52 protein-coding genes, 1 pseudogene and 1 riboswitch (2 of these 54 running past the window's edge) are annotated in these 57,671 nt (G+C 45.3%); of the genes and pseudogenes, 48 read left to right on the top strand and 5 right to left on the bottom strand.

From position 1 onward, the window contains the following. On the bottom strand, positions 1-139 hold the 5' end (the start) of the coding sequence (locus MHH52_RS27180) for an MFS transporter (protein ID WP_340005470.1). It extends 1,085 nt beyond the left edge of the window; the window shows 139 of its 1,224 coding nt (coding positions 1-139); it begins with the start codon at positions 137-139; its stop codon lies beyond the left edge, outside the window. 378 nt (positions 140-517) lie between these two features. Between MHH52_RS27180 and MHH52_RS27175 the strand changes: the two genes are divergently transcribed. From MHH52_RS27175 to MHH52_RS27165, 3 genes are read left to right on the top strand one after another with little or no spacing between them, the layout of a single operon-like run. Beyond that, positions 518-2,374 (top strand): ABC transporter ATP-binding protein, encoded by a 1,857-nt coding sequence (locus MHH52_RS27175; protein WP_340005468.1) that lies wholly within the window; start codon positions 518-520, stop codon positions 2,372-2,374. Beyond that, positions 2,304-2,981, top strand: coding sequence for a response regulator transcription factor (locus MHH52_RS27170; RefSeq protein WP_313638472.1), 678 nt, complete (start codon positions 2,304-2,306; stop codon positions 2,979-2,981). Before MHH52_RS27175 ends, MHH52_RS27170 begins: the two co-directional genes overlap by 71 nt. Further along, positions 2,978-4,030 carry a HAMP domain-containing sensor histidine kinase gene (locus MHH52_RS27165; protein WP_340005465.1) on the top strand — a complete coding sequence of 351 codons (1,053 nt, stop codon included), beginning with the start codon at positions 2,978-2,980 and terminating at the stop codon, positions 4,028-4,030. Before MHH52_RS27170 ends, MHH52_RS27165 begins: the two co-directional genes overlap by 4 nt. A gap of 102 nt (positions 4,031-4,132) precedes the next feature. Here MHH52_RS27165 and moaA read toward each other — a convergent pair whose 3' ends face one another. Then, on the bottom strand, positions 4,133-5,134 hold the full coding sequence (gene moaA / locus MHH52_RS27160; RefSeq protein ID WP_340005464.1) for a GTP 3',8-cyclase MoaA: 1,002 nt from the start codon (positions 5,132-5,134) through the stop codon (positions 4,133-4,135). Positions 5,135-5,542: 408 nt separating this feature from the next. Between moaA and MHH52_RS27155 the strand changes: the two genes are divergently transcribed. Further along, positions 5,543-6,235 carry a molecular chaperone TorD family protein gene (locus MHH52_RS27155; RefSeq protein WP_340005462.1) on the top strand — a complete coding sequence of 231 codons (693 nt, stop codon included), beginning with the start codon at positions 5,543-5,545 and terminating at the stop codon, positions 6,233-6,235. Positions 6,236-6,379: 144 nt separating this feature from the next. Here MHH52_RS27155 and MHH52_RS27150 read toward each other — a convergent pair whose 3' ends face one another. The 3 genes from MHH52_RS27150 to MHH52_RS27140 all read right to left on the bottom strand — a co-directional run bounded on the left by MHH52_RS27150 (position 6,380) and on the right by MHH52_RS27140 (position 10,746). Then, a complete protein-coding gene (locus MHH52_RS27150) occupies positions 6,380-6,553 on the bottom strand; it encodes a hypothetical protein (RefSeq protein WP_340005460.1) in 174 nt (57 codons plus the stop codon). Further along, positions 6,546-9,713, bottom strand: coding sequence for an efflux RND transporter permease subunit (locus tag MHH52_RS27145; protein WP_340005459.1), 3,168 nt, complete (start codon positions 9,711-9,713; stop codon positions 6,546-6,548). The genes MHH52_RS27150 and MHH52_RS27145 overlap by 8 nt, the downstream gene beginning before the upstream one ends. 115 nt (positions 9,714-9,828) lie before the next feature. After that, the gene (locus MHH52_RS27140) at positions 9,829-10,746 is read right to left on the bottom strand and encodes a TetR/AcrR family transcriptional regulator (protein WP_340005457.1); all 918 of its coding nucleotides are present in this window, start codon (positions 10,744-10,746) and stop codon (positions 9,829-9,831) included. Positions 10,747-10,972: 226 nt separating this feature from the next. On the opposite strand from MHH52_RS27140, the gene cls reads away from it, so the two are divergent. The 44 genes and pseudogenes from cls to MHH52_RS26920 all read left to right on the top strand — a co-directional run. After that, complete coding sequence (cls, locus tag MHH52_RS27135) at positions 10,973-12,481, top strand: cardiolipin synthase (RefSeq protein WP_313638478.1); 1,509 nt, start codon at positions 10,973-10,975, stop codon at positions 12,479-12,481. A 474-nt stretch (positions 12,482-12,955) separates the two neighbouring features. Continuing rightward, the gene (gene fni / locus MHH52_RS27130; RefSeq protein WP_340009845.1) at positions 12,956-14,014 is read left to right on the top strand and encodes a type 2 isopentenyl-diphosphate Delta-isomerase; all 1,059 of its coding nucleotides are present in this window, start codon (positions 12,956-12,958) and stop codon (positions 14,012-14,014) included. Positions 14,015-14,055: 41 nt separating this feature from the next. After that, complete coding sequence (locus tag MHH52_RS27125; RefSeq protein ID WP_313638480.1) at positions 14,056-14,526, top strand: GNAT family N-acetyltransferase; 471 nt, start codon at positions 14,056-14,058, stop codon at positions 14,524-14,526. Between the two features lie 281 nt (positions 14,527-14,807). Further along, positions 14,808-15,248 carry a S41 family peptidase gene (locus MHH52_RS27120; RefSeq protein WP_340005454.1) on the top strand — a complete coding sequence of 147 codons (441 nt, stop codon included), beginning with the start codon at positions 14,808-14,810 and terminating at the stop codon, positions 15,246-15,248. A gap of 113 nt (positions 15,249-15,361) precedes the next feature. Beyond that, positions 15,362-16,462, top strand: coding sequence for a redox-regulated ATPase YchF (gene ychF, locus MHH52_RS27115; protein ID WP_340005452.1), 1,101 nt, complete (start codon positions 15,362-15,364; stop codon positions 16,460-16,462). A gap of 233 nt (positions 16,463-16,695) precedes the next feature. Beyond that, a complete protein-coding gene (prfA, locus tag MHH52_RS27110; RefSeq protein ID WP_313638615.1) occupies positions 16,696-17,772 on the top strand; it encodes a peptide chain release factor 1 in 1,077 nt (358 codons plus the stop codon). A 25-nt stretch (positions 17,773-17,797) separates the two neighbouring features. Further along, complete coding sequence (locus MHH52_RS27105; protein ID WP_340009843.1) at positions 17,798-18,784, top strand: HemK/PrmC family methyltransferase; 987 nt, start codon at positions 17,798-17,800, stop codon at positions 18,782-18,784. Between the two features lie 140 nt (positions 18,785-18,924). After that, positions 18,925-20,109, top strand: a complete 1,185-nt coding sequence (locus MHH52_RS27100) for an FtsW/RodA/SpoVE family cell cycle protein (RefSeq protein ID WP_340005450.1) — start codon at positions 18,925-18,927, stop codon at positions 20,107-20,109. A 223-nt stretch (positions 20,110-20,332) separates the two neighbouring features. Beyond that, positions 20,333-21,516, top strand: a pseudogene (locus MHH52_RS27095) (FtsW/RodA/SpoVE family cell cycle protein). A gap of 83 nt (positions 21,517-21,599) precedes the next feature. Further along, the gene (gene spoIIR / locus MHH52_RS27090; RefSeq protein ID WP_340005448.1) at positions 21,600-22,355 is read left to right on the top strand and encodes a stage II sporulation protein R; all 756 of its coding nucleotides are present in this window, start codon (positions 21,600-21,602) and stop codon (positions 22,353-22,355) included. 143 nt (positions 22,356-22,498) lie between these two features. Further along, the gene (locus MHH52_RS27085) at positions 22,499-23,770 is read left to right on the top strand and encodes an L-threonylcarbamoyladenylate synthase (RefSeq protein ID WP_340005447.1); all 1,272 of its coding nucleotides are present in this window, start codon (positions 22,499-22,501) and stop codon (positions 23,768-23,770) included. A gap of 128 nt (positions 23,771-23,898) precedes the next feature. Next, positions 23,899-24,471, top strand: coding sequence for a manganese efflux pump (locus MHH52_RS27080; protein WP_340005445.1), 573 nt, complete (start codon positions 23,899-23,901; stop codon positions 24,469-24,471). 47 nt (positions 24,472-24,518) lie between these two features. Further along, complete coding sequence (locus tag MHH52_RS27075) at positions 24,519-25,106, top strand: low molecular weight protein arginine phosphatase (protein ID WP_340005443.1); 588 nt, start codon at positions 24,519-24,521, stop codon at positions 25,104-25,106. Positions 25,107-25,154: 48 nt separating this feature from the next. Beyond that, positions 25,155-25,237, top strand: a riboswitch (ZMP/ZTP riboswitch). 163 nt (positions 25,238-25,400) lie between these two features. Continuing rightward, positions 25,401-25,985 (top strand): TIGR01440 family protein, encoded by a 585-nt coding sequence (locus MHH52_RS27070; protein ID WP_340005442.1) that lies wholly within the window; start codon positions 25,401-25,403, stop codon positions 25,983-25,985. Between the two features lie 113 nt (positions 25,986-26,098). Beyond that, the gene (glyA, locus tag MHH52_RS27065; RefSeq protein ID WP_340005441.1) at positions 26,099-27,346 is read left to right on the top strand and encodes a serine hydroxymethyltransferase; all 1,248 of its coding nucleotides are present in this window, start codon (positions 26,099-26,101) and stop codon (positions 27,344-27,346) included. A 411-nt stretch (positions 27,347-27,757) separates the two neighbouring features. After that, positions 27,758-28,387: a uracil phosphoribosyltransferase gene (upp, locus tag MHH52_RS27060; RefSeq protein WP_313638604.1), complete on the top strand. Its 630-nt coding sequence runs from the start codon at positions 27,758-27,760 to the stop codon at positions 28,385-28,387. Positions 28,388-28,447: 60 nt separating this feature from the next. Further along, the gene (gene wecB, locus MHH52_RS27055; protein WP_340005440.1) at positions 28,448-29,608 is read left to right on the top strand and encodes a UDP-N-acetylglucosamine 2-epimerase (non-hydrolyzing); all 1,161 of its coding nucleotides are present in this window, start codon (positions 28,448-28,450) and stop codon (positions 29,606-29,608) included. Positions 29,609-29,785: 177 nt separating this feature from the next. Next, on the top strand, positions 29,786-30,019 hold the full coding sequence (locus tag MHH52_RS27050) for an AtpZ/AtpI family protein (protein ID WP_042192476.1): 234 nt from the start codon (positions 29,786-29,788) through the stop codon (positions 30,017-30,019). Next, the gene (locus tag MHH52_RS27045; RefSeq protein WP_340005439.1) at positions 30,012-30,389 is read left to right on the top strand and encodes an ATP synthase subunit I; all 378 of its coding nucleotides are present in this window, start codon (positions 30,012-30,014) and stop codon (positions 30,387-30,389) included. Before MHH52_RS27050 ends, MHH52_RS27045 begins: the two co-directional genes overlap by 8 nt. A 29-nt stretch (positions 30,390-30,418) precedes the next feature. Then, positions 30,419-31,186 (top strand): F0F1 ATP synthase subunit A, encoded by a 768-nt coding sequence (gene atpB / locus MHH52_RS27040; protein ID WP_313638600.1) that lies wholly within the window; start codon positions 30,419-30,421, stop codon positions 31,184-31,186. A 104-nt stretch (positions 31,187-31,290) separates the two neighbouring features. Continuing rightward, on the top strand, positions 31,291-31,506 hold the full coding sequence (gene atpE / locus MHH52_RS27035) for a F0F1 ATP synthase subunit C (protein WP_313638599.1): 216 nt from the start codon (positions 31,291-31,293) through the stop codon (positions 31,504-31,506). 97 nt (positions 31,507-31,603) lie between these two features. Continuing rightward, a complete protein-coding gene (gene atpF / locus MHH52_RS27030; protein WP_340005437.1) occupies positions 31,604-32,092 on the top strand; it encodes a F0F1 ATP synthase subunit B in 489 nt (162 codons plus the stop codon). Continuing rightward, the gene (locus MHH52_RS27025; RefSeq protein ID WP_060625972.1) at positions 32,089-32,640 is read left to right on the top strand and encodes a F0F1 ATP synthase subunit delta; all 552 of its coding nucleotides are present in this window, start codon (positions 32,089-32,091) and stop codon (positions 32,638-32,640) included. Before atpF ends, MHH52_RS27025 begins: the two co-directional genes overlap by 4 nt. 11 nt (positions 32,641-32,651) lie before the next feature. Beyond that, positions 32,652-34,163 (top strand): F0F1 ATP synthase subunit alpha, encoded by a 1,512-nt coding sequence (atpA, locus tag MHH52_RS27020; protein ID WP_042131369.1) that lies wholly within the window; start codon positions 32,652-32,654, stop codon positions 34,161-34,163. 152 nt (positions 34,164-34,315) lie between these two features. Then, positions 34,316-35,185: an ATP synthase F1 subunit gamma gene (atpG, locus tag MHH52_RS27015; protein WP_313638596.1), complete on the top strand. Its 870-nt coding sequence runs from the start codon at positions 34,316-34,318 to the stop codon at positions 35,183-35,185. Positions 35,186-35,446: 261 nt separating this feature from the next. Then, a complete protein-coding gene (gene atpD / locus MHH52_RS27010; RefSeq protein ID WP_340005435.1) occupies positions 35,447-36,847 on the top strand; it encodes a F0F1 ATP synthase subunit beta in 1,401 nt (466 codons plus the stop codon). Positions 36,848-36,985: 138 nt separating this feature from the next. Then, complete coding sequence (locus MHH52_RS27005; protein ID WP_313638594.1) at positions 36,986-37,402, top strand: F0F1 ATP synthase subunit epsilon; 417 nt, start codon at positions 36,986-36,988, stop codon at positions 37,400-37,402. Positions 37,403-37,599: 197 nt separating this feature from the next. Beyond that, entirely contained in the window at positions 37,600-37,857 is a 258-nt protein-coding gene (locus MHH52_RS27000) for a DUF1146 family protein (protein WP_042131364.1), read from the top strand. Positions 37,858-38,057: 200 nt separating this feature from the next. Beyond that, a complete protein-coding gene (gene murA / locus MHH52_RS26995; RefSeq protein WP_340005433.1) occupies positions 38,058-39,434 on the top strand; it encodes a UDP-N-acetylglucosamine 1-carboxyvinyltransferase in 1,377 nt (458 codons plus the stop codon). Positions 39,435-39,669: 235 nt separating this feature from the next. Beyond that, entirely contained in the window at positions 39,670-40,821 is a 1,152-nt protein-coding gene (gene spoIID / locus MHH52_RS26990) for a stage II sporulation protein D (protein WP_340005432.1), read from the top strand. 61 nt (positions 40,822-40,882) lie between these two features. Further along, positions 40,883-41,623 carry a M23 family metallopeptidase gene (locus tag MHH52_RS26985; protein ID WP_313638591.1) on the top strand — a complete coding sequence of 247 codons (741 nt, stop codon included), beginning with the start codon at positions 40,883-40,885 and terminating at the stop codon, positions 41,621-41,623. Between the two features lie 373 nt (positions 41,624-41,996). Further along, positions 41,997-42,284: a sporulation transcriptional regulator SpoIIID gene (gene spoIIID / locus MHH52_RS26980; RefSeq protein WP_019915029.1), complete on the top strand. Its 288-nt coding sequence runs from the start codon at positions 41,997-41,999 to the stop codon at positions 42,282-42,284. Positions 42,285-42,412: 128 nt separating this feature from the next. Then, positions 42,413-43,411, top strand: coding sequence for a rod shape-determining protein (locus tag MHH52_RS26975; RefSeq protein ID WP_340005430.1), 999 nt, complete (start codon positions 42,413-42,415; stop codon positions 43,409-43,411). Positions 43,412-43,458: 47 nt separating this feature from the next. After that, positions 43,459-44,337 (top strand): flagellar hook-basal body protein, encoded by an 879-nt coding sequence (locus MHH52_RS26970; protein ID WP_340005428.1) that lies wholly within the window; start codon positions 43,459-43,461, stop codon positions 44,335-44,337. 52 nt (positions 44,338-44,389) lie between these two features. Continuing rightward, positions 44,390-45,211 carry a flagellar hook-basal body protein gene (locus MHH52_RS26965; RefSeq protein WP_340005426.1) on the top strand — a complete coding sequence of 274 codons (822 nt, stop codon included), beginning with the start codon at positions 44,390-44,392 and terminating at the stop codon, positions 45,209-45,211. A gap of 10 nt (positions 45,212-45,221) precedes the next feature. Next, positions 45,222-45,446: a DNA-directed RNA polymerase subunit beta gene (locus tag MHH52_RS26960; RefSeq protein ID WP_313638587.1), complete on the top strand. Its 225-nt coding sequence runs from the start codon at positions 45,222-45,224 to the stop codon at positions 45,444-45,446. A gap of 258 nt (positions 45,447-45,704) precedes the next feature. Beyond that, positions 45,705-46,127, top strand: coding sequence for a 3-hydroxyacyl-ACP dehydratase FabZ (fabZ, locus tag MHH52_RS26955; protein WP_042192447.1), 423 nt, complete (start codon positions 45,705-45,707; stop codon positions 46,125-46,127). 146 nt (positions 46,128-46,273) lie between these two features. Next, on the top strand, positions 46,274-47,995 hold the full coding sequence (locus tag MHH52_RS26950; RefSeq protein ID WP_340005425.1) for a phospho-sugar mutase: 1,722 nt from the start codon (positions 46,274-46,276) through the stop codon (positions 47,993-47,995). 134 nt (positions 47,996-48,129) lie between these two features. Further along, positions 48,130-50,166, top strand: coding sequence for a DUF5693 family protein (locus MHH52_RS26945; protein WP_340005423.1), 2,037 nt, complete (start codon positions 48,130-48,132; stop codon positions 50,164-50,166). Continuing rightward, positions 50,142-51,278, top strand: a complete 1,137-nt coding sequence (gene csaB / locus MHH52_RS26940; protein ID WP_340005421.1) for a polysaccharide pyruvyl transferase CsaB — start codon at positions 50,142-50,144, stop codon at positions 51,276-51,278. The genes MHH52_RS26945 and csaB overlap by 25 nt, the downstream gene beginning before the upstream one ends. Positions 51,279-51,284: 6 nt before the next feature. After that, positions 51,285-52,040 carry a WecB/TagA/CpsF family glycosyltransferase gene (locus MHH52_RS26935; RefSeq protein ID WP_340005419.1) on the top strand — a complete coding sequence of 252 codons (756 nt, stop codon included), beginning with the start codon at positions 51,285-51,287 and terminating at the stop codon, positions 52,038-52,040. Between the two features lie 116 nt (positions 52,041-52,156). Beyond that, positions 52,157-53,284: an MraY family glycosyltransferase gene (locus tag MHH52_RS26930; protein WP_340005417.1), complete on the top strand. Its 1,128-nt coding sequence runs from the start codon at positions 52,157-52,159 to the stop codon at positions 53,282-53,284. Between the two features lie 159 nt (positions 53,285-53,443). Next, a complete protein-coding gene (locus MHH52_RS26925) occupies positions 53,444-57,379 on the top strand; it encodes an S-layer homology domain-containing protein (RefSeq protein ID WP_340005415.1) in 3,936 nt (1,311 codons plus the stop codon). A 155-nt stretch (positions 57,380-57,534) separates the two neighbouring features. Beyond that, positions 57,535-57,671, top strand: the start of a protein-coding gene (locus tag MHH52_RS26920) for a hypothetical protein (RefSeq protein WP_042131350.1). The gene runs 205 nt beyond the window's last position; 137 of the gene's 342 nt are visible here — the first part of the coding sequence; its start codon is at positions 57,535-57,537; the stop codon falls past the right edge of the window.

The raw sequence follows: 57,671 nt of genomic DNA, 5'->3' as shown, positions 1-57,671 counted from the left end.
CACCAATCTCTAATTTGTTCATCCCTACATCCAGCAGGTATAGTTGAAAGAAGCTGGTGAAGAGGACCATGGTTCCATATACAAAAAAATTGAACCATTTTAAAGACGTGATAGAAGATGGAATAACGCCTTTTCGCAAATGGTTCACTCCTTTCTCACTAAATATCTTGCATGGAGTAGAGTGGCCAATAGTAGGCCCTTCTATCACTGTAACACGTGTTGAAAAGGGATACAAACACCCTTTTTTACTTTTTTACATTATTTTGGGTTTTATTTATGTTTGAGACGATAAGCGACAAAAAATGCTTGAACGCGTGCGTAGGAGGTACAAACGCTAAGTATAACGGGCATTATTTTGGTCGGTGACTATTCCCACAGGATGGGAAGTGACAAGGCACTATTGTCTGATCGGCGCGTTTAACTTCAGTTTACAATCTGCAGATAGGATGGGTGTAAGGCGAGAAAGATATTACTATGCTTTTCTCGAAGAGCTATTAAGAAAAGGGGAATCATTGTCATGAAGAAATCCGAATCCAAGCGAAAGATGGCGCTGAAGCCGTTCTTAACGCTACTAAGAGAAACCAAGCCTTCATACGGCTTATTGGCTATAGCCATTGCGCTAAGCATGATATCGACATTGGTCAGTCTGGTCATCCCGATGTTCACTAAGAACTTGGTGGACGGCTTCTCACTGGCCTCCGTTAGCAAGCTGCAAATTGCGGGTATAGCAGCCGCATTTATCGCGCAGACCATTGCGGGAGGGATCTCCATCTATCTGCTCAATTATGTGGGTCAGAAGATGGTTGCAGGTCTGCGGGACCGACTGTGGCTTAAATTTCTAGTTCTGCCTGTGGCTTATTATAATGACAACCGAACGGGAGAAAGTGTCAGCCGCATGACGAATGATACAGGGATCATCAAAACGCTGATTTCTGAACATCTAGCCAGCTTATTTACCGGAGTGATCTCCATTGTAGGTTCGATCTCAGTTCTACTGTTTTTAAATTGGAAAATGACACTTGTTCTATTCACTGTTCTTCCACTTTCTGCGCTGATTCTAGTACCGCTTGGACGGCAGATGTACAAAATCTCCAAGGGGATGCAAGACGAGACAGCTTCTTTTACCGCTACACTTAGTGGTGTATTATCTGAGATCCGTTTGGTGAAATCCTCGGGTGCTGAGAAGAAAGAGTACGAAGCAGGTAAAACCGGAATTATGAACCTGCTTTCCTTTGGTATTCGTGAAGGCAAGATTAGCGCGATGATCAGTCCACTCGTCTCCTTTGTTTTTATGATGTTGCTTGTGGTCATTATCGGTTATGGTGGAATGCAGGTATCTTCGGGTGCTTTGACGGCTGGAGAGCTGGTTGCCTTTATCCTTTACCTCATTCAGATTATTATGCCACTTACTCAATTGACTACGTTCTTCACACAGATTCAGAAGGCCAAGGGCGCTTCGGAGCGTATTATTGAGACTCTAGCAGCAGAAGAGGAAGTATATGAAGGACAGGAAGAGGCGAATGGCGCAGAAGGCCCAATCTCGGTAGAGGGATTAAGCTTTGGATATAAAAATGGTGAGAAGGTGTTGAACGATGTAAGCTTCCGGATGCTTCCCGGTCAGGTGACGGCTATTGTCGGACCGAGTGGGGGCGGTAAGACCACATTGTTCTCGTTGCTGGAACGTTTTTACGAGCCTCAGTCAGGTCTGATTAAGCTGGGTGACAAGCCAGTGTCTACATTTTCACTGCGTTCGTGGCGGAAGCTTATAGGGTACGTTTCGCAGGAAAGCCCACTGTTGGCAGGTACGATTGCTGAGAATTTAGCCTACGGATTGGATCGGGACGTTAGCGTGGAGGAGATGCGCGCTGCAGCAGCAATGGCTTATGCAGATGGCTTTATTGATGCACTTCCTGAAGGCTATAATACGGATGTCGGCGAAAGAGGCGTGAAGTTGTCTGGTGGACAACGGCAACGGATTGCCATTGCTAGAGCACTGCTGCGAAATCCGAAGATTCTTATGCTTGATGAAGCCACTTCCAGTCTGGATAGCCAATCGGAAGCCGTGGTGCAGAAGGCACTGTCCAATTTGATGAAGGGTCGAACTACGATTGTAATTGCTCACCGTTTGGCTACTGTTGTAAATGCAGAGCAGATTATTTTTATGGAAAAGGGTCAGATTACCGGGATGGGAAGTCATGAGGAACTACTGGAAAACCATGAGCTGTATCGTGAATTTGCCACCCAGCAGCTACAGATGAATAACCCTGAGATTCAGGACAATAAAGAGGAGGGTCCAGTGCTACATGACAAAAATACTAGTAGCGGACGACGATCCGCACATCCGCGAATTGGTAGAAGTATTTCTGAGAGCTGAAGGGATGGAAGAGATCTATGGAGCTTCTGATGGACTGGAGGCTCTTCAGATTCTGGAAAGCTATAATATAGATTTAGCTATTATCGATGTGATGATGCCCAATATGGACGGTTGGGAGCTATGCCGGCGAATGCGTCAAAACTTTGATTTCCCGATTTTAATGCTGACGGCCAAAGGGGAAACTTCGCAAATTGTAAAAGGTTTTGAGCTGGGAAGTGATGATTATCTGGTCAAGCCGTTCGAGCCGGTTGTACTTATTGCGAGAGTAAAGGCGCTACTCAAGCGATACCAGATTTCAGCCGCGCAAAGTGTGACCGTAGGTCGATTGCGAATGAATCGCAAAACCTATGAGGTATCCTCGGAGTATGGGGAAATCACCTTGCCGCTCAAGGAATTTGAGCTGTTGTTTAAGCTGGGCAGCTATCCGGGTCAGACGTTGACTAGAGACAGACTGATCGAAGAGATTTGGGGTTATGATTTTGAGGGGAATGAGCGAACGCTGGATGTGCATATCAACCGTTTACGTGAACGTTTTAATCAGGATAACTATGGGATCGTAATCCGTACGATCCGTGGTCTTGGTTATCGGTTGGAGGGCCATGCATGAAAATGCTTAAGAGTATTGCGCAGCATACTTTAATGTTTATTGCTTTTTTTGGTGCAGCTGCGCTTAGCTGGACTGCGGCTTATTTTTTAATGAACAAATTGAATGCTGCTTGGGGTTGGCTTAAATCGGAGTATGCTTTGCAATTGATCACTGTTTTGGTTGGTTTAGTGATTTTAATGCTGATATTCTTGTTGTTTTCCATCTTCTTTCGCGGCTGGGAACGTGTTGTTTATAAATCAATAATTGATGGGATTCGCCGTATCTCTAAGGGAGATTTTAATGTTGTACTTGAACAAAATAGGGAATACCGTGAATTCGGCGAAATTGTAGAGAGCATTAATGAAATGGCTAGTGATCTGAGCCAGATGGAGACCATGCGTCAGGATTTTATCTCCAATGTGTCGCATGAAATCCAATCCCCACTAACCTCCATTCGAGGGTTTGCACTTGCATTGAAGGACGAAACCTTAAGTAAGGAGAGTAGGAGGCACTATATTGATATTATCGTGGCTGAGAGTACCCGCGTATCTGGGCTCAGTGATAATTTATTGAAGCTTTCAGCGCTCGAATCGGGCAATTTTCCTTTTGAAACTCAATTTTACCGTCTAGATAAACAGCTTAGAGATATGGTTCTGGCTTCTGAGCCGCAATGGCTGGAGAAAAATATAGAGGTAGAGGCCGAGCTGGAAGAAGTGAAGTTCTCAGCGGTTAAAGATTTAATGAGCCAGGTTTGGACTAATCTTCTGCATAACAGCATTAAATTTACTCCCCAGAACGGATGTATTCATATCAAGCTTCGCACAGTAGATGGGCGGGTAGAGGTGGAGATTCAAGATAGCGGGATTGGCATCTCTGAAAAAGACTTACCTCGCATCTTTGATCGCTTCTATAAGGCAGACAAAGCTAGAACCGCGAGAGGGGGTGGTAGTGGACTGGGCCTATCGCTGGTTAAAAAGATCGTTGAGTTGCACGAAGGTAAGGTGACTGTAACTAGCCGACCTGGTGAAGGAACGGCTTTCATAGTGAACTTGCCAGCACAAATAGAATAAATAGTAAGTAGAGCATAGTTGAGTAGAGCAGCTATCTTTTATCTTAAACAAAACCCGCTTTCCCCATAATGCTTGGGGAAGCGGCGTTTTTAATGAGACAGACTAGCCTCCAATTTGAGACATACGCCGTGCCGTCGGCGTGTGGCTTTGTGCTTTTTTCTCCAAGGCTAAGGCCATTTCGTGGTTATGTGGCTTGTTGCCCAGTGCTTTTCGGAATAAGGCTTGCACGGCTGCAGGGTCGCTGATTAAAGGACGCACATGGTATTCATCTGCCCAATACAGACAAGCTTTAATATGACCATCTGCTGTGAGTCGCAGACGATTGCAGTTATCGCAGAAGTGATCGCTCACGGGATGGATCAGACCGAACGTTCCCTGAGCTCCAATAACTCGCCGATTCTGGGAAGGACCATTACCAGATGGGAGCTCCGCCTCTTCGGTTTCCCAACCAGCTTCAGTACAAGCATCTATAACGGTTTCCAACGGCAAATAGGATTGGCGCCAAGAATCAGTAGCGCTCCCGATAGGCATATATTCAATAAAGCGTACATTTAGTGGACTGTTCAGCGTAAGGGAGATGAAATCTTTGATCTCATCATCATTAATTCCTTTCATTAATACAACATTAATCTTGATCGGCTCCAACCCAGCAGCTTGTGCTGCCTCGATCCCTTTTAGTACCTTGGAGACCTCACCGCCGCGTGTAATCATAGAGAATCGATCCTGCCGTAAAGAGTCTAGGCTGATGTTCACCCGTGACAGACCGGCTTCTTTTAGCAGCGCTGCTTTTGCCGGAAGCATTAGACCATTTGTAGTCAGTGAAATATCGTCGATCCCTGGAATGGCGGATATCATAGCCACTAGCTTCTCCAGATCTTTACGAACAAGAGGTTCTCCGCCTGTTAGCCGGACTTTACGTAATCCGAGTGGTGCTAGTGACTCTACAACTGAGGTGATTTCCTCGTAACTCAGAATCTCGTCCTGCGGCTGGAATTCCATCCCTTCAGCTGGCATACAATAAATGCAACGCAGGTTGCAGCGGTCGGTAACCGAAATGCGGATGTAATCGTGTAAACGCCCAAAAGGGTCCGTCAGCGGTTCCATAGCGTTGCTCCCTTCATATGTTGGTGTTTTGAATGCTTCCCTCCTTAAAAGGAAGCGCAGGTGTTTATACTTGTTTAGAATTTTAAAGATCGCTCGCGGGTACGTCAATGAGCAAACTGTTGTACGGGTTGAAACCCTCTATTTTAAAAAGGAGGGTTGTGATTTTATTGCATAATAATGGACAAACTAAATAGAATGATAAAGCCGAAATAGCCTTGCGAAAATGTGACAAAAGTACGACAAATGATGTGATTAGTCATAGAATGCTCACGGAAAGCGTTTTAAATATCCGATATAATCTAGGTGCGGATTACTTTTATATTCACTTTTGCGAAAAAAGGATACCGAAATTACACTCGATCATGTGACGGTGTGTGAACGGGAAACCCATTGAGGAGGATTTGCAAAATGACTATGCAAACTGTTCCATCGCTCGCCGTGCCGGAGGCATTTAGCCATTGGTTGGAAAGTCGGGGATTAATATATCAGCTTTTAGTGGATTTTTTGGGTAGAAAACCATCACTCTCACTTGTGGCTCAGTGGAGCCGTAATCGTAAGATGAGTGTTGCTGCAGAGATGACGGAAGGCGGATGGGAACTGAAGCGCTATCTGAGTCAGGAACCGAATAAGCTACTGCATATATGCGAGAAAGAGAGCCAAGAGTATAAACGGCTTATGCACGAGCAAACAGTAAGCTCTTTTAAATTACGTGAAGCTGCTATTCTGGGTCGTTCTGAAGATTTCTGCAACGTGCTTGCTGATGTGTATACTTCCGCAGGAATTGTATTTAACAAATGTAATGGTGAAGCTGATGATCATATTGCTATTGAGCTGGAGTTTATGGCAGTAATGCATGAGCGTATGTTGTACAACAGCTTCTCAATTAGAAGTGCAATGGATCTGCTTGATATTCAGGTAGCCTTTTTGGAAGATCATTTACTGCAATGGACTCCACAGTTCTGCGAGAAGTTAAATGCAGCAACGAATAGTACGTTGTATTTGGGACTTTCCCATATGCTCGCTGAGTTTCTACCCCTCGATCTGCAAATGCTGCGTTCCTGGAGAGCTTCGCTGGAGAGCAGTGCAGCAGCAATGGTATAAGAACACTATAATAATACAGAGCCCGGCCTATAAATTAGGTCGGGTTTTTCGTGCTGTGGAAGTGTAAATAGCGATTTAAATGGAGGTCCAAGTGGAGCAAATAAATGAAGACCTGAGTGAAGTCGCAAATTCGCCCATCGCAAATCACCCATCGTCCAACCGCCCATCACCCAACCAAAAAAGTTTAATGGTTAAGTAGCCCCCGTTACTTTGCCCATACCATAAAAAAGAAGCTGCCCCATAAGTAGCATTCACTACTTTTGAGACAGCTTCTTGATTAAGCATGCTTACTTGATTCGCATCAAGTATTCTAATCAATTACCTTTTTGCTGCGGAATTTCATTAGGAACTCATACACGACTGGCACTACTACAAGTGTCAGTAGCGTGGAGCTGATCAAACCGCCGATTACGGTTACGCCGAGACCTCTGGAGATAATTCCTGCACTGTTCTCAAGTCCAGTAACCAGTGGCAGCAATGCACCAATCGTTGCAAGTGCAGTCATTAGGATTGGACGTAAGCGTGTGCCGCCTGCTTCAAGCAAGGCTTGACGCGTGGTGAGTCCTTCTTTTTCCTTATGAATAACGCGGTCGATGAGGACAATCGCATTCGTTACTACGATACCAATCAACATCAGCGCACCCATGAGGGAGGAGACGTTTAAGGTTTCCCCAGCGATCAGAAGGGCAACGAGTACCCCGATAATTGTGAAAGGAAGTGAGAACAGGATAGCAAATGGAGCTAATCCACCGCCAAATGTAACCACTAGCACGAAGTATACGATGGCAATAGCGGCCGCCATAGCAATTCCTAATTGACCAAACGTATCATTGATTTGCTCGGTTACACCGCCGAAGCTAACCGTTACGCCATCAGGTAATTCCATAGCATCTACTTTTTCCTTCACGCTGTTTGAAGCACTATTGACGTCACTTGAAATAATCTCGGCAGTGACATCCACCTTCATTTTACCGTCCATCCGAGTAATCGAGTCAGGGGAAGAGCCATTTTCAATTTTAGCGACTTGCCCGATTGGCACTTGGATGCCCAGTGGAGAAGTCAATGTAGCTTCTTCCATTTCTTTAATACTCTTATACGTTTCTTTATCTGTTTCGATATAGACTTTGTAGTTCTTGCCGTCCATTTCTACTTCAGTGAGTACTGGACGTGTGCCTGCAGGACTCAGCTTCATTGCAATTTGTCCCGCTGTAAGTCCGAGGGAGCTAAGCTTCTCTTGATCCGCTACAATCGTATATTGATCGTAAGCTTCTTTAAGACTTGTTTCTCCATCTTTGAAATTAGTGGTGTCAGCCTGTACGATTTTGGCGATCTCATCCGCGACCGGTTTAATTTGATCTAGATCGTCTCCGAATACATTCACGGTTAGAGTGCTTCCACCCATACCTCCGCTCATCATGGCGGACATATCACCCCAAACACCATCTGGGACTTCTGCGGTTAAGCCTTCGATCAACTTTTCTTTTACGTTTTCAAAATCAGGAGTCTTACTATCATAAACGATGAAAAAGAGTCCTGAGTTGCTGGATCCGCCCATACCCATCGGACCGCCTCCGCCGATGGAATATTGCATTTTATCTACATGCTGCTGCGCTAGAATGTATTTCTCAGCTTTCAGGCCTTGCTCTTGAACTTCTTCAGTTCTTTGCCCAGCCTTCGGTGAGTAAGTTAGCATAACCGTTTTATCCTCTTGGGAAGGCATAAAGCTAACGCCAATAGGCTTGATCAAGAACAAGCTGCCCGCAAGGAGGAGAACAGCAACTCCAAACGTAACCAGTTTATGAGAAAGACACCAGTTCAGAATCTTTTGATAACCAGTAGCTAGCTTGTCTGGTTTCTCGCTGTGGGTTTTCTTACCCTTCAATCCATTGCGGAACAGTGAGTGAGCCATTGCAGGAACTAGGGTAATCGCAACTACCAATGAAGCGAGCAGGGCGAAGACCATGGTTAAAGCGAAAGGCAAGAACAGCTCGCCAACCATACCACTAACCAAAGCAAGCGGTAAGAACACCGCGATGGTTACAATTGTAGATGACATGATCGGTACGAACATTTCACGTGTGGCTGCACTGATTAATTCCCGGCCTTTTAGTTTCTCGCCGGATAAGGAGAGCCGTCGGTATATGTTCTCTATGACTACAATCGAGTCATCGACTACCCGCCCGATGGCAACGGTCATCGCTCCAAGGGTCATCATATTAAGCGTGATGTCCATTTGACGCAGACATAGCACTGCGATCAGCAATGATAATGGAATAGAGATGATAGAAATGATTGTCGAACGAATATTCCGCAGGAAGACCAAAATGATGATTACTGCGAAAAGAGCACCGAATACCGCTTTGGACAACATTGTATTTACAGAGTCCTCAATCGGCTTACCTTGGTCAAGCAGAACGGTAAGGTCAATGCCTTTATATTGTGCTTTTAATTCTTCAGTTTTGTCCTTAACACCATTTACGACATCAACAGTGTTGGCATCGTTGGCTTTGACAATCTGGATACCTATCGATTCTTTACCATTAGTACGGGAGATAGATTCAGAATTCCCAACAACCTCAATCGTGGCAAGCTCTCCCAGCTTCACGGTCGGCAGTCCCATATTTGTAGCTCCGCCAGCGGCACCTGCACCAGCAGCACTTCCGGCTCCAGCTCCGGCAGTACCAGCACCAGCTCCAGAAGCACCAGCGCCGGCAGCGCCCGTAGCACCAGTTGGCATAACTGGAATGGTTACATTTTTAAGATCCTCAACGGTAGTGATGTTGCCATCCACAACAACTGCCTTTTGAGCTTTGTCCATCTCGAACAGTCCTAGTGGAACACGGAGGGAAGATCCCTGAATAATACCTTTAACCGTATCTTCGGTCAGTCCGTATTGTTTAAGCTTATCTTGATTGAACTTAAGCGAAACTTCCTTGACGTATTGTCCAGAAATTTGTATAGAAGCAACACCCTCAACATCCTCTAGGGCAGGGCGAATATCGTTCTCGGCAATACGGGTCAGTTCCTCAAGATCCTCTGAATCCCCATTGGATAAACTGAGGGAAACGACTGGCATTGAGCTAAGGCTAAAGCGGGAAATGGATGGCTTCTGCACATTGTCTGGCAGAGAGACTTCATTTAGCGCCTCACGAACTGCTGCTGTTGCATTATCGAGATTCGTACCATAATCGAACTCGATCTGGATACTGGAGGCATTCTCCAGAGAAGTGGAGGTGATCGTTTTTACACCATCCACATTGCGTAGCTTCTGCTCTAAGGGTTTGCTGACATCATTTACGACACCTTCTGGTGCAGCCCCCGGATAAATGGTTGTAACGCTAAGATAAGGTATACTAATATTAGGCAAGGTTTCTTGCTTCATCGTTAGCCCGCTATACAAACCAGCAAATACAATAATTATCGTCAGAAGCCAAATCGCAAATTTGTTCCTGAGCGAGAAATTAATTAAGCTTTTCATAAGTTTTGTTTCTGCTCCTCTCGGGCCTTTTCTTTATGAAATAGGGCGCCATTTTGAAAATTTATAATACTCACTATCCATGTTCTTCTCTCTCCCGAACTCTTTGTAGAGCCAATTAACGAAATACGCATGAATGATGTGACACAGAAGTAACTAGCTTCCTCAATTCTTCCAATTCCATAGTGAGCTCTGAGCAGGCTTGGAGGTTGGACAGCATCCCCTGTATGATCGCTTTTCGTGGGTGAGGTAAGAGAACTTCGCCTTCTAGAATGCTGAGTGATTCCAGCAAATCGGCTGTCTCGTCGGGTTCTATACTATTTAATTTACTGATCACAGTCTTCATTTCCTTAATGAGCATTAGTGGATTTTTTCGTTTGTTCTCTTCATTCTCCTCCATCCAGCTTGCTAAAATAGTGGAGTTGATGAGTGGAGCCTGCTTACTTGTTAGAAGACCAGAAACAATAATATCCAATAAATTCATAAGATGATCAGCCATAACGGCAAGGGACAAATGGGTATCCTGACGAAAAATAACCGCAATATATGATTTGATCAGTCCATGTCCTACAATACATAAATCTCCGGTATAGGGAACGATGTCTTTTCCATAAAGGGTCTCCATCTTCACCTGAAACCAGCGTAAGAAGGAAGCGTTGTTTCTACGCAGCCATTCCGGTACTTCAGTATCAAATCCTTTTCCGGCAACTTCCTGAATTTGACGCTGTAAGAACTCACGCAATTCGTACACATGACTCAGTAGAATTTCTATTTGATTTCTAAGCTTCTCACGCGGTGATCTTTGGGTTTCTTGTTCTTCACGTAATAAGGGATCACGAATCATTCGGTAACAATAGAGGAAAATACTGCGTTCCAGCTCTTCTTTCGATTTGAATACTAGATACAAGCTTCCCTTCGAAATTCCGCATAATTCGGCGATCTCTTGCATGGACGTGGAAGAGGAGCCTTTCACAGCGAATAACTGCATGGCGATCTTAATAATCTGTTCCTGCTTATCCACAGTTTTATCACTCATTGGGGGGATAACCTCCTTTCTGACTATCAAGTTCTATAATTGACTAATTGGTCAAAATAATTATATTCGATACATCCTGTCATTACAAATTTTAGAACAGAAGGATTACAGTTTTGTCGTAAATGAACTTTTACACAGTAATTGTCTAGGAAGAAATAGGTTCTTCATGTAATATATAAATGTGTCATTTTGGTGTTGCTCGTATGAATAAGAAGGTAGGTACAATATGAGAAGAGGACTTCAATCTATAATTATCATTGGGGCTTTCATAGCATTTTATTATTTTGGTTTTGGTATTTTTGGGAGTACTGCCGGAACGATTATTAGTATTTTCTCCACACTGACAGTCATTTCGATTAGCTTGGCTATCTTTATGGAGAACCGTAATCCTTCTACAACGATGTCATGGATTCTTTTGCTTGCGTTGATCCCGGTGCTCGGCCTGGTCTTCTATTTTCTATTTGGACAGAATGTGTTTAAACGTCGCAAATATGATAAAAAAGCACAACGAGATCTCATGGCCTATGAGCGGATTGAGAATGACGCTTTGCGTACGCATCAAGATTGGTCAGTCTTTGACCCCTCACGCCAAAAGCTACTGTTATTATCCAAGACTTTAGCGCGTACTCCTATTTCCTTTGCTTCAGAAACGCGTATACTCACCAATGGTGAAGAGACGTTTGGGACATTACTGCTAGAGCTGCGACAAGCTAAGCACCATATTCATATGGAGTATTACATCTTCCGTGCGGATCACATTGGAACGCGTATTCAACAGATTTTGATCGCGAAGGCGCGTGCGGGTGTGTCTGTTCGATTTATGTATGATGCCGTAGGTAGCTTTCAACTTTCCAGAGCATTTTTGAAGGAAATGATTGAAGCTGGAGTACAGGTGGCTTCGTATGGTAATTCCACCTCCTTTTTCTCTAGCCGGGTCAATTATCGGAATCACCGAAAAATCGTTGTCATCGACGGCGATGTCGGGTTCATGGGTGGACTCAATGTGGGGGATGAATACTTAAGTCGCAGCAAAACTTATGGATTCTGGCGAGACACCCATATGTTGGTTAGAGGCGAAGCGGTAAGGACGATGCAAATTATTTTCTTACAAGATTGGATGCATACTACGGGTGAAAAAATACTGGAGCAGGATTATCTCACACCACAGCTACACTTTATGACAGGGGACGGAGCAGTACAGATCATTGCCAGTGGACCGGACAATGAACGCCGTGCACTCAAAAATATATTCTTCTCCATGATCACCTCAGCTGAGAAATCAGTATGGATTGCCAGCCCGTACTTTATTCCGGACGAGGATATCCTGACTGCTATACGTGTAGCGGCTATATCTGGTCTAGACGTTCGGTTGTTATTCCCTGCTAAGCCGGATAAATGGATTCCGTTTCTGGCTTCGCACTCCTATTTCCCGGCATTGCTGGAGGCTGGAGTGAAAATTTATGAATACGAGAAGGGCTTTATACACTCCAAGCTGTTAATCGTGGATGGTGAAATAGCGACCATTGGTACGGCGAACATGGACATGCGGAGCTTCCATCTTAACTTCGAGGTAAACGCACTGCTACTTCAGACAGAGAGTGTTACGCGAATCGTTGCTGATTTTGAACGGGATTTATTGTCTACCACTCAGATTGTGCATGAGACCTTTATGAATAAACGCATGGTGGTACGTATACTGGAATCTGCCGCCAGATTAATGTCTCCACTCCTATAACCTCATTATAGATTAAACCACCGCAGAGGGTGTTACCTTCTCTTCGGTGGTTTTTTGAAATATAAGAAAGTATAAGTTTAGCACCTATACTTTATGTTTTATCTTTCTCGCTTAAAAAGTAGTAAAGCCCAAGTTGGTCTGCAGCCGGAACAGGATGTACTTGAATCGTTTGGGGCTGAACGGGTTGTCCACGATCTGATTTCATCTGAAGTTCCTCCTGAAAGTATTGCAGAGCACTTCCTTTAAAGTTATTATGCTCCGGCGTGTACCAACCAATTAACACCTAGTGGGGAGAAATGAAGCAGCCCTCGTATTTTCACTCACCTTATATTGTAAATTCATCTGTAGGGATATGTTATAATAAATGGAGTTTAGGAATAGGAGGAACGGAGCATGAATCATACGCCAGAAGAGGCCGTGCCATATGATGCGAATAGGCAGTCTGGCGCGGATCATGGCAATGACCTACCGGCTATGGAGGTTTCTGACAAGAAGTCTTTATTGCCTACATCAAAGACAGGTGAACGCAAAATAGAGCATGTACGCCTTTGTCTAAATGAAGAAGTTGGTGGTGTCGGTGTGACTACAGGGTTTGAACATTACCGATTTCGGCATAATGCTCTTCCAGAGCTGAATTTCGATGATATATCATTGCAGACTACGTTCCTGGAACGTGAGATGCGTACACCGCTGCTGATCAGCTCGATGACAGGTGGAAGTGTAGCTACTGGAGCGATTAATGCTCGGTTGGCTGAGGCTGCACAGCGCCGGGGTTGGGCGCTGGGTGTAGGTTCTGTTCGTGCAGCAGTGGAGCGTTCTGAGCTAACAGCAACCTTTTATGTACGAGACAAAGCGCCTGATATTCCGATTATTGCTAATATTGGCGCAGTACAGCTATCCTATGGTTTCGGAATGGAGGAATGTCGCCGGGCTGTGGATATTGCTGGTGCAGAGTTTCTTGTACTGCATCTCAATGGTCTTCAAGAGGTCTTTCAACCGGAAGGGAACACTGGCTTTGCGTCCTTGCTATCGCAAATAGAGAAAGTATGCCGTGCACTTGAGGTTCCTGTAGGTGTGAAAGAGGTTGGCTGGGGCATTGATGGTGATGCAGCAGAACGTCTTTATAATGCAGGGGTGGCTTTTATTGATGTGGCGGGTGCAGGCGGGACATCCTGGAGTCAGGTGGAAAAGTTTCGTAGTATAGACCCTATACGGCGTGCGGCGGCTGAGGCTTTCGCAGACTGGGGTACCCCAACCGCTGACTGCATTGCAGAGGTACGCGCAGTCTCCCCGAAGGGGGCTTTGATTGGCAGCGGCGGCCTGAAGCATGGCGTGGATGCGGCGAAAGCATTGGCCCTCGGTGCCAATTTAGCAGGATTTGGCCGCAATCTGTTAGGGCCGGCAGTAGATTCTGAAGAGGCGCTGGACGCTGCACTGGCTCAGGTAGAGCTGGAGCTTAAGATAGCGATGTTCGGCATCGGTGCTCCCGATTTAGCAACTTTACGTGGGACTTCCCGTTTAATACGTAAATAAAAGTATGTGGCAAATATAGAAGTGAGGAAGTGAAAAAGATTATGATTAAACTGGTCCATATGGATGAATCGGCATTTCAATTTTTCATAGGTCAAGCTACTAGGGATTATGCGGAAGATAAGATTAAAGCCGGTGCTTGGGATCCTGAAATCGCGATGAAGCTGTCTGAGGAAGCCATAACACAGTCTCTGCCCAAAGGGTTGAACACAGATGGCGCTTATCTATATTCTATAATAGAAATAAGTAGTGACAGCCAGGTGGGATATATCTGGTTTAATGTAAGTGAAGGACGTAGTGGTCGAGAGGCTTTCATTTATGATTTTTACATTTTTGAACCGTATCAGAGTAAAGGTTATGGTAAGCAGGCTATGGTCGCACTCGATGAAGAAGCCCGTGAGATGAACGTCACCAAAATCGGGTTACATGTCTTCGGTCAGAATAATCGTGCATTTGAGCTTTACAAAAAAATGGGATATACCGTAACCGACATTACGATGTCAAAAGATCTATAGTGCTATAAATGGAGACCTCGAGAGAGGTCTTTTTTAGTTGTTCTTTAGAAATATTATGTAAAAAATTGTGATAAATATATTTGAATTAGGATTAATAGAAAAATATGATTATTAAATAAATTCCTGAAAAATGGATTCAATTATAAAGAGTATTAAAAGGGGGAATAAAGTCAGACCAAGGTTTGTATTACCGGTGGTTGTTTCTGCAGCTTGATTACATGTGGAAGATTATTGAGGAGAACTAGCCCCTCCTTGATAGTTGGGAAATCTGCGACTTTTTAATGGAAGTAAAGGATTACAAAACACTAATCCTCGATATCCGAGGAAACGGTGGAGGAAACAGTGATTGCTGGCATGGTCTTATTGTCCCGCAGTTAATTAATAATCCTGTCATTTATAATACATATTTACTTTATAGAGGGGGCGAATACTCCGAGGTCTTTATGCAGGCGCGTCAAATTATCGAAAATCTACAGCCTATTGCGAACATCAAGGATGATCAGTTACCGAATATCCCGCCTGAAGCGACCACCATGTTTAATAGCTACACTAAAATGGATGATATTCTGCAACCTATTCATCCTGTGGGCTTTAAAGGAAAGATCTATTTGCTGGTAGACAGCTCTGTGTATTCAGCATCGGAAGGTCTTGCAGCATTTGCAAAAGGTATTGGAACTTGCGGGTTCCCAATGAATTGGTGCGCTTGGATAAGGCTGGATTGACACATCTACAAGACATCCGGTGTTGCTGGAGAATATGTTCTAATATATAATGGTTTAGATCGTATAACTTATTCGGATGATCAATTTAGCTGAAAATAGGAGTTGTCATATAAATGGCTTTGAAAGCTGGAATCGTCGGTCTTCCTAACGTAGGAAAATCCACATTGTTTAATGCGATAACGCAAGCGGGAGCAGAATCCGCAAACTACCCTTTTTGCACGATTGACCCTAACGTTGGTGTCGTTGAAGTTCCGGACGAACGTCTTGATAAACTGACTGAGCTGGTACAACCTAACAAGACTGTACCTACTGCTTTTGAATTTGTTGATATTGCTGGTCTTGTGCGCGGTGCAAGTAAAGGTGAGGGACTAGGTAACAAATTCCTAGCTCATATTCGTGAAGTGGACGCTATCGTTCATGTGGTTCGCTGCTTTGAAGATGAGAACGTTACACACGTTGATGGAAAAGTAAACCCGATCAGCGACATTCAGACCATCAATTTGGAGCTGATTCTTGCTGACCTTGAGAGCATTGAGAAACGGATTGAGCGTTCCCGTAAGAACATCAAAGGCGGCGAGAAGAAATACGCTCAAGAAGTTGAACTGCTTGAACGCATCAAAGAAGCCCTCTATGAAGACAAACCTGCACGTAGTGTGGAATTGAATGAAGACGAGAAGCTTATTATCCGCGATCTTCATTTGTTAACATTGAAACCAGTGCTGTATGCGGCGAATGTAAGCGAAGATGAAGTAGCAAGTGCAGAGGATAATCCTTATGTGCAGCAAGTGCGTGAATTTGCAGCAACTGAGGGTGCTGAAGTTGTTCCGATTAGCGCTAAGGTAGAAGCTGAAATTGCTGAGCTTGAGGGCGAAGATAAAGCGATGTTCCTAGAAGAACTTGGGCTTGAAGAATCTGGTCTGAACCGTCTGATCAAAGCGGCTTACAAGCTGCTAGGCTTGTATACTTACTTCACAGCAGGCGTTCAGGAAGTTCGCGCGTGGACCATTCGTCGCGGAACCAAAGCACCTGGCGCTGCAGGTGTGATTCATACGGATTTCGAACGTGGATTTATCCGTGCTGAGGTAGTGGCTTACGCAGATCTTTTGGCAGCAGGTTCTATGAATGGTGCGAAAGAACGTGGTCAATTGCGTCTTGAAGGTAAAGAATATTTGGTGCAAGACGGCGACGTTATGCATTTCCGTTTCAACGTTTAAGAGGACTGAAGCGTACGAATGATAAGAGGGTCATCTCAGTCGGTAGAGGGTATCTACTGCTGGGATGGTCCTTTTTAAAATATAAGTCATTTATTAAGTTATTGTGCGTGCGGAAGTGTAGCCATTTCGCAATATCTTTGGTATAATATAAAGTCGTATATCTATTTTTATGACAGTGCTTTTTAATCGTTTTATTTGCGTATTTGAAATTGAACTAGGAGAGGTGAATTCCCTTGTTGGACCGATTGCAATCCCTGGCGGACCGCTATGAGAAGCTCAGTGAACTGCTTTGTGATCCGGATGTTGCAAACGACAGTAAGAAACTGAGGGATTATTCCAAAGAACAATCAGACCTACAGCCTGCATTTGAGGCGTATACTGAATATAAAAATGTAATGCAAGAGCTTGAAGCTGCTAAGCAAATGCAAGGCGAAAAGCTTGATGATGAGATGAAGGAAATGGTCAAAATGGAAATTGACGACCTTTCCAAACGTCAGGTTGAACTGGAAGAGAAAATACGCGTATTGTTGCTACCTAAAGACCCGAATGATGATAAGAACGTAATCGTCGAAATTCGTGGTGCAGCGGGTGGAGATGAAGCGGCATTATTCGCTTCCGACCTTTACCGGATGTACACTCGTTATGCAGATGCACAAGGCTGGCGCGTGGAGCTAATGGATGCCAACACGAGTGACCTTGGTGGATTTAAAGAGGTCATCTTCCTTATTAACGGCCGGGGTGCATACAGTAAGCTGAAATACGAAAGTGGTGCGCATCGCGTACAACGTATCCCAGCGACTGAATCCGGTGGACGTATTCATACCTCTACTTCTACAGTATCGGTGATGCCGGAAGCTGAGGCATTTGAGATTGAGATCCATGATAAAGATATTCGTGTGGATACCTTCTGTTCAAGTGGTGCAGGCGGACAGTCTGTAAATACGACCAAGTCTGCAGTACGTGTAACCCATGTACCTACGGGCATTATTGCTACCTGTCAGGACGGTAAGTCACAGAACTCCAATAAGGAAAAAGCACTGCAAGTGCTTCGTGCCCGTATTTCGGATCTGAAACGGCAGGAAGAGGAAGCGAAGTATGCTGGTGAACGGAAGAGTAAAGTAGGTACTGGTGATCGTAGTGAGCGTATTCGGACGTATAACTTCCCGCAGAGCCGGGTTACAGATCATCGCATTGGCTTGACACTGCACCGTTTGGAGCAGATTATGAACGGAGAAATCACTGAAATTATTTCGGCCCTTTCGATCGCTGAACAAGCTGATTTGATGGATAGTATGGACAATGGAGAATAATGCTTTGAACGATGGCGTATTTGTCATGTCGGAAGTGAAAAGCATCCGGGAAGCCTTTGCGGAGGCTTCTTCTTTTTTGAGCCAGAGCGGTTGTAATGAACCGCAGCGCAGTGCGCAATTACTGCTTGAGCATGCGCTTGGCTTGTCGGGAGCGGCGTATTATATGGCGCTGGCGGATCCTTTTCCAGCTGCGGTCAAGGAAGCATGGGAGGCGGGAGTTACCCGCCGGAGCATGGGCGAGCCGGTGCAGTACATCATCGGCGAGCAGGAGTTCTACGGGCGTCCCTTTGAAGTGACGCCTGATGTGCTGATTCCGCGGCCGGAGACGGAGCTGCTCGTCGAGGCGATTTTGCGGTACGGCGCGGAGCTCTGGCCGGACGGCACGGTTGCGCCGAGCAAAGCGGCGCAGGAAGAAGGTGCTGCTTCGCTAGCAGCAGCACATGATCGTGCGGGCAGCGATGCCGCCCGCACCGAAGGCGACGCGGAGAACGTACGCGCCGCACGGCCACTGACCGCCGTCGATATCGGCGCCGGCAGCGGAGCGATCTCCGTCACGCTGGCGGCCGAAGCGCCGGCGTGGCGGGTCTGCGCCGGCGATATTTCGCCGGCGGCCTTGGCTGTGGCCGAGCGCAATGCCTTGCGCAACGGCACAGCCGTGGATTTTCGGCTCGGCGATTTGCTCGAGCCGTTCGCGGGAATGGAGACGGATATTCTCGTCTCCAACCCGCCGTACATCCCCGGCGAGGATATCGCCGGGTTGCAGCGTGAGGTGCGCGACCACGAGCCGCGCACTGCGCTGGATGGCGGAGCGGACGGGCTGGACCCGTACCGCCGCATGATGGAGCAGATGGCGCTGCTCCCGGCACTGCCGCGCCTGATCGGCTTTGAGCTTGGCTTTGGCCAAGCCGAGCAAGTCGCTGCATTCCTTGAGGCGGCAGGCCATTGGACGGAGATCATCACCATTAATGATCTGGCTGGAATTCCGCGTCATGTGCTAGGTATAGCGCGGTAATACTGTATTCTGTGCAGTGGCTCATGTTATCCGAGGTAGTAAAATTGTATTTTCAATCCGTCTTCCTTTACAATAGAATTTAACCGGACTTCTTGGTGAATCATAAAAGAAAGCCTAGATATAGAGTAGGGAGGCAGAACGTGCTTCAGAAGATTAAAAAGATTGATGGTGCTATCGTAGTCGTTCTGTTATTACTCATGACTGTCAGCATCTTCTCCATATATAGTGTGACTCATGGAAGAGAAAAGCTGGACGGACATCATATCCGTATGATGATGTATTATGTTATTGGATTTATTGCATTTATTGGAATGACCTTTTTGGATTACAGAATTTTAGTGAAATACGCGCTGTATATTTATCTATTTGGGATAGGTATACTGATCCTCGTCAGCTTTTTGGGCGAGACCAAAAATAATGCCCAAGGCTGGTTGTCCCTCCCTGGAGGACTGAGCCTTCAGCCTGCCGAGTTGTTTAAGTTGATATTGATTCTATTTCTGGCAGCTATGCTCGTCCGTAAGAATAAGAGTAAGCTTTTGTTTTGGCGGGATGTTGTGCCGCTGGGCCTCTTAACCTTATTTCCGTTTCTTATTGTCCTTACACAGAATGACCTTGGTAATGCCTTGTCTTACATTGTGATTCTTGCGGGTCTGTTGTGGATTGGCAATATTAAGTACACTCACGCATTAATCGGGCTGGTGATTATAGCAAGCTCTGCGATTGCCGGAATTATGAGTTATATTCATTATCATGACGAAATTAAAACGTTCCTTAATGATATTGGCCGATCGCACTGGATTGAACGTTTCGATCCTTGGCTAGTTCCGGACAAAGCAACAGAAAAGGCTAAGTATCATACCACCAATGCTAAAATTGCTATTGCCTCTGGAGGAATGAGTGGAGATGGCTATATGAAAGGCGATTCGGTTCAAGCAAATCGTGTACCATACACCTACTCGGACTCTATTTTCGTGCAAATTGCCGAAGAATTCGGTTTTGTGGGGGCGGCGGTGCTGCTACTGCTGTATTTTATCCTAATTCACCGGATGATTCTGATTGCGCTAGAATCCAGAGATCGAGCGGGTCCATTTCTGATTGTCGGTATTGTCGCGATGATGTTGTATCAGATTTTTGAGAATATCGGCGCGTTTATCGGCTTAATGCCGCTCACCGGAATTACGCTGCCGTTCATCAGCTTCGGGGGAACTTCGCTTCTTATCAATATGGCAAGCATCGGGCTGGTGATGAGCGTACGTCTGCACGGTCAAGATGTAGAGGAAGATTTACCTAAGCCTACTCCTTATGCAGCCGCCAAACAGGTATAATCACGAAATCACAATAAAACCGTCAGAACCTCATCTTTTTAGGATGGGAACTGGCGGTTTTTTTTGATTTTCATGGAGATGTCTGTCCTCTGATCAATTGAATCTCTAATTTCAGATGCATTACATAAATTTGGAATTATATTCTCGAATGCTCTACAATAGAAGGGAGCGACTTTCCTCGGGTGAGGGCGGTTGGAACCTTAATAGAGTAAGGGGCTTACGTATGCTTGAGAAGTTCAAGAAGATCGATAACGTGATTATTATTGTTCTAGTTATGCTGATGGTCATTAGTATTTTTTCTATATACAGTGTGACTAGTGGAAGATTACTTCAGAAATTGGATGGCTTCCATCTACAAATGCTTAAATACTATTTTTTAGGATTTGTAGCTTTCTTTGTACTCACCTTTGTGGACTATAGGATATTTGTTAAATATGCACTTTATATTTATATCTTGGGTATAGGTCTGCTAGTGTCAGTTAGTTTTTTTGGTAAGGTAAAGAATGGTGCCCAATTGGGGCTAGAAATAGGTGGTCTTAGCTTTCAACCTGCGGAGCTGTTTAAGTTGATATTGATCCTTTGTTGGCGTCCATTCTGGCCCGTAGACAAGGGTCCACGCTAACCTTCTGGAAGGGAGTCGTCCCGCTAGTGCTTCTTACGTTGTTCCCTTTTACTATAGTTATTGTGCAGAATGATCTGGGGAATGCGCTAAGTTACATTGTTATTTTGATCGGCCTTCTATGGATCGGGAATATCAAAATTTCACATGCCCTCATCGGGCTAATTATAGTTGGCGGACTTGGTCTTGCAGGAATTATGAGCTATATTCACTATCATGATGAAGCGGTACATTTTTTTGAGGAGACTCTTGGCAGAAAACATTTAGTGGATCGTTTTGATCCTTGGCTCGTACCTGATTTGGCGTCCGATGATGCAAGCTATCACACGAGAAATGCCAAAATGGCTATCGCCTCCGGGGGGATGAGTGGAGAGGGATATATGCAGGGTAGCTCTGTTCAGAGTAACCGTGTTCCGTATACCTATTCAGATGCCATATTCGTACAGATTGCGGAGGAGTTTGGGTTCGTGGGTTCAGCGCTGCTTCTGTTGCTCTTCTTTATTTTGCTCCATCGGATGATACTGATTGCTCTAGAGAGTAGGGAGCGCAGTGGTCCGTTTTTAATTATTGGGATTACGGCTATGCTGCTATATCAAATCCTAGAGAATATTGGAGCGTTTATCGGCCTAATGCCGCTTACTGGAATTACACTTCCATTCATCAGTTATGGAGGTACGTCACTTTTAATCAATATGGCCTGCATGGGGATTGTAATGAGTGTGCATCTTTATGGACGGGATGTTGAGGATGATTTGCAGTTGCCTAATGGGCTTGCAGTGAAGTTATAGATTTAATAGATTCATAGGTTTGCAGTCTCTCATCTCTGGACATACTACTAGCATGAGTGTTAAGAGGAGAGGGGCTGCGACAAATGAACGATAATCATATGGATAAAAGAGATTCCTTACGCGTGACTTTTAAGTATACTGCCATTTTAATTTGTTTTTTTATGATTGTTATAATGGCCTGGGAAGGTCAAAAAACCGATGCCGCAGTAGCCGAAGTATCTATTCCACAGGATTCCATCCGGCTGCGTATTTTGGCGAATTCGGACGGAACGCAGGATCAGCTAGTGAAGCGGCAAATCCGCGATAAAATCGTGGAGCAAATGAACCAGTGGGTAACTGCACTTGAGGACCCACAGAGCTTAGAGCAGGCACGCTCTTTAATTAGAACCCATTTACCGGAGCTTAATACGCTGGTTGGATCGGAGCTAGAGAAACGAGGCATTCAATATTCCTATAAAGTGGAGCTGGGTGTGGTTCCTTTTCCGACCAAATTATACGGTGGCACAGTGTATCCGGCCGGGGAGTACGAGGCTGTACGGGTCACGCTGGGTGAGGGCAAGGGGCAGAATTGGTGGTGTGTACTGTTTCCACCGCTGTGCTTTATCGATGCAGGCTCCGGAGATGCAGCAGCGCCTGCTACTAACAAAGGGGCAAAGACCGTCTCGGCTACTAGTGCAGATAGTGGTGCTAAGGTAAAGCCGGCAGTAGGAACAGCTGTACAAGCAGATTCTTCGGCAGGAGATGTACCGGCGGCGGAATCCGCAGAGCCAGAGGTGCGGTTCTTCGTTTGGGAACTACTGCAAAACCTTTGGAACTGGATTTGTGGATTGTGGTCGTAAGATTTAGCTAGAGCTCCGATTTTGGTTGTACTATCTATAGTTTTGAATGCAAATATGGTACTATTTCATAAGCAGATCTACCGCGGCTCCTCTTTTGGGGCCGCTTTGTTCAATTTATATCCTGAAGAAAGCCTGTGATGAGAATGAACGAACAAAACGACCCTTTATTCGCCGTTCAGCGGCGGAGTGGAAATAGAAATGAGACTGTTTATTGGGAACTGGATTTTTTGAAGGATGCAGATCCGGAGTCCGATGTACTTCAGCCAAGTGAAGAGAATAAGTTAGCCATAGTGGAAGCGGCAAAAATGCTTCGCGAAGGCGGAACGGTCGCCTTTCCGACCGAAACGGTCTACGGACTTGGGGCGGATGCACGGAATACAGAGGCAGTTGAGGCTGTTTTTGCGGCAAAAGGGCGACCGTCTGACAATCCTCTAATCGTGCATATTGCCGATCCGAGTGCTTTGGACGAGCTTGTTACAGAAGTACATCCTACAGCGGCGGCGTTGATGGAAGCTTATTGGCCTGGCCCGCTGACAGTCGTGCTTCCTGTTCGTGAGGGTGTTTTGTCGCCCTGTGTGACGTCAGGGCTGGACACGGTTGGTGTGCGTATGCCTGACCATCCGGTAGCTTTGGCGCTGATAAGTGCAGCAGGTTGTCCAGTTGCGGCGCCCAGCGCTAACCGTTCGGGGCGTCCGAGCCCGACATTAGCTTCGCACGTGATGGAAGATTTGGCCGGATACATTGGCGGCGTTCTTGATGGCGGCGCCGCCGGAGTTGGACTAGAGTCGACCGTGGTGCAGGTGCAGCCTGATGGGAAGGTTGCCGTGCTGCGCCCCGGCGGGATTACTGCAGAGCAGTTGGCTGCTGTAGTTGGAGTAGAAGCGGTAAGTACTGAGCCTGTAGCTGAGTCTGGTACTGCTGAGTCTGCTGCTACAGTTAATAATTCTTCAGACCTCGCGACAGCAGATTCCTTGGAAGCTACTGCATCCAAGGAGCTTCACGGTGCAGAAGCTACTGCCGAGAGCTCGGCGCCGCGCGCACCGGGCATGAAGTACACGCACTACGCGCCGCGCGGCTGGCTCGGTGTAGTGCGCGGCTCTTCCCCGCAGCGCGTGGCGGAAGAAGCCGCAAGTCTACTTCAGGCGGCGCAGCTGAATGGCGAGGTGACGGGCTTGCTCCTCTTCGAGGAGCATAAGCCCCTCTATCCCGCCGTTCCTGCCGCCTGTGTCCTCTCCCTCGGCTCGTTATACTCACCGGAGGAAGGAGCGCGCTCCCTATATGCCGCGCTGCGGCGCTTCGATGAAGCGGGAGCGACTTACATCTTGGCCGAGGCTTGTCCGTATACCGGCCTCGGCGCTGCCATTATGAACCGGCTTATGAAGGCCGCCGGTGGTTCCGTCATTGACGCCGGATAGCCACGGCGCCCTTTTCTATCCAGCTTTAGCGCTGGTTCTTCTAATCCGAACTCGCTTATGAAGTCATGATTACCTCCTTGTCCGCATATCGTTGTTGTACAAGATATTTCGGACTTGGGGGGTTAAGCATGGGCATAGGAGATGTATATGCCGGTTGGGGGCAGACAGTGACCATTGCTATAATGGCGATTGCATTAGGGATGGATGCTTTTTCGCTCGGTGTAGGAATCGGTATGAAAGGTATCCGACTGGTGCATGTTCTGCAAATGAGTGTGCTCATTGCTTTTTTTCATATGCTGATGCCTCTTCTGGGTTTATTAACGGGAAGTTATGTCGGGCAATTGCTAGGTCAAGTAACGACTTATGCCGCTGGAGGGCTTCTTGTACTGCTGGGAGGACATATGGTGTATAACTCCTTTCGTCCGGATGTTGTAAGTACGCGGGCTATGAATCACCGAACCTTATGGGGAATGTTGCTTCTTTCACTCAGTGTGAGTGTGGACTCTTTTTCCGTCGGGGTGTCCTTAGGGATGTTTGTGAATGGCGTGCTTCTGACCATACTAGCTTTTGGTGCCTGTGGAGGTTTGATGTCGATTATCGGTTTACTTCTTGGGCGGCATGTCAGTCGTGGGCTCGGGGATTATGGGGAAGCGCTGGGCGGGGCTATTTTATTGGGGTTTGGCTTGCTATTCATCTTTTGATACAATAACGGCATTAGAATATTTTAATTTCATGGGGGTGCAAAAGCATGCTGCATATTTTATTCGTCTGCACCGGTAATACATGCCGTAGTCCTATGGCTGAGGGGCTTTTACGAAAGCTCGCGAAGGAACGAGGAATCGATCTGGAAGTGCGGTCTGCTGGTGTATCCGCCATTTCCGGTACTTCTATATCGAGACATGCTGCAGCTATATTGCAAGAAGAAGGCATTCATGATCACTTAGAGTCGTCGCAATTAACGGGGCAATCCGTCGCTTGGGCCGACCTTGTGCTGACCTTGACCAGTGGACATAAGCAGCATTTGCTTCAGTATTTTCCGGATGCCGTAACGAAAACATATACATTGAAGGAATATGTGCATAACGAAGAAGCTGTGACTGAGGATATTAAAGAATTGGACAGCCTTTACGCAGATGCTGAGTTAAGCATAGCCCTTGGTGGTGAACCCAACGCAACGGATCTGCAACGAATGATTGAAATCCGTCAGCGTATACCAAGCTTTGATATTTCCGATCCATTCGGAGGTACGCGTGAAGATTATGAGCTTACTGCTGCTGAGATTCGCACCGCGCTATTTAGTTTACTAGATAAACTGGAATCCTTACGCCATTTGTAAATGGTTGATTTTCAGACCGCTTTGCTTTAAGATGAAAGTACAAATAATCGGTTCCGATGTAACTGGCGACAAATGTGGATCAAACCACGATGGAGCATCGGAATAAACGGCCGGTCGCCTGGGCAAAAGAGCAAATCCGCAGCTACCTGCGGACTGCTCTTTTTTGTTTAAAATATAAGAAAGTTTAGCACCTAAACTTTCTTATATTTCTCGCACTACGCTTACTGTCTTATAAGGATACCGAAGGCGTTTGTGCTTAAATTAAGCTTGTTTGAAGTTTGAGGAGGTAGGGTGATGGACGAAGTTGTTGAGTTATCTTTAACTGAAGCAACCGTCACTGTGTTAAGGGAGTTGGCGGAAGCTGGTAACCTTGGGTCAGGCAAAATTGTTGTCGTTGGAGTCAGCACAAGTGAGGTCGCTGGTGTCCGGATTGGAACCGGTGGTGCGCTTGAAGTCGCACAGCAACTGCTCGAAGGTGTTCGTTTGGTAGCAGCGGAAAAAGGGTTTCATCTCGTTTATCAGTGCTGCGAGCATTTGAATCGTGCGCTTGTAATGGAACGTTCTTTGCTAGAGTCGCTTGGGTTAAATGAAGTTTCAGCTGTACCCATACCGGGGGCTGGAGGCTCAATGGCTGCGGCTGCCTATCGCTCTATGAAAGATCCTGTTCTAGCGGAAACGATAGAAGCGCATGCTGGTTTAGACATTGGTGAGACACTTATAGGTATGCATTTGCGCCGGGTAGCGGTTCCTTTTCGGCCGACCTTACGGTACATTGGAGAAGCTAGGGTGAATGCAGCATGGACCAGACCTCCACTCATTGGCGGCGAACGTGCGGTATATCGCGCTCCAGAGCAAAGTGGCTCACAGCTTTGTGATTGATGAACTTGGTTTTATATTTTTGCAGAAACGCAGGCCTAAAGCCTCTTCATGGCGGGTAAATCGTTTCTACTTAAATACAACATATCTACACACACTAGGGAGGAAATAAGAACATGGAACAATTACGTAAGAGTGACCCGGCAGTACTGGAAGCGATGGAACTGGAACTGAAACGTCAGCGTGCCAACATTGAGCTTATTGCCTCAGAGAATATCGTTAGCGAAGCCGTAATGGAAGCCATGGGCTCGGTGCTTACAAACAAATATGCAGAAGGTTATCCAGGCAAACGTTATTATGGTGGTTGTGAAGATGTAGATATCGTTGAGAATCTGGCTCGTGATCGTGCAAAAGAATTGTTTGGTGCGGAACATGTAAACGTACAACCGCATTCCGGAGCACAAGCAAACATGGCTGTTTATCTGGCTGCGCTTAACCCGGGCGACACTGTTCTTGGAATGAATTTGGCGCATGGCGGACATTTAACACACGGTAGTCCAGTAAATGCTTCTGGATTGCTCTATAACTTCGTAGCTTATGGTGTACAAGAAGATAATTTCCTGATTGATTATGACGAAGTGCGCAAAGCAGCCTTCAAGCATCGTCCTAAATTGATTGTTGCTGGTGCAAGTGCGTATCCGCGTATTATTGATTTCGAAAAACTCGGCGCTATTGCAAATGATGTTGGTGCTTTATTTATGGTAGATATGGCCCATATCGCAGGTCTGGTCGCTGCGGGTCTTCATCCGAGTCCAGTTCCTCATGCCCATTTCGTTACAACTACAACACATAAGACTTTGCGCGGTCCTCGCGGAGGTATGATTATGTGCAGACAGCCATGGGCAGCTGCTATTGATAAAGCTGTATTCCCTGGTTCCCAAGGTGGTCCGCTGATGCATGTAATTGCGTCAAAAGCAGTTGCATTTGGCGAAGCATTGCAGCCGTCCTTTAAGACTTACGCTGAGAATGTAGTGAAGAATGCAAATGTTCTCGCGGAAACACTGATAAGCGAAGGGGTTAACATTGTATCCGGTGGTACAGATAACCACTTAATGTTGCTTGATACGCGTAACCTGAACATTACCGGAAAAGATGCGGAAAAAGTACTGGATTCCATCGGAATCACTGTGAATAAAAACGCAATTCCATTTGATCCTACGAGTCCTTTTGTAACTAGTGGTATCCGTATTGGTACACCTGCAGTCACTTCCCGTGGTATGGACGAGCAAGCAATGGTGGTCATTGGCCGTATCATAGCTAATGTTCTAAAGAATCCAAAGGATGAAGTGAAATTGGCTGAGGCAGCTCGTCAAGTTGCTGATTTGACGGACCAGTACCCACTTTATCCAGAACTGAAATACTAGTTCTTATTCGTATTAATTAATGAGCTTACCTCCACCAAGTCCTGATTTCGGATTTGGTGGAGGTTTTTTGTTGTTTATTGTTCACAATATTATATAGGGGAATTGATGGAAATGAGTCATGGTAGTTCATGGAATTTTCATAAACAATAGTGAAAAAAATGTGAATAGTATGAAATATGTAAACTTGCACAACCTAATCTAGGTTTTTTATCTGGATGGGCATTTTAAATATCCAATCATTACCGTTCTGAACAAAGGAAATTAAGCAGAATGAGGTCAATGTGGATACAAGTTCCTTTCTAGGTGAAATGCGGCGTTAGGAATGCTATAATAGACAGGATTTAGCCATAGAGAAGCAAAAGTGCTTTCTAGGGTTATAGACACGACTTACAATTACCGGAGGGAAAGTAAATGGGAAAATTGGTGATTTGCGATCATCCTTTAATTCAACACAAACTAACATTTATTCGCGACGTAAGAACAAACACGAAGGATTTCAGAGAGCATGTTGACGAAGTTGCCACATTGATGGCTTATGAGATTACACGTGACATTCCTCTAGAGACCATTACAGTACAAACACCGGTCACTGAAACGGAAAGTAAAGTGATTTCGGGAAGAATGCTTGGGCTTATCCCTATTCTTCGTGCCGGTCTAGGGATGCTTGAGGGTGTTCTGAAGCTTCTCCCTGCTGCTAAAGTGGGACATGTTGGCTTGTTCCGTGATCCAGACACGCTTCAACCTATTGAGTATTACATCAAGCTTCCTACAGATGTACAGGAACGTGAGCTGATCGTAATTGATCCAATGCTAGCTACAGGAGGATCCGCGATTGCTGCTATTACCTCGCTGAAGAATCGAGGCTGTACACAAATTAAAATGATGAACCTGATTGCGGCTCCGGAAGGTGTTGCTGCAGTTCAAGAAGCTCATCCGGATGTAGATATTTACGTAGCTGCGCTTGATTCTCATTTGAATGAACATGGATATATCGTCCCAGGACTTGGTGATGCTGGAGACCGTTTGTACGGAACTAAGTAAATAGTAATCCGTAATTGGTAATACGAGGTTTTTAGATTTTTTGATGAGAGGGTAGGGGTTATGTCCAAAATTAAAGTGATGACTATTTTCGGAGTGCGCCCCGAGGCGATCAAGATGGCTCCTCTAGTTCTTGAACTGAAGAAGCATCCTGAGCATATTGAGTCAATCGTATGTGTAACCGCACAACACAGGGAGTTACTCGATCAAGTGTTGGAGGTGTTCAACATCACCCCTGATTACGATCTGGACGTGATGAAGGACCGTCAGACGCTTAATGAGATTACTATTCGTGTACTTGAAGGCTTGGAACCTGTGCTAAGAGAGGTTAAACCTGATCTCGTACTGGTGCACGGGGACACATTAACGACGTTCCTTGCAAGTTACGCCTCTTTCCTGCAGCAAATTCAGGTTGGGCACGTAGAAGCAGGACTTCGGACATGGAACAAATTGTCTCCGTATCCTGAAGAAATGAACCGTCAACTTACAGGTGTATTAGCAGATCTGCACTTCGCTCCAACCGATTGGTCAGCTAGTAACCTGAGAAATGAGAACAAAAAAGAATCAAGTATTTATATCACAGGCAACACTGTAACCGATGTGTTTCAATATACCGTACAGCCTGATTATCGGCATCCTGTTTTGGATTTTGCTTTAGGAAAAAAACTTGTTTTGATGACTGCTCACCGTAGAGAATCGCAAGGTGAACCGCATCGTAATATCTTCCGAGCTGTCAAAAGAATCGCTGATGAATTCGAAGATGTAGCCATTGTTTATCCTGTGCATCCGAGTCCTGCAGTTAAGGAACCTGCGCATGAAATTTTGGGTGGACATCCGAGAATTAAGCTGATTGATCCGCTGGATGTCGTGGACTTGCATAATTTTTATCCGCATACCCACTTGATATTGACCGATTCCGGCGGTTTACAAGAGGAAGCTCCTTCATACGGAGTACCCGTACTTGTGCTTCGTGATACGACGGAGCGTCCTGAAGGGATAGACGCTGGAACGCTAGAACTTGTGGGCACGGACGAGGAGAAGGTGTATGAACGGACACATGCTCTTTTGACTGATAATGAGCTCTATCAGTCGATGAGTCGGGCCGCCAACCCGTACGGAGATGGCAAAGCATCCCAACGAATTGTCAATGCGATTTTGCACCATTTTGGTGTAAATGAGGAACGTCCTGAAGAGTTTCACAGAATGTTCACAAAAAATAAATAATTTCATTTAAAGTAATATCTGATCTGATTAAAATCAACATACAGTCAAACTGTACGGTTTATATGGTTTTGGAACATTTTGCTGTGATTATTTTCATGTTTTCAAGGGTTTTTAGGCAATGTTCAATGAATTGACAAAGACTCCAGAAATTCAGTAAAATTAGTTGGGATTGTAGCCATGAAAGAACAAAATAGCAGGGACAGCTTGTTACAGACCGCGCTTATCATTGGAAGTGCAGGCACTATACTCGCCGCTTACATTGTTATTGGTTTTTTTGCGGCAAGGTGGCTGAAAGACCTGATGGAGGGCCCGAAATATTGGCTCGCCATTGGCACAATAACCGGAATGATTCTGGGAATTGTGAACGTCGTCCTGTTAATTAAAAAATTTTTGGGGGAGCAGAATGGATAATATGACTCCCATGATCAATACCGTCACTAGAGTTACGCTCGTCCTTATGGCAGGACTCTTAATGGGCTGGGCGCTTCATCATGAAACCAGGGAGGTTACGCTGGGCATGACTCTGGGTCTGGTGGCGGGATTGGTAAACTTTCGTTATCTGGCCGTCAAGGTTCGACGGGTAACGCAGTCGATTGCGAGCAACGAAGGGAATGCCTTCAGCCTCGGTTTTGTTACACGGATTAGCTTCGCAATTTTGGTCACCATGTTCGCGATCAAGATTGAGCATTTCTCCCTGGTAGCAACTATTTCGGGCGTATTTATTCCTCAGCTTCTCGCCATTCCTGCGGGGATATATCTGAGTGTGAAGAACAAACTTTAACCAGATTAAAGAGAAAGGGGGATGATACTATGCATGAGATGCCGAAAATCTTTGTCGGGGGAATACCGATAGATATATCAGCCGTATTAATGCTTCTGATCAGTTGTACAGTAGTATTTGTACTGGTGATGCTGTCGGTTCGTAAGCTTTCGGTTGAGAATCCATCTAAGCTTCAGAATTTTATGGAATGGGTTGTAGAATTTGTAGAGGGTGTCGTAAGCAGTGCCATGGACCTGAAGAAAGGAAAACCTTACATATCTTTGGGGCTAACGTTGATTCTGTTTATCTTTGTTTCCAACCTTCTTGGATTGCCTTTCTCAGTTGTAACTGAAGCACATGGACCTGTAACCGTGTTTGGCCATGTGATTGAAGCAACCAAGAACTTGGCGCATGGTGATCATGTTGAGATCTTATGGTACAAGTCGCCGACTGCTGACATTAATATCACTGCAGGATTGGCAATTATTGTGTTTATACTGATGAACTTCCTTGGCATTAAGCTCAATGGCAAGCATTATTTCAAACACTATATTGAGCCGTTTCCAATCTTTTTGCCACTGAACATTATCGAGAACTTGGCAAAACCAGTAGCTCTGGCTATTCGTCTATTTGCTAACATTTTTGCCGGAGAAGTACTGATTACAGTCATTTTGAAACTGGGGATTCTCAGTATTCCTTTCCTGGCTGTATGGCAAGGCTTCAGTATTTTCGTCGGGGCATTACAGGCGTTTATCTTTACGATTCTGACGATGGTTTATATCGCACAGATGACGATTCACGAAGAAGAAGCACATTAATGAACTGCTGCGAAGAGAACGGCTATCGTCTGATTTTCTTTCGCGGGAGATATCTTATATCATTAAACACAATATGAACCGAAATTAAAGGAGGATATTTACAAATGGAATATTTAGCAGCAGCAATAGCAGTTGGATTGGGTGCACTTGGCGCAGGTCTTGGTAACGGTATGATCGTTAGTAGAACAGTTGAGTCCATCGCTCGTCAACCAGAAGCTCGTAACGCGCTTCAAACAACAATGTTTATCGGTGTAGGTATCGTCGAAGTTATTCCGTTGGCAGCAACAGTTATCGCATTCCTAATCATGTTTGCATCTTAATAAACCGTATTTACGGTTTGGCGGGGACGGCCGATGCCATCCGCGCCTTACTTTTGTATACGTCCGCATGACGCGGTAACGGAAGGGAGTGACCTTTGTGGAAATTGTTTGGACAAACATCGTATTTTCAATTGTAGCCTTTGGGATTCTATATTTCTTGCTCAGTAAGTATGCGTTCAGCAAACTGTTCGCAGTTATGGAGAAACGCCGTGAGCTAGTAATGCAGCAAATGGATGAAGCTGCGAAGACTAGAGAGCAAGCGGTCGCGTATGTGGAAGAGCAGAAGCAGGCGCTGAACAGTGCACGCCAGGAAGCTCAACAGATTATTCAACAATCGCAAATTACTAGTAGTCAACAGGTAGAACAAGCTTTGGCGCAAGCTAAAGTTGAAGCTGCACGCGTCAAAGAAGAGGCCGTGCGCGATATCGAGAACGAGAAGAATAAAGCGGTGGAAGAGTTGCGCAGCGAAATTGGAACGGCATCTGTTCGTATTGCTTCTAAACTTCTTAAGAAAGAAGTTAGTGCTAGCAGTGAGCAGGAGCAGCTTGTGAACCAATACCTCAATGAGGTAGGAGGCCGATCATGAGCCGTGATACGGTAGTTGCCAAGCGCTACGCTAAAGCATTGTACAGTGCAGCGGTAGAGAAGGGGATTACCCTTGAAGTAGAAGAACAGCTCAAGGCAGTGGTCGAAGTATTACATTCAGACCAAGAGGTACAGCGGTTTATTCTTGCACCACGTATCTCGGAGTCCGACAAGCTGAAAGTGCTGCGCACAGCACTTCAAGATAAGCTCTCTCCTATCGTGATGAACATTGTAGAACTGTTAGTAGAGCGAGGCAGAACCGATATTTTTGCCGAACTGCTGGATACGTATATCAAGATTGAAGGAGACGCTCTTGGCATTGGTGATGCTAAGGTATACTCCGTTTATTCTTTAAGTGAAGAAGAACAAGCGGCTGTAGCTGCAGAATTCGGCCAGCTCGTAAACCGCAAAATTCGGGTTACGAACGTGGTGGATCCAAGCCTGCTGGGAGGACTGAAAGTTTATATCGGCGATACGCTGTATGACGGCAGTCTGTCTAGTAAATTGGAACGTCTCGAGAAATCCTTTAATGATAAGCATAGAAGATAGGGGTGAGGATATTGGGCATCAGACCTGAAGAGATCAGCACTTTGATCAAAAGTCAAATTGAGCAATATAAAGCCGATATCGAAGTTGCCGAAGTGGGCACCGTCATTCAAGTCGGAGACGGTATCGCTCGTGTCTACGGTCTGGAAAACGCAATGGCAGGCGAGTTGCTAGAGTTCTCCAACGGTGTAGTGGGCATGGCACTCAATCTGGAAGAAAGCAACGTCGGTGTTGTTATTCTGGGTGAGTACAAGGAAATTCGTGAAGGCGATCAAGTAAAACGTACTGGACAAATCATGCAAGTTCCAGTGGGAGAGGCCCTTCTGGGTCGTGTTGTTAACGCACTCGGTATGCCGCTTGACGGTAAAGGCCCAATTCAAACGACGGAGTTCCGTCCGGTTGAGAATAACGCTCCTGGTGTTATCGACCGTAAATCGGTTCATGAGCCAATGCAGACTGGCCTTAAAGCGATTGATGCGATGGTACCAATTGGTCGTGGACAACGCGAACTTATCATTGGTGACCGTCAAACAGGTAAGACTGCAATCGCAATTGATGCGATTATCAACCAAAAAGGCAACGGAATGAAATGTATTTATGTTGCCATTGGACAAAAACAATCTACAGTAGCACAGGTTGTAGAAACTCTCCGCCGTCATGGCGCACTGGAATATACAATCGTTGTAACTGCTTCGGCTTCCGAGCCATCCCCACTGTTGTATATTGCTCCATACGCAGGTTGCGCAATGGGCGAATACTTCATGTACAAGGGCGAACACGTACTGATCATTTATGATGACCTTTCAAAACAAGCTTCGGCTTATCGCGAATTGTCCTTGCTACTTCGTCGTCCACCGGGTCGTGAAGCGTTCCCAGGTGACGTGTTCTACTTGCACTCCCGTCTTTTGGAACGTGCGGCTAAGCTTAGTGATGAGCTTGGTGGTGGTTCATTAACCGCGCTTCCGTTCATCGAAACACAAGCATCTGACGTATCGGCCTACATTCCTACGAACGTAATCTCGATTACAGATGGTCAAATCTTCCTTGAATCCGATCTGTTCTACTCTGGACAACGTCCGGCAATCAACGTCGGTATCTCCGTTTCTCGTGTAGGGGGTTCCGCTCAGATTAAAGCGATGAAGAAGGTAGCTGGCTCGCTCCGTTTGGATCTTGCCCAATATCGTGAACTTCAAGCCTTCTCGCAGTTCGGCTCAGATCTTGATAAATCCACGCTTGCTCGTCTGAATCGCGGAGCACGTATGATGGAAGTTCTGAAACAAGGTGTAAATCAGCCGTTGTCTGTTGAGCATCAAGTGCTCAGCTTGTACACAGCTGTAAAAGGATATTTGGATGATATTCCTGTTAAAGACGTAAAACGTTTTGAAAAGGAATTCCTTGCTTACATGGATAGCAGTGCTGCTGAAGTTGCTCAATCCATCAGAGATACCAAGGACTTGACAGCAGATAACGAAGCCGCTCTTAAAGCAGCAATTGATAAATTTAAAAGAGGCTTTGCTACTAGCTAATATAGATCGTGCCTAAACGGATCTTACTAAGTGAGCTTTGGCTCTGCCGAAGCTCAGGCTGTACTTATAAAGTTAGCTTTGACTTCGTCAAAGCTAAGAAGATGCTTACGAAGTTAGCTTTAACTCCGTTAAAGCTTTAAGGTGGTGAAATCATGGCAAGAAGCATGCGTGATATTAAACGTCAAATTAAGAGTGTTCAAAACACAAGACAGATCACAAAAGCGATGGAAATGGTAGCCGCCTCCAAGCTGAGAAAAGCTCAGGAGAAGGCAATTGCCGCCCGTCCTTATGCTGAGAAGCTGAAAGAGGTTGTATCGAGCATTGCTGCTGGTACAGAAGGCGTTCAGCATCCCATGCTGGTCAGTCGCCCTGTGAAAAAAACTGGTTATCTTATCGTGACCTCTGATAGAGGGCTTGCGGGAGGATACAACGCAAATATTTTACGTAAGGTGACGATGCTCATCGCGGAGCGACATAAATCTAAAGATGAGTATGCCTTGTTCGTTATCGGTCGTAAAGGCCGTGACTTCTTACGCCGCCGTGAATATCCGATTGTACAGGAAGTTACCGAGCTTTCGGATGCACCGAAGTTTGCAGATATCAAGACTATCGCGAACTCGGCAGTACAACAGTTTGTAGATGGTTCGTATGATGAGTTGTACGTTTGTTACAATCAATTCGTCAATGCGATTACCCAGATCCCAACCGTTGATCGACTGTTGCCTATGGAAGGCGTAGGAAATCATGAGCATCATGAAGCGACTGCAAATTACGAATATGAACCTTCACCGGAAGGCGTGCTCGAAGTATTACTTCCGAAATATGCCGAAACTTTGATTTATAGCGCAATTCTGGATGGCAAGGCCAGTGAGCTGGGTGCGAAAATGACAGCGATGGGCAGTGCAACAAAGAACGCGTCGAAAATGATCGGAGAACTTACCCTTACGTACAACCGTGCCCGTCAGGCGGCAATTACGCAGGAAATTACCGAGATCGTGGCCGGAGCGAACGCTCAGTCTTAAAAATACAAGAAAAGTTAAGCGGCGTGCTTGACTTGCCTTGTATTTTACGAGAAACGGTGCCGTATTGAGCGATACATAGTATCGCCCGCTTCTGGAGTATAGCTCCTTAAGAACGGCACTGCAGTTCTTCTTAAAATATAAGAAAGTATAGGTTTTACACTATACAAAATGCTTATATTTCTACGAGAAACGGTTGTCATCTTTATATGACGACAACGTCGTTTCTTCTTGATGTAACAGCTTTCGAGGAGGGAAATGAAGATGAACAAAGGACGCGTTGTAAGCATTATGGGTCCGGTTGTCGATATTGAATTTGAACGCGGCCAGTTGCCCGAGATATTCAACGCTATCAAAATTGAAACCGTCTTGGACAATGGTCGCCAGATTAACCTAACACTTGAGGTTTCCAATCACTTGGGAGACAATCTGGTACGTTGTATCGCGATGTCTTCTACAGATGGTCTGGTTCGTGGACTGGACGCAATGGACCAAGGAGGTCCTATTTCGGTTCCTGTAGGGGAAGCGACATTAGGCCGGGTATTTAACGTACTTGGGAATCCAATTGATAACGCTGGTGAAGTTGTTGCTGAAATAAAGAACCCGATTCACCGTTTGGCTCCGACATTTGATGAATTGTCGACACAAGCGGAAATTTTGGAAACGGGTATTAAAGTTATCGACTTGCTCGCACCTTACGCTAAGGGCGGTAAAGTTGGCCTGTTCGGCGGTGCCGGCGTAGGTAAAACGGTAACGATTCAAGAATTGATTAATAACATCGCCCAAGAACACGGTGGTATTTCCGTATTCGCGGGTGTTGGTGAACGTACTCGTGAAGGTAATGACCTTTATCACGAAATGACGGACTCTGGCGTTATTAAGAAAACGGCAATGGTGTTCGGACAAATGAATGAGCCCCCAGGCGCGCGTCTACGCGTAGCTTTGACCGGTCTGACCATGGCGGAATATTTCCGTGATGTAGAAGGCCGCGATACGCTGCTCTTTATTGATAATATATTCCGTTTCACCCAAGCGGGTTCCGAAGTATCCGCTCTTCTCGGACGTATGCCGTCCGCGGTAGGTTATCAGCCGACACTAGCTACTGAAATGGGTCAGCTACAAGAGCGTATCACTTCAACTAAAAAAGGTTCCGTTACTTCGATTCAAGCAATCTACGTACCGGCGGATGACTACACTGACCCTGCTCCAGCAACGGCGTTTGCTCACTTGGATGCAACAACTAACCTTGAGCGTAAGATTTCCGAGAAGGGGATTTTCCCAGCGGTTGATCCACTGGCTTCCAGCTCGCGTCTGCTAGCTCCGGAAATTGTTGGTGAAGAGCATTACAATGTGGCACAAGGCGTTAAACAATTGCTGCAACGTTATACCGAACTTCAAGACATCATTGCCATCTTGGGTATGGATGAATTGAGTGAGGATGATAAGGTTATCGTAGCTCGTGCTCGTAAAGTTGAGCGGTTCCTGTCGCAGCCTTTCCACGTGGCTGAACAGTTTACAGGCTTCAAGGGTAAATACGTGCCAATCAAAGAAACTGTACGCAGCTTCAAGGAAATCCTGGATGGTAAGCATGATGATCTTCCAGAAGCAGCGTTCCTTTTTGTGGGTACAATCGAAGAAGCGGTTGAAAAAGCAAAATCGATGTAACCTGAGCTTAGTGAATGCTTTCGAAATGAGCTTTTGGTAAAGCTAAGTGAATGATTTCGAAGCGAGCTTTACTTCGTAAAGCTAAGTGTATGCTTTCGATGAGAGCTTTACTTCGTAAAGCTTTAAGGAGGAATGGAAGTGAATACCTTTTTGTTGGAAATTGTCACGCCGGAGCATCTCGTCTATTCTAAACAAGTGAATAGCTTGACAGTACGGGGAGTCGAAGGCGAGTTGGGTATTTTGCCGGGACACATTCCGCTTGTGACTCCACTTCAGGTTGCTCCGTTATCCGTCAAAGCGAACGGTGTTACGATTTCCATCGCCGTTCATGGCGGATTCGTTGAAGTGCATAAGGACAAAGTAACAGTGCTGGCCGAAAGTGCCGAGCTGCCAACTGAGATTGATGTTGAGCGCGCCGAAGCGGCTAGAGAACGGGCTGAGCGCCGTCTCCACTCTCGTAGCAAACAGGATGATATCGATCACCGCCGTGCGGAGTTGGCGCTGCAACGCGCTGTTACACGGATTAAAGTGTCCACTGGTAAAGGACAACAGTAGGATATTAGCGGTCAAGCTCTAAGCTTGACTGCTTTTTTTTATTATAGTAATCTATGTATTTAAGGTTACGATTTCTTCATTTTTTTGGATATTGGCATTGAATTGTTTAAAAATTTGTAAAAGTACTGGATTCTTTTGCCCTGCACAAGTATGATATAAGAGTCGATTTCCGAGTAATACGAACACGGAGGGTTAGCATGGGGGATATATTGTCCAATGGATGGTCTAGTGCCGCTGGAACCAGCAGCATGATCTCAATGATTGTTTCTTTGCTCAGTGTTGTATTATCTTGGTGGGCATTGCAGAACCTTAAGCTGGATTTGGTCATAAGATATCCCAAGAGTCCTCAGGGAAGGCTACTGCACTTGCTTCTGGCCATTGTACTTGGTCGTTTAGTTGCAGGATTCTTTCTGGATTACCTTAGCTGGAGTGGGATGATCCGCTATATGTTTTAGGAATATGTAGTTTGGTTATAAGTGTCATAGGTCGCAGTGGTCAAAAAGTGTCGAATAATAAGGTTTTATTATGTCAACACTGAACTTTAAGGAACATGCCCGGGAAATGGGCGTATTGATGGAGTATGCGAATTTTTTTGCAATTACTTTTAATCTAAAAAATTATTTAAGAAATAATGGACGCGGAGGGAAACCGAAAAATGAGCAAATTTATCGTCCGCGGTGGCAACAGATTGACCGGGAGCGTGAAAGTTAGCGGCGCAAAAAATTCCGTATTACCGATCATAGCCGCCTCTCTATTGGCAGAAGAAGGAGTAAGCGTCATTGTGGACGCACCTCCGCTTGATGATGTAATGACGATCTCAAAAATGTTGGAATCGCTGGGTGCAGGGGTTACATATCAAAACGATATTATCCAGGTGGATGCTACAAACATCACTTCCTGTGAAGCACCTTATGAATGGGTACGAAAAATGCGGGCGTCTTTTTTAGTCATGGGCCCTCTGTTATCTCGGCTTGGTCAAACAAGAATTTCTTTGCCTGGCGGCTGCGCCATTGGCACACGACCGATTGATCAGCATTTGAAAGGATTTGAAGCGCTTGGTGCGGAGATTAGTCTCGGCCAGGGCTACATTGAAGCGAAAAGTAACGGTCGTCTGCGCGGAGCCAAAGTGTATTTGGATGTAGCTAGCGTGGGTGCGACCGAAAATATAATGATGGCAGCGGCACTCGCCGAAGGTGTGACCGTTATTGAGAATGCGGCTAAGGAGCCTGAAATTGTCGACCTGGCCAATTATTTGAATGGTATGGGCGGAATCGTGCGCGGTGCGGGAACAGGAGTTATCCGTATTGAAGGCGTAGAACGTCTGCATGGCGTTAAACATCATGTGATTCCTGACCGTATTGAAGCAGGTACCTATATGGCTGCCGCAGCAATTACAGGTGGGGATGTATATGTGGAAGGCGCAATCGCTGATCACTTGGGACCTGTTATTGCTAAGATGGAAGAGATGGGCGTGACCATTATTCCTGATGAGAACGGTGTTCGTGTAATTAGCGACAAACCTCTTAAAGCTGTTGATTTGAAGACTTTGCCGTATCCAGGCTTTCCAACGGATATGCAGTCGCAAATGATGGCATTATTGCTGCGCTCTGAAGGAACCAGTGTCGTTACAGAAACTGTATTCGAGAACCGGTTCATGCATGTGGATGAATTCCACAACATGAATGCTGAGATTAAGATCGAAGGTCGCTCGGCAATCGTTACGGGTAATGCGCAATTGGTCGGAGCTAAAGTTTGTGCTACGGATCTACGTGCGGGAGCTGCGCTTATTTTGGCAGGTCTTGTTTCCGAAGGTACTACTGAGGTAAGCGGAACTCATCACATTGACCGCGGATACGTGCATTTGGCTGAGAAGCTATCCGGACTCGGTGCGGAAATTTGGCGTATTTCCATGGAAGACACAGCAGTGCAAACGGTGAAGGACGAAACTCTTAAACCAGAAGTAGCCAAGAGCGAATCGAGTAAAGGCGAAGAGGTTAAACCTCGCTTTCAGGTTCAAGCTACTTGGGTCTAATATCAGTCATTAGGAGAGATCACGCTGCAGCGATGCGGCTTGGTCTTTTTTAATTATAAGAAAGTAAATCTGAATCCTCATTTAATGGGGATTTTTTTTCGTGTGCAATTCTTTAACTCGGGGCATAGTGATAGATACAAGAAAGGAACTCTCTTTCTCTCAAATATTGTTCTAGTAGTTGCCGGAAATTCATATCTATAAGAATCAACAGTGACTCACGGAAGGAGCCATAGAGATGAAAGATTTCCACTACTTACGACGTAACAAGTCAACGCGCTGGCACTCGCGTCCCCTTGCTCCCCGGCTCAGGCGACTCGGTCCCGTCGCCTGGCTCGCAGCGCCTATCCTGGCGGCGCTGCTGATTCCACTGGTGGTTGTCCCGCTGCACCGGGGACAACCGGCGCCTCCGGCTGTGCCGACGGTTACGGCCTCACCGGCCGCACCGGCGGAGCCGGAGGCGGCTGCGCAGGAAGCGCCGCAGCCGAAGGTCTCTGTCTATTTGTCGCGCAGCGGACAAATAGAGACGTTGCCGCTGGAGGACTACGTCAGCGGCGTGCTTGCGGCCGAGATGCCGGCCAGCTTTGAGCTTGAAGCGCTCAAAGCGCAGGCCGTAGCGGCCCGCACCTTTATCCTTCGCCGTCTGCTGGCTGGCGACAGAAGCGGCGTCCCCGTTCCGGGGGCGGATGTAACAGATACGGTAAGCCATCAGGCTTACGTATCTAAGGACACGCTGGAACGGAAATGGAAGCTCGGCGGAAGAAGCGCCGACCTTGCAAAGCTTCAGCGCGCGGTCCTTGAGACGCGCGGTGTCATCATGACCTATAAAGGACAGCCGATTACGGCCTCCTTTTTTGCCTCCAGTGGAGGATATACGGAGAATTCAGAAGAATACTGGAATGCGGCGATTCCCTATCTGCGCAGTGTTTCGAGTCCTTGGGAGAAAGAGATTACCCCAAACTATGCGGTGACTAATACCTTCACCATTTCGGAAATACTTACTAGACTTGGGCTAAACGACAGAGTAATCCCTGCTTCAAAAGAAACTACTAATTCAGTCACGACAAAGAAGATATCTACTTCCTCTAGATTACCGGTAGAAGTGTTGTCTCTCACCACTGGACACCGGATTAAGGAAATCTCTATTGGAGGCACTATCTTTACTGGAAGGGAAGTGCGAGAGAAGCTAGGGTTACGTTCCAGCCAATTCAGTTGGGGTCGAAAGGGTAATAAAATCCTAATAACCACCTTCGGGAACGGGCATGGTGTGGGGATGAGTCAGTGGGGAGCGAATGGGATGGCGAAAGAAGGCGGAACAGCTACGCAAATTCTCAAACACTATTACAGTGGTATCTCTTTTACGCAAATCTCAACTCTTCTGAAAAAATAACTTGAAAGATACGTATAAAAGAGAGAAGCCCGGTAACACTGGTTACTGAGGTGATAACCATATGAATGAACAAGACAAAAACAAAACAAACCATGATGAATCTCTCAAAAAATCGCAGGGAGATTTAGGTGCTAAACCTTCTTCATGGAGCAAGATGTTATCTAAACGTTGGGTATTCCCAGCAGTCTACACGGCGGCAGCGGCAATTATACTAACCTTGGTGTGGGTCTATCAGGATGCCGGCCAAAAGCCGCTGGGCCAGGACACCGCCGCCACATCGAAGCAAGTAGGAGCTTCGACTAAAGAAGCTGGTACTGCAAACAGTAATCCAGATGCCCTTGAGGTTCTTGCTTCAGCGGAAAGCTTGGTTTGGCCAGTAGCCAATCCAAGTGAAGTAGAAGTAGTCAAGCCGTACTATGATGAGAATGGTACAGAGGACAATCACGTTGCCGCCATGGTGCAGTATAACGACAAATTTATTCCTAATGTCGGTATCGATCTTGCCCGTGAAGACAACAATACGTTCGACGTCAAAGCAGCGCTTAGCGGTGAAGTGACCAGAGTGGAAGATGTTGCGGTGTTAGGTAAGGTGATTGAGATTACCCATCAAGGTAATATGAAGACCGTGTACCAAAGTCTTGGCGACACGAAAGTTAAACAAGGCGATGTTGTGAAGCAAGGGGATACTCTTGCAACAGCAGGCCGTAGTGAAATCGAGAAGAACCTTGGCAATCATGTACACTTTGAAGTGTATAAGGATGGCAAAGTAGTTAATCCATCAGAGTTACTGCCAGGGCGATAAGAATATCTATAGCAGGGGGCGAAAGCCCCCTGTTTTTGAAATATAAGAAAGTATAAGTTTCACACCATACTTTATGTCTTATATTTCTCGCATAAACACTTACCGTCCTTATAAGGACGCCGAAGGCGATTATGCTTGTGTGTAAATAAGGCTCTTCGTAAGCAGCATGCTTATAAAGAGCCTTATTTTTCTACGAGAAATGGTTGTTGTTTTTAAAGGACCAAGGTCGTTTCTTCTTGCTAATAACAAGGCTTCTTGGGTTGTCCATTAAATAAAATGAGCCCTCCCAGGCTTGTCATGTCTTGAAAGCGCGAATATATAAGCCCGCCCCTCATATAATGTACCAAACTATCCACAGTTGGGAGGCGGGAGCGTGCACGATTACATCAAGGAACGTACGATCAAAATCGGACGCTGCATCGTGGAAACCAGGCATACGGTCCGGACCATAGCCAAGGAATTTGGCGTTTCAAAGAGCACGGTGCACAAAGACTTAACTGAGCGTCTGCCGGAGATCAACCCTGATCTGGCCGATCAGGTGAAGCACATTCTTGAATATCACAAATCCATCCGACATCTTCGGGGGGGAGAAGCCACAAAAATTAAATATAAAAAAACGACGGGGAAAAAGCGTGAGGTTGCTGTAGCATCAAAGCCATGAGATTTTCGGAAATTTAAGGAAATATTCAGCTTTAATACATTGTGTACTTCCCCTAAAGTATGTTATTTTTAAGTTTAGTACTAACTGCTGCTTTTCAATTAAAATAACACTTTGGGGGCTCTTTCATTATGTTTAGCAAGGATATCGGAATCGACCTCGGCACGGCCAATGTGCTCATACATGTTAAGGGAAGGGGAGTCGTTCTGGATGAACCTTCCGTGGTCACACTTGAAAGTGATACGAAGAGAGTCCTTGCGGTGGGAGAACAGGCACGTCGCATGGTTGGACGTACACCTGGAAATATAACAACAATCCGTCCTCTACGGGATGGTGTCATTGCAGATTTTGAAATCACGGAAATGATGCTGAAGTATTTTATCGACCGCGTTGGCGGTCGGACCTGGTACTCACGGCCCCGTATTCTGATTTGCGCCCCTACAAATATTACATCTGTGGAACAGAAGTCGATACGGGAAGCCGCGGAACGCAGTGGGGCTAAAGAAGTTTTCATGGAAGAAGAACCTAAGGCCGCTGCAATTGGAGCGGGAATGGATATTTATCAGCCAAGTGGGAACATGGTCGTCGATATCGGTGGCGGAACGACGGATGTAGCCGTACTTTCTATGGGCGACGTCGTTACCGCTTCTTCGATTAAAGTCGCAGGAGACAAGTTCGATGAGGCCATTTTAAGATATATTAAACAAAAGTATAAATTGTTGATCGGTGAACGAACAGCAGAGGATATTAAGGTTACTATTGGTACGGTTCGTCCTGGTTTGATGAAGTCCGAAATGGGTATTCGTGGCCGGGACATGGTAAGCGGACTTCCCCAGACGCTCACTATTACGGCTGGTGAGATAAAGGAAGCGTTGTGGGATCCGGTTTCTTCCATTGTGGCTGCGGCTAAATCGGTACTGGAGCGTACACCACCAGAATTGTCTGCGGACATCATTGACCGGGGTGTTGTTCTTACTGGTGGAGGTGCTTTGCTTAACGGATTGGACGAGCTGCTCTCAGAACAATTGCATGTGCCTGTCTGGGTAGCGGAAGACCCTATGCACTGTGTAGTAAAGGGAACAGGGATTATGCTTGATAATTTGGACAAGGTCGTTAAGAAAAAGTTCTAAGCAACCGATATAAAAGGTAGCATTAGATTCGGAAGGAGACTACCTTCATGATAAGAGGATTATATACGGCCGCTGCAGGTATGGTTGCGCAGCAGCGTAGACACGATACGGCAACACAGAACATCGCTAACTTAAATACAACGGGATATAAACAGGTTGACAGTGTTAATCATGCTTTTCCAGACGTATTGATCTCAGCTATGAGTAATGGTAACACCAAGGCTGTTGGACGCCTCAATACGGGGGTTTTTGCTGAACAGTCGATATCTCAATATTTACAGGGCGATTTGAGGGAGAGCGGCAAGTCCATGGATTTTGCTTTATCTTCTGATTTGCAAGTAGCGAACCCCGTGACGGGTCAGAATATAGCCTTTGATGGCTCAGGGAAATATGTAAGTCCTAAGGGTGAGGTTATTTACCGTCCGCAGGCTTTCTTTACCGTTCAGGATGCTGAGGGCAATAACTTATATACCCGAAATGGAAGCTTCTCAGTAAATGCAGCTACGGGAGAAGTATTGAGCAGTGGAGGCTTCAAGGTTCTTGATTCCACTGGCAAGCCTCTTGTCTTGACAGGAAATCAGGACACCCTTAAAGTGGACGGGCAGGGTAATGTACTGAGTCCAGTAACAGGACTTCCAACTGGGACCAGAATTGGTGTGAGTGTAGTTACAAAGCCGCAGGAACTTGTGCGTGATGGTAATGGTGTGTTTCACGCTGATGATGTAGCGGCGGCAGACATTCGTTACTCCAATGCAACCGATAACATGCAGGTGCGCCAAGGATACTTAGAGGGCTCCAATGTTGATCCTACTCAGGTTACTGTAGATTTGAATGCTGCATACCGGGCTTATGAAGCGAACCAAAAGATCGTTCAATACTATGATAGCAGCTTACAGAAGGCTGTAAATGAAGTTGGCAGGGTATAGGCACTACTTATGAAATGAGCTTTACAGGTAAAGCTTATAGGAGGTTTGATCTATGAACAACTCAACGATTAGTGCAGCAGTCTCCATGTCCAGCCTTCAGCAGAGGCTTGATATTTTAGCGGATAATCTAGCTAATATGGATACAAACGGTTATAAGAGCAAGCAAGGTTCCTTTGAGGATGTACTGACTCGTGTACAGCAGCAATCGGATGATTATGATCAGCCGGGCCGCGCTACACCTTTAGGTTTCAATATTGGATTTGGGACTTATGTACCTTCGATTACAACGAATTGGGAAGAAGGCCCGCTTAAAGAAACAGGTAATCCGACGGATTTGGCACTTCAAGGCAATGGGCTTTTTGGAGTTCAGGTCAATGGCACTACGGCCTATACACGTCAGGGTGATTTTCATTTTACTCCTGATGTAGCGGATGCAACGAAGATGGTACTTGTAGATAATACAGGTAATCCTGTACTGAATACAGAAGGTAATCCTTTAACGGTCCCTGTGGGTGTGAATGCAGCTATCGATGAATCCGGCCGTGTGTTAACCAAGAAGACGGAGAATGCTCCTGTTCTTGTAGCGGGTACAATAATGATTGTAGAACCTAAGACACAGAATTCTTTAAAGGCAGTGGACGGGAATTTCTATATGCTTGCCGATGGAGTTACAGCAGGGCAAGCTTTTGTACAAAGAGCGGCAGGTGAGGCATCTGGAATCGGAGTGCGCTCAGGGTGGCTAGAGCAGTCGAATGTCGATATGACCACAGAAATGACAGAAATGATGCAGATTCAACGTACGTATCAACTCGCAGCTCGGGCGCTTTCTTCCAGTGATCAGATGCTAGGTCTGGCCAATAACATGCGCGGGTAGAGGTGAAGGAATGGAACGTCAGGAAAAGGTAAAATCGGAAGACAAGAAAGAGCCGTTGCGGCGAGGAGTATCCAAGTGGACACTTATCCAGTGGGTTCTTATTCCCTTGCTTCTCGTAGCTGCACTTGGAGGCGGGCTGGCCGTCGGTTACGTCGTCCTTGGCAAGAAAGAGTTTAGCGAGGTTCTACAATGGAGCACGTGGAAACATGTATATGATTTGGTTTTTGCTCCATAATTGAAGATGATCTAACGACTCCCTTGTTGTATAAGGGAGTTTTCTTTTTTATACGGATAAATGTATAATGGTGGGGGGCCTCGGGCAGCAAAAAGGGCCCTCTCCGCCATGCTGCCGCATCCGGTGGAGAAAGCCCCTTATCTCAACCTCCACGTCTGCAGGTGGTGAAGGATAAATATAGTTTTTACCGAAGCTGCCTAAATTTATGCAGTTCGGCGAAGAATAAATGAAGTAACATCCGAAAGGAGTTTTGTCATAATGTTGGATATCAACCAAATTCAAGAAATCATCCCCCATCGGCCTCCATTTCTGCTGGTGGACAAAATCACCGAGATTGAAATGGGTAAACGAGCTGTTGGCATCAAAAATGTAACGATCAATGAACCTTTCTTCGCGGGCCATTTTCCAGGTTATCCGGTAATGCCGGGTGTACTGATTACAGAAGCTCTTGCGCAAGTAGGTGCGGTTGCTATTCTGGGGGTAGAGGCGAATCGCGGCAGAATTGGCTTTTTAGCTGGGCTGGACGGATTCCGTTTCCGTGGTCAAGTTGTACCGGGAGATACGCTCACTCTTGAAGTGGAGATTACTCGCCTAAAGGGCAGTATCGGAAAAGGGCAAGCTACTGCATCAGTTGAGGGGAAAGTTGTAGCCTCTGGGGAAATTATGTTTGCTCTGAGCTAATACTAATTAAATATAAGAAAGTATAAGTTTCACACAATACTTTATCCTTATATTTTTCGAGAAACGGTTATCGCCTTTATTAAGACGACGACGTCGTTTCTTCTTATGTAAATTATATATTATATATGGAGAAGGAGAGATTCTAAATGACTCAATTAAGCCCACAAGCGGCAGAAACCTTATCTCGTTGGTTGGAGAACGCCTCTGTTGATGAGTCTACGAAGGTGGAGCTGCGCGCTCTGGAGAACGAGCCACAGGAGCTCGAGGAACGATTTTATAGAGATCTAGAATTCGGTACAGGTGGTCTACGCGGTGTAATTGGTGCAGGTAGTAATCGTATCAATCGTTATACTGTAGGTAGAGCTACACAAGGCTTCGCTAATTTTATTCTGGAGAAGCATACTGGAGAGGGCAGACCTTCTGTTGTTATCGCTCATGACTCCCGCCGTTTCTCGCCTGAATTCACACTTGAGGCTGCTCTTGTATTAGCTGCTAATGGCATTGAGGCTCATTTATTCACTTCTCTGCGTTCAACACCGCAACTGTCGTTCAGCGTACGTCATTTGAAAGCGACTGGCGGTATTGTTATTACTGCAAGTCATAATCCGCCCGAATATAACGGTTATAAAGTTTATAATTCTGAAGGTGGACAGCTTGTACCTCACGAAGCCGAAAAGGTCATTTCCTACATACTAGAGGTTGACACTTTTGATGGTGTAAAACGGATTTCTCAAGAAGAAGCTGAAGCTCAAGGACTGCTGCACTGGCTTGGGGAGAAAGATGACGAAGCGTTTACCGATACCGTCGCTGCGGTTAGCCTTGCAAGTGAAGAGATTGCTTCTACGCTTGGAAAGGACTTCAAAATCGTATACACCCCGCTACATGGTACTGGTAACCTGCCAGTTCGTCGTGTGCTTGAGAGAATTGGTTTTACACAGGTGCATGTTGTACCTGAGCAAGAGCAACCGGATTCCGAATTCTCCACTGTAAAATCGCCGAACCCAGAAGAACGTGAAGCTTTTACACTGGCTATTAAGCTGGGCGAAGAGCTGAGTGCTGACTTGTTGATTGGTACGGATCCCGATGCAGACCGTATGGGTGCTGTAGTTCGCGACAATGAAGGAAAGTTTGTTGTTCTATCCGGCAATCAATCCGGAGCTCTGATGATTCATTACTATTTGAGCCGTTTACAGGAACAAGGGAAGTTGCCTAGCAATGGTGCAGTTGTAAAGACTATCGTGACGAGCGAGATGGGGGCAGCTGTAGCCTCTCATTATGGTGCAACTGTATTTAATACGCTAACAGGCTTCAAATATATTGGGGAAAAAATGACTCAATTTGAACAATCCGGAGATTACACATATCTTTTCGGTTATGAAGAAAGCTATGGTTATCTTGCAGGCAACTATGCTCGTGATAAGGATGCCGTTCTTGCTGCTATGCTGATCGCTGAAGCAGGTGCCTATTACAAAGCTCAAGGTAAAACTTTATATGATGTTCTTCAGGAGTTGTACGAGCAATTTGGATACTTCTTGGAAAGCCTGGAGTCCCGTACGCTGAAGGGCAAGGATGGCGTTGCGCAAATTCAAGGTATCATGAATGATTGGCGTACTAATGCACCGCAAGAAATTGCGGGATCTGCCGTTACAGAGGTTCTGGATTATTCACTAGGGTTGAACGGTCTGCCGAAGGAAAATGTATTGAAATATTTGTTGGCTGACGGATCTTGGTTCTGCCTGCGTCCTTCCGGTACAGAACCAAAGATTAAAGTTTATTTTGCGGTTGTGGGTGAATCCTTGCAGAATGCCAAAGACAAGGTAGCTACACTATCCAAACAGGTTATGGCCCGCGTTGACGGGGAACAATAAAATAAGAATATAGATCGCACTCTATATTGTGAAATTATATTTTTAACGTAGAAACGGGTACCGTCTCTAAAAGGATGACGATCCGTTTCTACTTTTGTAAAAAGAGTTTTGAAGTGAAAGAGGAGGTACTTTTGGTGCAGCAAAAATGGCAACGTTGGAATATTTCTTCCCGAAAGTGGCTGTGGATCATAGTTGTGGTTGGCGTTTTAGCTGCCTTACCTGTTGTCTATGACCGTCTGCAGACGGAGAAGTCTTCCAAGACAGTGGAATTTGTATTTGATTATCGTGATCTGGTAGAAGTCGCCAGCTATCGTGCGAATCCGCAGGATTATATTTCAGAACAGCTCGATCGTCTAAAGGATGCTGGTGTACAGAGTATGGCGATCTATGAGAGCACACTTGAAGATTACCGTAAAGCACGTCGTCTAATGATGTGGGGTGCGGCTGATATAGCTAATCTTACGGATACAATCATTCCGGAGAATGAGAACTATACTTATGTTCTCTTTACTAATCCTGATTACTACGAGGCCCTAGCACCAGTTATTAAAGAGGCATTCAGTAATCTTGGGATTACTTCAAAGGAATGGAGTTTCCGCGGACAACAAGGTCTTATTATTGAGACTCCAATAGAAGACGCTACACTGAAGCCTCTTCAGCCAGATCCATTTACACTGGAGATGCTACATGATAAAGGATTCTCAATTGTACCGCGTCTTGTTGATTCTCTGACTTATAATGAAGCGACAGTTAAGAAGTTGTTAGATCGTTATGAGGAACTGGGTGTCAAACGGATCCTGTTTGAAGGAGAGTCCGTTAAAGGGTTTAATGATGATGCTGATACTGGCAGTATCACTGACTTTGCTAATCTCCTTAAGGAACGTGGAATCGGGATTGCAGCGATTGAGAATATTAAAAAACAGCAGAAGGGCTTCAACAAGCTTGCTTATTTGCTGAACTATAATGTGACACGGCTATATTCCCTTAGCGAAGGAGATTCAGCCTTAGATCCAAAAGTGATCTCGGATCGTTTTGCTCTGGCGACGAAGGATCGTAACATCCGTATGATTTATCTAAATACTATTCCTTCACGGAATACAGCTAAGGCTCAGGTTACAGATACGCTAGATAACCTTATTACCAGTCTAAGTGATCCTGGAGGCGCCGTTGAGCAGATCAAAGAAAATGGGTTTACTCTAGGACAAGCTACGGCATTTGAGGTTGTAGATTCGCCGTATCAGCGTTACTTCAAGCTGGTTGCGGTAGTTGGAGCAGTCTCTTTAGTGGCTCTGCTGATTTCTTACTTTATTCCATGGCTTACGATTCCTGCATGGGTGCTAGGATTATTGGGTAGTGCAGGACTGTTAGTCTTGAAACCTGAGATGTTTGAGCAAGCACTCGCGCTAGCGGCCGCGATAAGTGCACCGACCCTTGCCGTTGTGCTTGCCATTCGTAAGGTCAATGAAATGGGGCCTCCTTTACGGAGTAATGCCCTTACCTATAAGGCTATGAGCCCGCAACGTCGGTTTACGCATAGTCTGGTGCTTTATCTGAAGACTTCATTAATTTCTTTGAGCGCTGTACCATTCGTGATCGCACTGCTCAACAACATTACTTATAGTCTAGTGCTGAACCAGTTCCGTGGTGTTAGTCTGCTTCATATGGCGCCTATCGGCCTTGTGGCACTTTATGTACTTTTGTACCGTGGGGAGTTTGTCTTTAACAAGACAGGCAAACTGTTGCGGACACCTATCACACTAGCATGGGTTATTGCCGCTGCGGTTCTTGGGGTCGTGGGTATGTATTATTTGAGCCGAACTGGAAATGGCGGCAATGTTAGTTCACTTGAAATGGCCTTCCGAACATTCCTCGAGAATGCAGTCGGCGTTCGGCCACGTAATAAAGAGTTCTTGCTGGCCCATCCACTATTAATTCTTGGCGCATTCCTGGCCTTTAGGTACCGGAGTGCAGCGTTTATCATGATTATTGCCGTTATTGGTCAGCTCTCCATGGTGGATACCTTTGCACATATTCATTCACCTGTTCTGATCTCGCTGGTTCGGGGATTGCTCGGACTTGGACTCGGACTGATCATTGGTGTAATTGCCGTAATCGTATGGCAGATTGCAGAAGGGTGTTGGAAACGATGGTCGCCACTCCTAAAAAAATAGTTATCTCCGGTTACTATGGTTTCCGTAACAGTGGAGATGAGGCGGTGTTGCAGTCCATTCTAATTGCACTGCAGAAACAGTCTCAAGCTTTAGGCATATCGATTGAGCCTATAGTATTGTCCATCGACCCTGAATGGACCAGTGCAACATACGGAGTGAAATCCGTGCATCGGATGAAGCTTGGTGAAGTTCGCCAAGCTATTTATGAGAGTTCTGGTCTGATCAGTGGCGGGGGTAGCTTGCTGCAAGATGTAACGGGGAGCAAGAGTATCCCGTACTATCTGGGCATAATCAAGCTTGCGCAGTGGATGGGCAGACCGACCTTTATTTATGCTCAAGGAATCGGACCGGTGAACCGGAAGCTTTTCCACCCTTTAATCAAATCCGTGTTTCGTAAATGTACCTATATATCTGTGCGGGATGAACAATCTCGTGAACTTCTGCAATCCATGGGGCTGGAAAAGAAAAACGTAGAGGTTGTTCCTGACCCTGTAATGGGCTTGTCACTACCAGAGGACGCGGATGATGCTGCACAATCTTCAGAATCAGCAGATTCGCTTCCGGTGATCGGGATATCCGTACGTTATTGGGAGCAAGATCGCAAGGAGCTGGATGTTCTTGCTCAAGGCTTGATCAAGGCCAATCGTGAGGTTCCGTTGCATTTGCGATTCCTCCCTTTTCACGCCCCTTCGGATAATGAGGATTCACGTTATGTGATGGAGAAGCTGAAGGGGAGTATAACCGAGTATGGTGGGCAGGTCAGTATTTGTGAGGATGCTATTCACCCGCAGCATATGCTGCGGGAAGTGGGACAATGCGATGTACTGATCGGAATGCGTCTTCATAGTTTGATTTACGCCGCTGGAAGACGTGTGCCACTAATAGGTATTTCTTATGATCCGAAGATTGATCATTTTCTGGACAGAATTCAGTGCCATCCTGTTGGAGCAACAAACACACTTGATGCTGAACAAGTTGCTGCCGAGATTGTCCATCTTTTGGGGACAGCTGAGGATTGGAGAACAGAACGTGAGATTGTAATTTCTACGTTGATTCAAGAGGCAGGGGCACCAGCTCGGCAAATTGTAGAATATTTTCACCATAAAGGATGATATAAAGTGAAAGCAGAAAGCGCGGTACCTACAGTTCCTATTTTTGGGATTAGAGTTTCCAAAGTCGATATGGCTGCAACTGTTGCCTATTTGACAGAGGCTGTTCATACCCGTATCCCGCATCAAGTGATTACAGCTAATCCGATTATGGTCATGGCTGCACTGGAAGATCCAGCTTATATGGATATTATGAAATCAGCTGAGTTGGTTGTTCCCGATGGGACGGGCGTTGTATGGGCTGCTAATTATTGTAATGAGCCGGTATCAGAACGGGTAGCAGGTTATGACCTCTTACATGAATTGATGCGACAGGGTGAAAGATATAGTTGGAAGGTATATCTCCTTGGTTCTACGCCTGAAGTGATTCGGGAAACCGCTGAAAGGTTACAACTGCAATATCCGGGTGTTATCATTGCAGGATATCACGACGGTTATTTTGGACCGGAAGCGGATGAAAAAATTATTGCTGGAATTGTTAAGGCGAGCCCTGACCTATTATTTGTTGCCAGAGGGGCAGATAGTCAGGAACCCTGGATTGCTAAATACAAATCCAAGCTGGGTGTTCCGATCATGATGGGGGTCGGCGGCAGCTTTGACGTGATTTCTGGAAAGAGCAAAAGAGCTCCAAAAGCTTTCCAAAAAATGAGGGTTGAATGGTTGTACCGTCTTTTAAAAGAACCCACACGTTACAAACGAATGCTTGCGCTGCCGAAATTCGCATTAAAAGTGGTGCGTGAGAAAGATAAAGTAACAAAAGTATAGCTAAATGCCGGTATTCACCTGGAAAATCAGATAAATAGCCTAAATAAAGGATTGGAATTTGTTTTTGTAACAGCGTATAATTCAATGCGGTAGAGAAATGGGGGTCGACTGATCAAATGTTAATCATATACATCGCTGGATTCATCGTATGCATGGGACTCGCTCTTGGCCTCACACCTTTGGTGAAGAAATTCGCCATCAAGATTGGTGCAACAGATGTGCCGAATGCTCGTAAAGTGCACACGAAAATTATGCCCCGCCTTGGCGGATTAGCTATTTTTCTAGCGTTTGTGTTAGGCCTGTTTGCCGTATTGCCGATTATTCCATACGAGTTCACTCCGCGGGAGGTCAACTTCATCAAAGCGCTGCTGTGTGGTGGCGGACTGATTGTACTTATCGGGGCACTCGATGACCGATTCGAATTATCAGCAAAGGTGAAGCTACTGGGCCAAATTATCGCAGCATGTATCGTTGTTTTCGGTTTTGGTATTACTGTAGATTTTGTGAATATTCCATTTAATAATACGTATTCCTCACTGGAAAGTTGGATTGCTATCCCGCTTACGATTTTCTGGATTGTCGGTGTTACCAATGCCGTTAATCTGATCGATGGGTTGGACGGGCTTGCGGCTGGTGTATCAGGTATTGCAATTGCTACGATTGCGGCAATGGCTTTCGTGATGGGAAACACCATGGTTGCAATGCTATGTCTGTTGCTTCTGGGTAGCATCATCGGATTCCTGTTCTTTAACTTCCATCCCGCTAAGATTTTCATGGGAGATACGGGCTCGCTATTCTTAGGATTTTGCTTGGCATTACTTGCCTTGCTAGGATTTAAACAGATTGCTGTGATTTCGTTTATTACACCTTTGCTCATTATCGGTGTACCTTTGTCGGACACGTTCTTTGCGATCGTTCGGCGTAAGCTGCAGAAGAAACCAATATTCGCACCAGACAAAGGCCACTTGCATCACTGTCTACGCGAGCTTGGTTTTAGCCACCGCCAGACTGTACTCATTATTTATGGTATTGCTGCGTTTTTCGGTATTCTTGCTGTCATTCAATCATCAGCAGCTCTTTATGAAGCGAACTGGGTTACATTCGTAGTCATTTGCATTATGTTGTTCTTCTTGCAAATCGGTGCTGAAGTTACAGGCTTGATCGGCAAGACTAAACGCCCAGTGATTGATTTCTTTTTAAGAATGCGTATGAAGGCTGATCCGGAAAGAGGCTCTAAGTCTTAAGCGACTAAGCAATTATTCTAAAATTTTCTATAACTAACAAAACTCATCCGATTTCGGATGAGTTTTTTGTTGTTTTCCCTAAAAATATCGCTTCCTATGACCGATAAAGAACAAAGTGAAGGTTTACGAGAACTTATACTCAAAGGAGAGATATAACACATGCAACGCTTTAAGAGACCGTTCGTTTGGCTGATGCTAGCGGCTTTGATTGTTTCTATGTTCCCGGGTAAATACACGCCGATAGCGGCAGCGGCTACCACGAGCTCCACGACTTTCTTCAGTCCGGATGATCTCACATTACGTAATACAGTACTATTGAAACAGGATGCTGTACCAGCTACTCCTCCTGCTCAAGATCCTGCAGGGCTGATTAATCGTTCTAGTGTATATAAAGTAAGTAGTCCTACCTTTTCAATTACAGGAACTTACTCGCAAGTAACTTCTTCTACAATGAAGGTTACTGTTGAGCAACTTACTCAGGATAGTTCAACAAAAAAATGGGTAACGGATTCCACCCGCTTGACAACTGGTACAGTTACGACAGATAACAATAGTCCAGATAATCGTTTTGTAGCATCTGGCCTTGTTTTGTATACAGGTTTTAATAAAGTTACATTTTCTGGTATGCAAGGTAATCTCCAACGTTCAGAATCATTTTATGTTCTTTACGATAAAGTTCCTTATGTAACAGAGTTAAAAGTATTGGGTGGACCTTCTGCGCTGAATTTAAATGAAGGAACACAGGTAGTTGTACCGGTATCTACAATTACTCTTCAAGGTAAAGTGACGAATGCAACTAAAGTCAGTGTCTCCGTGAATGGGGGAACTGCATTACAGACCTCTTTATTGGAAGATGGAACATTCTTTACACCTGCTTTGAACTTAAATCCCGGTTTAAGCACATTGAAGATTGTAATCCAAAATGCATCCGATTCTATAACCATAGACAGATCGGTTTATTTCTTTGATAAGGATCAACCGTTTGCCTCTTTGAACATCAATCATAATTCAGTCGATTATAATATTCTAAATGATAAAGTACCTACATTAACTGCTGATCTTAATCCTAGTGTTGCAGGTTTTACAGGACAAATATTGGTGCCTTACAACGTAGCTCCATTCAAAACAAGTGCTGTACTAACTCTTAATAAAGGTACTACTAGTACTGAGAAAGTTGTTACGATAGATGAAGTGAAAGAGGAGTTAACTATTCCTGGTCCTGATGGCGTTACTCCGACGTACAAATTAGTTAAATTTACGACTAATGCTAATCTAAACATTCTCCCAGGTGTAAATGACTTTAAGCTTTCCGTTGATTATGGTACCCACAGTAGCTCTCATATCTATTCTTATAAATTCTTAAAAGATGAGACTGTCATAACAGAAATGTACTATCTCCCTGGATATACGGGCTCAGGAGATCTTACAAAAATCTCTAAACTGCCCTTAAATGGTCAGCAATTGGAGAGTGATAGCTTCTACATTATGGCAAAAACAAATAAAACAGCAACACCAGATGATTTAACGGCCAACTATTTACCTCTGAGTAATAAACCGTTAGCTATATCTCATGTTCCTGGTGCGACTACAGGTACAAACGAATATGTTTATAAAATAACGGGCTTCTCGAACGGTCAACAGAAAGTGCAGTTCCGCTATAAAGGATCAGAATCCTTCTATAATGCTGATATTTCATATGTATCGAAAAATTATATTTATGTAAGTAATCTACAGGATGGACAGACCTATGAATTCGATTCTAGTATTGATAGAACTCTAAATGTTTCTGGTGAATATATCGGATTTGAGAATATCGAGAATGCACAAGTGCAAATTAATGGTACTGATAGTAAATCATTGCCGGACGGTAATGACTTTGACCTCAAAGTAATTAAGAACTCAACAACAACCAAAACAGATTTTAATTTTACTTTGCCAATTAGTCAAAAAGGACCCTTGGTATACGGTGAGAATAAAATCGTATTTACTGGAGTCTCAAGAGATAATGCTGGGAATCAGCGTATTATTAAGAAAGAACTGAAACTCTACATCATTGATACCAATATATCAGGGTTGAAGCAATTCCATCCTACTTTGGGAGATAATCGTCTACCTTTTACAACAACAACTCTTACTAATGAAGTCGAGCGTAATGCAATTCTTGCATTGCCATCTGAAATTGTTTATAAGGACGAAAAATATACAACCAGCAAAGATAAATTTGATTTGGTACTACAAGGAAGCGGAGCATCGACGTTAAATCTATATCAAGGTTCAACTCTGGTATTTACTTCAACAGGACAAGATAAGCTCCTGACAGGCGGCAATGATGAGGGACCTATTGGACCAAAACGTTATCCAGATGATGTGTCTGCAAATGGTCTGTACTATGAGTACATCGGAAGCGCTAAGAATTTTATCTTACGGTTACGTGATATTAAATTTGATGCTCCAGGCAGTCAAGTTTATACCCTTGAGCTTATTAACAAGACAGGGGCAAGAACTACACAGCGCCTTGAGGTAGTACGAGAAGTAGCCCCATATCGTCTTCTCTCACCTGTACCAACGGTTGGTAAACAAATCGTCGTTAACAAAAACTTTGTTCGTTTTGATATTGAGGCCGAGGGCGCAACTAAAGTAATAATTGGTAAAGAGGAAGCCAAAAAACGTACTGACTTTCCAAATCAAGATCGTTTTACCTATGATTATGTAGGTTTGAAGGCAGATAAATCCAATCAAATTAAGATACAGGTTGTTCGCGCTAACTCTACAATAAGCGATACTATTGATGTGTATTATGCAAGTGCAATACAAATCGACACGCAGTATATGGCAGAGAAGGTAGCTACGAAGTACAGTGTTTTCAATAAAGCTCTGGAATTGAATTTTCCTAAGGGTACAATTATGAAGGGATATTCAAGCTCTGGTGCTGCGAAATATTATCCTAATACAAAGCTTTTGTTTGGTATTGCGGATCCAGCGGATGGCGTCGTAGAACGTAAGAATGATTACGGGAATATTATTAACGTCACTGGTAGCGATGACAGAACAGAAGGTGGCGGAGGCCAACTTGTGATCCCGCAGGATCTCGCGTTGCGGTTCACGTCATCTGTCTCCACGAATAACTTTTCAAGAGTATCCGACATTTACTGGCTCAGTGGTGGCCTAGGAGAAGACGGTGCTAATATTCAAACCAACGGAGTTACTCCACATTTTGTGGATGCTAGCGGTAAGACAGGGTATTTTACACAGTATAGTCAAACTCGAAAAATTGTACCTTCCAAACGTGGTGAATTGACGCTTACCTTTAACTCCAGCATTGTGGATGAAGTTGGGTCTACAATTACAGTATTCCGCTATACCGATTCAGGGAAATGGGAAAATGTAGGTGGTGTAGTAGATACGAAGAAACACACTATCAGTGTTCCGTTTGATGAGTTTGGTTATTACACTGTTATGAAGCTACGTCGTGGCTTTGTTGATATTACGAATCACCCATGGGGCAGAAATGTTTTGAATGGGTTGTACTCTAAAGGGTTCATGACTAACCTTCGCGCAGATGCATTTGGCGCAGATGATATAACGACTCGTGGCGAGTTTGCTACATTGTTGGTAAAATCATTAAGTATTCCTTTGAACTATGATGCCAGTAAGCAAACATTCTTTGATATTGTGCCAGAAGCGGTTTCGGCTACCTGGGATTTCAAACATATTGAGACTGCTGCTAGGGCGGGTATTGTTACAGGACTCAGTGATGGCTTCTTTGGTCCTGACCAAGCCTTAACACGTGAACAAGCGGCGGTAATGATTGCTAGGGCACTGAAGCTGAAGATGTCTTTGAATGATAACAAACTGCTAGCAAGCTTAAGTAAATCATTCGTTGATACAAGTAATATGGATTTCTATTCTCGTCCTGCAATTGAGGCCGTATCCAAAGCTAAGATTATGGAAGGAAGCGCTGTGACGGTTACGGGACAGAAGAAACCTGTATATAACTTTAATCCAAAGGGTAAATTGACTAGAGCAGAGGCTGGAAAGATTACAGTTGCACTCTTGCAAAAGAGTACAAGCATCTTCCCTAAGAACTTTAACTAAGGCAAAAAGATTGTTCACCGGTCTGCGAAAAAATACTCGCAGACCGGTGTTTTAATGTAATGAGAGCAATTACCAAGGACATAAATTTTGTAATCTGCTCTGATTTACGATACAATAACGTATAAACATTATTTTCTGAAAGGTGAAAGCCATCCATGAAACCGATTTTAGCAAAAGCACAGTTGGATTACATGAAAGCCAAGAATATGTTTGAGAATAGAGCAAAAGTGTTGGAAAAGGAAATTGCGGCTAAGCGGGCATTACAGGAGATTACACAGGAGGTCATGGAGGA

The sequence above is a fragment of the Paenibacillus sp. FSL K6-0276 genome (assembly GCF_037977235.1).
Lineage (GTDB): Bacteria > Bacillota > Bacilli > Paenibacillales > Paenibacillaceae > Paenibacillus_AQ.
This window is presented reverse-complemented; position numbering and strand designations above follow the sequence as displayed.

Excerpts from the sequence above, each read along its gene's own strand:
- MHH52_RS26970 (WP_340005428.1), top strand. The coding sequence starts at position 43,459 with ATGATAAGAGGATTATATACGGCCGCTGCAGGTATGGTTGCGCAGCAG.
- MHH52_RS26965 (WP_340005426.1), top strand. The coding sequence starts at position 44,390 with ATGAACAACTCAACGATTAGTGCAGCAGTCTCCATGTCCAGCCTTCAG.
- fabZ (WP_042192447.1), top strand. The coding sequence starts at position 45,705 with ATGTTGGATATCAACCAAATTCAAGAAATCATCCCCCATCGGCCTCCA.
- MHH52_RS27025 (WP_060625972.1), top strand. The coding sequence starts at position 32,089 with ATGAGCCGTGATACGGTAGTTGCCAAGCGCTACGCTAAAGCATTGTAC.
- MHH52_RS27085 (WP_340005447.1), top strand. The coding sequence starts at position 22,499 with ATGAACGAACAAAACGACCCTTTATTCGCCGTTCAGCGGCGGAGTGGA.
- MHH52_RS27000 (WP_042131364.1), top strand. The coding sequence starts at position 37,600 with ATGGGGGATATATTGTCCAATGGATGGTCTAGTGCCGCTGGAACCAGC.
- MHH52_RS27050 (WP_042192476.1), top strand. The coding sequence starts at position 29,786 with ATGAAAGAACAAAATAGCAGGGACAGCTTGTTACAGACCGCGCTTATC.
- MHH52_RS27045 (WP_340005439.1), top strand. The coding sequence starts at position 30,012 with ATGGATAATATGACTCCCATGATCAATACCGTCACTAGAGTTACGCTC.
- MHH52_RS27140 (WP_340005457.1), bottom strand. The coding sequence starts at position 10,746 with ATGAGTGATAAAACTGTGGATAAGCAGGAACAGATTATTAAGATCGCC.
- MHH52_RS27075 (WP_340005443.1), top strand. The coding sequence starts at position 24,519 with ATGCTGCATATTTTATTCGTCTGCACCGGTAATACATGCCGTAGTCCT.
- MHH52_RS27080 (WP_340005445.1), top strand. The coding sequence starts at position 23,899 with ATGGGCATAGGAGATGTATATGCCGGTTGGGGGCAGACAGTGACCATT.
- MHH52_RS26985 (WP_313638591.1), top strand. The coding sequence starts at position 40,883 with ATGAATGAACAAGACAAAAACAAAACAAACCATGATGAATCTCTCAAA.
- MHH52_RS27165 (WP_340005465.1), top strand. The coding sequence starts at position 2,978 with ATGAAAATGCTTAAGAGTATTGCGCAGCATACTTTAATGTTTATTGCT.
- spoIIR (WP_340005448.1), top strand. The coding sequence starts at position 21,600 with ATGAACGATAATCATATGGATAAAAGAGATTCCTTACGCGTGACTTTT.
- MHH52_RS27070 (WP_340005442.1), top strand. The coding sequence starts at position 25,401 with ATGGACGAAGTTGTTGAGTTATCTTTAACTGAAGCAACCGTCACTGTG.
- csaB (WP_340005421.1), top strand. The coding sequence starts at position 50,142 with ATGGTCGCCACTCCTAAAAAAATAGTTATCTCCGGTTACTATGGTTTC.
- spoIID (WP_340005432.1), top strand. The coding sequence starts at position 39,670 with ATGAAAGATTTCCACTACTTACGACGTAACAAGTCAACGCGCTGGCAC.
- MHH52_RS27120 (WP_340005454.1), top strand. The coding sequence starts at position 14,808 with ATGGAAGTAAAGGATTACAAAACACTAATCCTCGATATCCGAGGAAAC.
- MHH52_RS26975 (WP_340005430.1), top strand. The coding sequence starts at position 42,413 with ATGTTTAGCAAGGATATCGGAATCGACCTCGGCACGGCCAATGTGCTC.
- atpG (WP_313638596.1), top strand. The coding sequence starts at position 34,316 with ATGGCAAGAAGCATGCGTGATATTAAACGTCAAATTAAGAGTGTTCAA.
- MHH52_RS26960 (WP_313638587.1), top strand. The coding sequence starts at position 45,222 with ATGGAACGTCAGGAAAAGGTAAAATCGGAAGACAAGAAAGAGCCGTTG.
- moaA (WP_340005464.1), bottom strand. The coding sequence starts at position 5,134 with ATGGAACCGCTGACGGACCCTTTTGGGCGTTTACACGATTACATCCGC.
- MHH52_RS26930 (WP_340005417.1), top strand. The coding sequence starts at position 52,157 with ATGTTAATCATATACATCGCTGGATTCATCGTATGCATGGGACTCGCT.
- fni (WP_340009845.1), top strand. The coding sequence starts at position 12,956 with ATGGAGGTTTCTGACAAGAAGTCTTTATTGCCTACATCAAAGACAGGT.
- MHH52_RS27155 (WP_340005462.1), top strand. The coding sequence starts at position 5,543 with ATGACTATGCAAACTGTTCCATCGCTCGCCGTGCCGGAGGCATTTAGC.
- MHH52_RS27145 (WP_340005459.1), bottom strand. The coding sequence starts at position 9,713 with ATGAAAAGCTTAATTAATTTCTCGCTCAGGAACAAATTTGCGATTTGG.
- upp (WP_313638604.1), top strand. The coding sequence starts at position 27,758 with ATGGGAAAATTGGTGATTTGCGATCATCCTTTAATTCAACACAAACTA.
- wecB (WP_340005440.1), top strand. The coding sequence starts at position 28,448 with ATGTCCAAAATTAAAGTGATGACTATTTTCGGAGTGCGCCCCGAGGCG.
- atpD (WP_340005435.1), top strand. The coding sequence starts at position 35,447 with ATGAACAAAGGACGCGTTGTAAGCATTATGGGTCCGGTTGTCGATATT.
- MHH52_RS27170 (WP_313638472.1), top strand. The coding sequence starts at position 2,304 with ATGACAAAAATACTAGTAGCGGACGACGATCCGCACATCCGCGAATTG.
- MHH52_RS27105 (WP_340009843.1), top strand. The coding sequence starts at position 17,798 with ATGTCGGAAGTGAAAAGCATCCGGGAAGCCTTTGCGGAGGCTTCTTCT.
- atpE (WP_313638599.1), top strand. The coding sequence starts at position 31,291 with ATGGAATATTTAGCAGCAGCAATAGCAGTTGGATTGGGTGCACTTGGC.
- cls (WP_313638478.1), top strand. The coding sequence starts at position 10,973 with ATGAGAAGAGGACTTCAATCTATAATTATCATTGGGGCTTTCATAGCA.
- atpB (WP_313638600.1), top strand. The coding sequence starts at position 30,419 with ATGCATGAGATGCCGAAAATCTTTGTCGGGGGAATACCGATAGATATA.
- MHH52_RS26950 (WP_340005425.1), top strand. The coding sequence starts at position 46,274 with ATGACTCAATTAAGCCCACAAGCGGCAGAAACCTTATCTCGTTGGTTG.
- glyA (WP_340005441.1), top strand. The coding sequence starts at position 26,099 with ATGGAACAATTACGTAAGAGTGACCCGGCAGTACTGGAAGCGATGGAA.
- ychF (WP_340005452.1), top strand. The coding sequence starts at position 15,362 with ATGGCTTTGAAAGCTGGAATCGTCGGTCTTCCTAACGTAGGAAAATCC.
- MHH52_RS27125 (WP_313638480.1), top strand. The coding sequence starts at position 14,056 with ATGATTAAACTGGTCCATATGGATGAATCGGCATTTCAATTTTTCATA.
- murA (WP_340005433.1), top strand. The coding sequence starts at position 38,058 with ATGAGCAAATTTATCGTCCGCGGTGGCAACAGATTGACCGGGAGCGTG.
- MHH52_RS27175 (WP_340005468.1), top strand. The coding sequence starts at position 518 with ATGAAGAAATCCGAATCCAAGCGAAAGATGGCGCTGAAGCCGTTCTTA.
- MHH52_RS26925 (WP_340005415.1), top strand. The coding sequence starts at position 53,444 with ATGCAACGCTTTAAGAGACCGTTCGTTTGGCTGATGCTAGCGGCTTTG.